The 54,536-nt window shown below is 71.7% G+C and carries 60 protein-coding genes, 2 tRNA genes and 4 pseudogenes; 35 read left to right on the forward strand and 31 right to left on the reverse strand.

Translation table 11 applies throughout. The features are described from left to right. The 7 genes from BJF79_RS62360 to BJF79_RS31405 form a co-directional block, all read left to right on the forward strand. On the forward strand, positions 1-287 hold a 287-nt coding region (locus tag BJF79_RS62360), incomplete at its 5' end, for an IS5/IS1182 family transposase (protein ID WP_075902864.1). 420 nt (positions 288-707) lie between these two features. After that, entirely contained in the window at positions 708-1,547 is an 840-nt protein-coding gene (locus BJF79_RS31390; RefSeq protein ID WP_075902866.1) for a reverse transcriptase domain-containing protein, read from the forward strand. Between the two features lies 1 nt (position 1,548). After that, entirely contained in the window at positions 1,549-2,565 is a 1,017-nt protein-coding gene (gene cas1, locus BJF79_RS31395; RefSeq protein WP_075902868.1) for a CRISPR-associated endonuclease Cas1, read from the forward strand. A 6-nt stretch (positions 2,566-2,571) separates the two neighbouring features. Then, complete coding sequence (locus BJF79_RS31400; protein ID WP_075902870.1) at positions 2,572-2,856, forward strand: CRISPR-associated endonuclease Cas2; 285 nt, start codon at positions 2,572-2,574, stop codon at positions 2,854-2,856. After that, on the forward strand, positions 2,853-3,152 hold the full coding sequence (locus BJF79_RS54100; RefSeq protein ID WP_143220455.1) for a CRISPR-associated endonuclease Cas2: 300 nt from the start codon (positions 2,853-2,855) through the stop codon (positions 3,150-3,152). The genes BJF79_RS31400 and BJF79_RS54100 overlap by 4 nt, the downstream gene beginning before the upstream one ends. Before the next feature lie 105 nt (positions 3,153-3,257). Further along, positions 3,258-3,461 carry a hypothetical protein gene (locus tag BJF79_RS54105; protein WP_143220456.1) on the forward strand — a complete coding sequence of 68 codons (204 nt, stop codon included), beginning with the start codon at positions 3,258-3,260 and terminating at the stop codon, positions 3,459-3,461. Positions 3,462-4,066: 605 nt separating this feature from the next. Beyond that, positions 4,067-4,417 (forward strand): hypothetical protein, encoded by a 351-nt coding sequence (locus BJF79_RS31405; protein ID WP_143220457.1) that lies wholly within the window; start codon positions 4,067-4,069, stop codon positions 4,415-4,417. Positions 4,418-5,158: 741 nt separating this feature from the next. Here BJF79_RS31405 and BJF79_RS31410 read toward each other — a convergent pair. Next, complete coding sequence (locus tag BJF79_RS31410; RefSeq protein WP_262402813.1) at positions 5,159-7,195, reverse strand: TIGR03986 family CRISPR-associated RAMP protein; 2,037 nt, start codon at positions 7,193-7,195, stop codon at positions 5,159-5,161. Next, positions 7,173-7,313 (reverse strand): hypothetical protein, encoded by a 141-nt coding sequence (locus BJF79_RS56080; RefSeq protein WP_158079345.1) that lies wholly within the window; start codon positions 7,311-7,313, stop codon positions 7,173-7,175. The genes BJF79_RS31410 and BJF79_RS56080 overlap by 23 nt, the downstream gene beginning before the upstream one ends. Before the next feature lie 247 nt (positions 7,314-7,560). On the opposite strand from BJF79_RS56080, the gene BJF79_RS62365 reads away from it, so the two are divergent. The 10 genes from BJF79_RS62365 to BJF79_RS31455 all read left to right on the forward strand — a co-directional run bounded on the left by BJF79_RS62365 (position 7,561) and on the right by BJF79_RS31455 (position 16,381). Beyond that, positions 7,561-9,294, forward strand: a complete 1,734-nt coding sequence (locus BJF79_RS62365) for a Cas10/Cmr2 second palm domain-containing protein (protein ID WP_143220458.1) — start codon at positions 7,561-7,563, stop codon at positions 9,292-9,294. Continuing rightward, positions 9,291-10,172 (forward strand): type III-B CRISPR module-associated Cmr3 family protein, encoded by an 882-nt coding sequence (locus tag BJF79_RS31420; RefSeq protein WP_262402801.1) that lies wholly within the window; start codon positions 9,291-9,293, stop codon positions 10,170-10,172. Before BJF79_RS62365 ends, BJF79_RS31420 begins: the two co-directional genes overlap by 4 nt. Further along, positions 10,172-10,366 carry a type III-B CRISPR module-associated protein Cmr3 gene (locus BJF79_RS62370; protein WP_262402802.1) on the forward strand — a complete coding sequence of 65 codons (195 nt, stop codon included), beginning with the start codon at positions 10,172-10,174 and terminating at the stop codon, positions 10,364-10,366. The genes BJF79_RS31420 and BJF79_RS62370 overlap by 1 nt, the downstream gene beginning before the upstream one ends. Next, the gene (gene cmr4 / locus BJF79_RS31425; protein ID WP_262402803.1) at positions 10,363-11,256 is read left to right on the forward strand and encodes a type III-B CRISPR module RAMP protein Cmr4; all 894 of its coding nucleotides are present in this window, start codon (positions 10,363-10,365) and stop codon (positions 11,254-11,256) included. The genes BJF79_RS62370 and cmr4 overlap by 4 nt, the downstream gene beginning before the upstream one ends. Next, on the forward strand, positions 11,253-11,642 hold the full coding sequence (locus BJF79_RS31430) for a type III-B CRISPR module-associated protein Cmr5 (protein WP_075902880.1): 390 nt from the start codon (positions 11,253-11,255) through the stop codon (positions 11,640-11,642). Before cmr4 ends, BJF79_RS31430 begins: the two co-directional genes overlap by 4 nt. A gap of 209 nt (positions 11,643-11,851) precedes the next feature. Further along, a complete protein-coding gene (gene cmr6 / locus BJF79_RS31435; RefSeq protein ID WP_083734276.1) occupies positions 11,852-12,640 on the forward strand; it encodes a type III-B CRISPR module RAMP protein Cmr6 in 789 nt (262 codons plus the stop codon). Between the two features lies 1 nt (position 12,641). After that, a complete protein-coding gene (locus BJF79_RS31440) occupies positions 12,642-13,586 on the forward strand; it encodes a hypothetical protein (RefSeq protein ID WP_075902884.1) in 945 nt (314 codons plus the stop codon). Further along, positions 13,583-15,103: a hypothetical protein gene (locus tag BJF79_RS31445; RefSeq protein WP_075902886.1), complete on the forward strand. Its 1,521-nt coding sequence runs from the start codon at positions 13,583-13,585 to the stop codon at positions 15,101-15,103. Before BJF79_RS31440 ends, BJF79_RS31445 begins: the two co-directional genes overlap by 4 nt. A gap of 4 nt (positions 15,104-15,107) precedes the next feature. Beyond that, a complete protein-coding gene (cmr1, locus tag BJF79_RS31450) occupies positions 15,108-16,007 on the forward strand; it encodes a type III-B CRISPR module RAMP protein Cmr1 (protein WP_075902888.1) in 900 nt (299 codons plus the stop codon). After that, positions 16,004-16,381 (forward strand): hypothetical protein, encoded by a 378-nt coding sequence (locus BJF79_RS31455; protein ID WP_075902890.1) that lies wholly within the window; start codon positions 16,004-16,006, stop codon positions 16,379-16,381. Before cmr1 ends, BJF79_RS31455 begins: the two co-directional genes overlap by 4 nt. A 26-nt stretch (positions 16,382-16,407) precedes the next feature. Here the strand turns inward: BJF79_RS31455 and BJF79_RS31460 are convergent, their stop codons facing one another. Continuing rightward, positions 16,408-16,911, reverse strand: coding sequence for a DUF6933 domain-containing protein (locus BJF79_RS31460; RefSeq protein ID WP_075902892.1), 504 nt, complete (start codon positions 16,909-16,911; stop codon positions 16,408-16,410). A gap of 197 nt (positions 16,912-17,108) precedes the next feature. On the opposite strand from BJF79_RS31460, the gene BJF79_RS31465 reads away from it, so the two are divergent. From BJF79_RS31465 to BJF79_RS31475, 3 genes are all read left to right on the forward strand, one after another. Next, positions 17,109-17,447: a helix-turn-helix domain-containing protein gene (locus tag BJF79_RS31465; protein WP_075902894.1), complete on the forward strand. Its 339-nt coding sequence runs from the start codon at positions 17,109-17,111 to the stop codon at positions 17,445-17,447. An 18-nt stretch (positions 17,448-17,465) separates the two neighbouring features. Further along, a complete protein-coding gene (locus BJF79_RS31470; RefSeq protein ID WP_075902896.1) occupies positions 17,466-18,314 on the forward strand; it encodes an ImmA/IrrE family metallo-endopeptidase in 849 nt (282 codons plus the stop codon). A gap of 190 nt (positions 18,315-18,504) precedes the next feature. Further along, positions 18,505-18,930 carry a hypothetical protein gene (locus tag BJF79_RS31475; RefSeq protein WP_262402804.1) on the forward strand — a complete coding sequence of 142 codons (426 nt, stop codon included), beginning with the start codon at positions 18,505-18,507 and terminating at the stop codon, positions 18,928-18,930. Positions 18,931-19,518: 588 nt separating this feature from the next. Here BJF79_RS31475 and BJF79_RS31480 read toward each other — a convergent pair. The 9 genes from BJF79_RS31480 to galU form a co-directional block, all read right to left on the reverse strand. Beyond that, the gene (locus BJF79_RS31480; protein ID WP_075902898.1) at positions 19,519-20,139 is read right to left on the reverse strand and encodes a hypothetical protein; all 621 of its coding nucleotides are present in this window, start codon (positions 20,137-20,139) and stop codon (positions 19,519-19,521) included. Beyond that, complete coding sequence (locus BJF79_RS31485; protein ID WP_075902900.1) at positions 20,132-20,335, reverse strand: type II toxin-antitoxin system HicA family toxin; 204 nt, start codon at positions 20,333-20,335, stop codon at positions 20,132-20,134. The genes BJF79_RS31480 and BJF79_RS31485 overlap by 8 nt, the downstream gene beginning before the upstream one ends. A gap of 239 nt (positions 20,336-20,574) precedes the next feature. Next, positions 20,575-20,651 (reverse strand) — tRNA-Ala (locus BJF79_RS31490). 49 nt (positions 20,652-20,700) lie between these two features. Beyond that, entirely contained in the window at positions 20,701-21,180 is a 480-nt protein-coding gene (locus tag BJF79_RS31495; RefSeq protein ID WP_075902902.1) for a hypothetical protein, read from the reverse strand. 201 nt (positions 21,181-21,381) lie between these two features. Then, positions 21,382-21,999 (reverse strand): GNAT family N-acetyltransferase, encoded by a 618-nt coding sequence (locus BJF79_RS31500; RefSeq protein WP_075902904.1) that lies wholly within the window; start codon positions 21,997-21,999, stop codon positions 21,382-21,384. 42 nt (positions 22,000-22,041) lie between these two features. Continuing rightward, positions 22,042-22,515, reverse strand: coding sequence for a molybdenum cofactor biosynthesis protein B (locus BJF79_RS31505; RefSeq protein WP_075902954.1), 474 nt, complete (start codon positions 22,513-22,515; stop codon positions 22,042-22,044). Continuing rightward, entirely contained in the window at positions 22,512-22,979 is a 468-nt protein-coding gene (moaC, locus tag BJF79_RS31510) for a cyclic pyranopterin monophosphate synthase MoaC (RefSeq protein WP_075902906.1), read from the reverse strand. Before moaC ends, BJF79_RS31505 begins: the two co-directional genes overlap by 4 nt. Continuing rightward, positions 22,976-24,184 (reverse strand): gephyrin-like molybdotransferase Glp, encoded by a 1,209-nt coding sequence (gene glp, locus BJF79_RS31515; protein WP_075902908.1) that lies wholly within the window; start codon positions 24,182-24,184, stop codon positions 22,976-22,978. Before glp ends, moaC begins: the two co-directional genes overlap by 4 nt. 21 nt (positions 24,185-24,205) lie before the next feature. Next, positions 24,206-25,132 carry a UTP--glucose-1-phosphate uridylyltransferase GalU gene (gene galU, locus BJF79_RS31520; RefSeq protein WP_075902910.1) on the reverse strand — a complete coding sequence of 309 codons (927 nt, stop codon included), beginning with the start codon at positions 25,130-25,132 and terminating at the stop codon, positions 24,206-24,208. A gap of 33 nt (positions 25,133-25,165) precedes the next feature. On the opposite strand from galU, the gene BJF79_RS31525 reads away from it, so the two are divergent. The 8 genes from BJF79_RS31525 (at position 25,166) to mscL (ending at position 34,525) form a co-directional block, all read left to right on the forward strand. Continuing rightward, positions 25,166-25,747, forward strand: coding sequence for a 5-formyltetrahydrofolate cyclo-ligase (locus tag BJF79_RS31525; RefSeq protein ID WP_075902912.1), 582 nt, complete (start codon positions 25,166-25,168; stop codon positions 25,745-25,747). Positions 25,748-25,860: 113 nt separating this feature from the next. Next, positions 25,861-26,580: an NAD(P)-dependent oxidoreductase gene (locus BJF79_RS31530; protein WP_075902914.1), complete on the forward strand. Its 720-nt coding sequence runs from the start codon at positions 25,861-25,863 to the stop codon at positions 26,578-26,580. A gap of 232 nt (positions 26,581-26,812) precedes the next feature. Next, on the forward strand, positions 26,813-28,192 hold the full coding sequence (locus tag BJF79_RS31535; RefSeq protein ID WP_143220462.1) for a potassium/proton antiporter: 1,380 nt from the start codon (positions 26,813-26,815) through the stop codon (positions 28,190-28,192). A 139-nt stretch (positions 28,193-28,331) separates the two neighbouring features. Then, entirely contained in the window at positions 28,332-28,697 is a 366-nt protein-coding gene (locus BJF79_RS31540; protein WP_075902916.1) for an FmdB family zinc ribbon protein, read from the forward strand. 459 nt (positions 28,698-29,156) lie between these two features. Further along, positions 29,157-31,277, forward strand: a complete 2,121-nt coding sequence (locus tag BJF79_RS31545; protein WP_075902918.1) for an MMPL family transporter — start codon at positions 29,157-29,159, stop codon at positions 31,275-31,277. A 101-nt stretch (positions 31,278-31,378) separates the two neighbouring features. After that, a complete protein-coding gene (locus tag BJF79_RS31550) occupies positions 31,379-32,185 on the forward strand; it encodes an S-methyl-5'-thioadenosine phosphorylase (protein ID WP_075902920.1) in 807 nt (268 codons plus the stop codon). 1,049 nt (positions 32,186-33,234) lie between these two features. Further along, a complete protein-coding gene (locus BJF79_RS31555) occupies positions 33,235-33,798 on the forward strand; it encodes a TetR/AcrR family transcriptional regulator (protein ID WP_262402805.1) in 564 nt (187 codons plus the stop codon). Positions 33,799-34,114: 316 nt separating this feature from the next. Then, complete coding sequence (gene mscL, locus BJF79_RS31560) at positions 34,115-34,525, forward strand: large conductance mechanosensitive channel protein MscL (RefSeq protein ID WP_075902924.1); 411 nt, start codon at positions 34,115-34,117, stop codon at positions 34,523-34,525. A gap of 2 nt (positions 34,526-34,527) precedes the next feature. Here mscL and BJF79_RS31565 read toward each other — a convergent pair whose 3' ends face one another. Both BJF79_RS31565 and BJF79_RS54110 read right to left on the reverse strand, forming a co-directional pair. After that, positions 34,528-35,550 (reverse strand): D-alanyl-D-alanine carboxypeptidase family protein, encoded by a 1,023-nt coding sequence (locus tag BJF79_RS31565; RefSeq protein WP_083734279.1) that lies wholly within the window; start codon positions 35,548-35,550, stop codon positions 34,528-34,530. A gap of 101 nt (positions 35,551-35,651) precedes the next feature. Next, a complete protein-coding gene (locus tag BJF79_RS54110; protein WP_143220464.1) occupies positions 35,652-36,035 on the reverse strand; it encodes a hypothetical protein in 384 nt (127 codons plus the stop codon). Positions 36,036-36,287: 252 nt separating this feature from the next. On the opposite strand from BJF79_RS54110, the gene BJF79_RS31575 reads away from it, so the two are divergent. Further along, a tRNA-Arg gene (locus BJF79_RS31575) sits at positions 36,288-36,360 on the forward strand. Positions 36,361-36,370: 10 nt separating this feature from the next. Here the strand turns inward: BJF79_RS31575 and BJF79_RS31580 are convergent. Then, positions 36,371-36,724 (reverse strand): winged helix-turn-helix transcriptional regulator, encoded by a 354-nt coding sequence (locus BJF79_RS31580; protein WP_075902928.1) that lies wholly within the window; start codon positions 36,722-36,724, stop codon positions 36,371-36,373. Positions 36,725-36,838: 114 nt separating this feature from the next. Between BJF79_RS31580 and BJF79_RS31585 the strand changes: the two genes are divergently transcribed. From BJF79_RS31585 to BJF79_RS62380, 3 genes are all read left to right on the forward strand, one after another. Then, a complete protein-coding gene (locus tag BJF79_RS31585; protein ID WP_075902930.1) occupies positions 36,839-37,702 on the forward strand; it encodes an NAD(P)-dependent oxidoreductase in 864 nt (287 codons plus the stop codon). 124 nt (positions 37,703-37,826) lie between these two features. Further along, positions 37,827-38,300 carry a hypothetical protein gene (locus BJF79_RS62375; RefSeq protein ID WP_262402806.1) on the forward strand — a complete coding sequence of 158 codons (474 nt, stop codon included), beginning with the start codon at positions 37,827-37,829 and terminating at the stop codon, positions 38,298-38,300. Between the two features lie 358 nt (positions 38,301-38,658). After that, positions 38,659-39,462 (forward strand): substrate-binding domain-containing protein, encoded by an 804-nt coding sequence (locus BJF79_RS62380; RefSeq protein ID WP_262402807.1) that lies wholly within the window; start codon positions 38,659-38,661, stop codon positions 39,460-39,462. Here BJF79_RS62380 and BJF79_RS31595 read toward each other — a convergent pair. Together BJF79_RS31595 and BJF79_RS62385 are read right to left on the reverse strand one after the other, a co-directional pair. Continuing rightward, on the reverse strand, positions 39,459-40,712 hold the full coding sequence (locus BJF79_RS31595; RefSeq protein WP_075902932.1) for an endonuclease/exonuclease/phosphatase family protein: 1,254 nt from the start codon (positions 40,710-40,712) through the stop codon (positions 39,459-39,461). The genes BJF79_RS62380 and BJF79_RS31595 overlap by 4 nt on opposite strands. 52 nt (positions 40,713-40,764) lie before the next feature. Then, positions 40,765-41,514, reverse strand: a pseudogene (locus BJF79_RS62385) (esterase-like activity of phytase family protein); the annotation flags it as partial. A 119-nt stretch (positions 41,515-41,633) separates the two neighbouring features. Between BJF79_RS62385 and BJF79_RS62390 the strand changes: the two are divergent. Continuing rightward, a complete protein-coding gene (locus tag BJF79_RS62390) occupies positions 41,634-41,915 on the forward strand; it encodes a hypothetical protein (protein ID WP_075902936.1) in 282 nt (93 codons plus the stop codon). A gap of 19 nt (positions 41,916-41,934) precedes the next feature. Here the strand turns inward: BJF79_RS62390 and mnhG are convergent, their stop codons facing one another. The 6 genes and pseudogenes from mnhG to BJF79_RS67495 all read right to left on the reverse strand — a co-directional run. Then, on the reverse strand, positions 41,935-42,288 hold the full coding sequence (gene mnhG, locus BJF79_RS31610; RefSeq protein ID WP_075902938.1) for a monovalent cation/H(+) antiporter subunit G: 354 nt from the start codon (positions 42,286-42,288) through the stop codon (positions 41,935-41,937). 258 nt (positions 42,289-42,546) lie between these two features. Next, complete coding sequence (locus tag BJF79_RS31615; RefSeq protein ID WP_075902940.1) at positions 42,547-43,071, reverse strand: Na+/H+ antiporter subunit E; 525 nt, start codon at positions 43,069-43,071, stop codon at positions 42,547-42,549. After that, positions 43,068-44,336 (reverse strand): proton-conducting transporter membrane subunit, encoded by a 1,269-nt coding sequence (locus BJF79_RS31620; protein WP_316043481.1) that lies wholly within the window; start codon positions 44,334-44,336, stop codon positions 43,068-43,070. Before BJF79_RS31620 ends, BJF79_RS31615 begins: the two co-directional genes overlap by 4 nt. 254 nt (positions 44,337-44,590) lie before the next feature. After that, positions 44,591-45,100: a Na(+)/H(+) antiporter subunit C gene (locus BJF79_RS62395; RefSeq protein ID WP_083734286.1), complete on the reverse strand. Its 510-nt coding sequence runs from the start codon at positions 45,098-45,100 to the stop codon at positions 44,591-44,593. Next, on the reverse strand, positions 45,097-46,308 hold the full coding sequence (mbhE, locus tag BJF79_RS62400) for a hydrogen gas-evolving membrane-bound hydrogenase subunit E (RefSeq protein ID WP_083734284.1): 1,212 nt from the start codon (positions 46,306-46,308) through the stop codon (positions 45,097-45,099). The genes BJF79_RS62395 and mbhE overlap by 4 nt, the downstream gene beginning before the upstream one ends. A gap of 547 nt (positions 46,309-46,855) precedes the next feature. Beyond that, positions 46,856-48,025: pseudogene (locus tag BJF79_RS67495) on the reverse strand (proton-conducting transporter membrane subunit); the annotation flags it as partial. 347 nt (positions 48,026-48,372) lie between these two features. On the opposite strand from BJF79_RS67495, the gene BJF79_RS31645 reads away from it, so the two are divergent. Then, positions 48,373-49,164 (forward strand): SAM-dependent methyltransferase, encoded by a 792-nt coding sequence (locus BJF79_RS31645; protein ID WP_075902944.1) that lies wholly within the window; start codon positions 48,373-48,375, stop codon positions 49,162-49,164. A gap of 100 nt (positions 49,165-49,264) precedes the next feature. Here BJF79_RS31645 and BJF79_RS31650 read toward each other — a convergent pair whose 3' ends face one another. After that, the gene (locus BJF79_RS31650) at positions 49,265-50,302 is read right to left on the reverse strand and encodes a CU044_5270 family protein (protein ID WP_075902946.1); all 1,038 of its coding nucleotides are present in this window, start codon (positions 50,300-50,302) and stop codon (positions 49,265-49,267) included. 1 nt (position 50,303) lies between these two features. After that, positions 50,304-50,837, reverse strand: a complete 534-nt coding sequence (locus tag BJF79_RS31655; RefSeq protein WP_075902948.1) for an RNA polymerase sigma factor — start codon at positions 50,835-50,837, stop codon at positions 50,304-50,306. 143 nt (positions 50,838-50,980) lie between these two features. Here BJF79_RS31655 and BJF79_RS31660 point away from each other — a divergent pair, with 143 nt between their 5' ends. Beyond that, positions 50,981-51,361 (forward strand): YchJ family protein, encoded by a 381-nt coding sequence (locus BJF79_RS31660; RefSeq protein ID WP_262402809.1) that lies wholly within the window; start codon positions 50,981-50,983, stop codon positions 51,359-51,361. Here BJF79_RS31660 and BJF79_RS62410 read toward each other — a convergent pair. From BJF79_RS62410 to BJF79_RS56085, 6 genes and pseudogenes are all read right to left on the reverse strand, one after another. Further along, complete coding sequence (locus BJF79_RS62410) at positions 51,337-51,780, reverse strand: ABC transporter ATP-binding protein (protein WP_262402810.1); 444 nt, start codon at positions 51,778-51,780, stop codon at positions 51,337-51,339. The genes BJF79_RS31660 and BJF79_RS62410 overlap by 25 nt on opposite strands. 95 nt (positions 51,781-51,875) lie before the next feature. After that, positions 51,876-52,085: pseudogene (locus BJF79_RS62415) on the reverse strand (ATP-binding cassette domain-containing protein); the annotation flags it as partial. After that, a pseudogene (locus BJF79_RS62420) lies at positions 52,057-52,560 on the reverse strand (ATP-binding cassette domain-containing protein); the annotation flags it as partial. The pseudogenes BJF79_RS62420 and BJF79_RS62415, both read right to left, overlap by 29 nt. A 153-nt stretch (positions 52,561-52,713) precedes the next feature. After that, complete coding sequence (locus BJF79_RS62425; protein WP_262402811.1) at positions 52,714-53,001, reverse strand: ATP-binding cassette domain-containing protein; 288 nt, start codon at positions 52,999-53,001, stop codon at positions 52,714-52,716. Continuing rightward, the gene (locus BJF79_RS31675) at positions 52,998-53,444 is read right to left on the reverse strand and encodes an FtsX-like permease family protein (protein ID WP_075902950.1); all 447 of its coding nucleotides are present in this window, start codon (positions 53,442-53,444) and stop codon (positions 52,998-53,000) included. The genes BJF79_RS62425 and BJF79_RS31675 overlap by 4 nt, the downstream gene beginning before the upstream one ends. Further along, a partial coding sequence (locus tag BJF79_RS56085; RefSeq protein WP_262402812.1) for a hypothetical protein occupies positions 53,441-54,536 on the reverse strand: 1,096 nt, incomplete at its 5' end. The genes BJF79_RS31675 and BJF79_RS56085, both read right to left, overlap by 4 nt.

The raw sequence follows: 54,536 nt of genomic DNA on the forward strand, positions 1-54,536 counted from the left end.
GTCGGCGGAGGCCGGTCAAGGCCCGTGCCGACAAGGCATACCACTCCGCCGAGCATCTGTCGTGGCTGCGCGGACGGGGCATCGTGCCGCGCATCGCACGCCCGGGCATCGATTCCGGCGAACGGCTCGGACGCCACCGCTGGAAGATCGAACGGACCCTGGCCTGGCTGTTCGGCTACCGGCGGCTGACCGTCCGCTACGAACGCCACGGCCACCTCTTCAACGCCTTCCTCACCCTCGCCGCCGCCATCACCTGCTACAAGAAACTCGTCAAACTCTCCACGTGAGACATGCTCTAAATCTGGAACAGATTTGCAAGGTGTGGGGACGAGCACGAAGTACTGCCGGTGCGGGCGATCCTGGTTTCAATCTGGTGCAGTTCTGCCGGGTGCCGGGACCGGCCATGGCCTTCGGCGGCTACATCGCCGTGTTTCAATCTGGTGCAGTTCTGCCGGGTGCCGGGACAGCACCCCGATTTTCGGGCTTGTGACCTGCAGGTTTACAAGATCATGCGCCAACCTACTACGGAGCCGCCCCCGCAACCCATCAAAAACGATCTTGTTTTCGATGTCTTCACAGGTCACGCGGCATATCGAGGGTGTGCGCCAACCTCCCCCAAAACCGGGGGCAACAGAGGTTGGCGCGGTCGTCCATCGGTTACGGGCATGAGGACAACAAGGACGATCCGGGGTCGGCCCATCGAACGGATGGCGAGCGAGCCTGTGCTGTGGAACGCATGGTCGCGAGTGGCCGCGGGCAGCGGGATGCCAGGAGCGGACGGGGTCAGCGCGACCGCATTCGGCCGCGAGGTCGGGCCGCGTCTCGCGGCCCTGTCGCGGCTGCTGCTGGAGGGGCGTTACCAAGCGCAGCCATTGCGCCCCATCCCGGCTTCGCGCGGTGGAAGGGCGCGGGTTCGTGCCGTACCGACGATCTGCGACCGAGTCGTGCAGCGCGCCTTCCTCAACGTCTGCGGCGGACGCCTGCTTGGACGCTCCTCGGTGAGCTTCTCCTACCGGAAAGGCCGGTCGTGGCTGAACGCCGTCGAGCAGGTGCGGGCGTACCGGAACTCGGGACTGCATTGGGTCCTGCGCACTGACATAGCCGACTTCTTCGCGGAGATCGACCACGGCCTGCTCCTCACTCGTCTCCGGGAACGCTTCCGGGAATCGGCTCTCGTCGATCTCGTCGCCGACTGGATCAGCGCTCCCCTCCTCACTCCCGAAGGTATCGCAGAACGCGCGCGCGATCTGCCGGAAGGCGCCCCGGTGAGCCCTGCACTGGCGGAATTCTTCCTCACCGGTTTCGACCGTTCCGTAGACCACGGCCACGGCCGACTGATCCGTTACGCCGACGATCTCGCGGTCCTCTGCCCGACGCTCGACGACGCGATGGCCGCCCTCGGCACCATCGAGTCGGCGCTCACCGATCGCGGGTTGCGTATCAACCACGAGAAGACATCCATCTCCGACTTCGAGCACGGCTTCACCCTGCTCGGCTGGCAGTTCACCGGTCAGGACGTCCAGCCACTCGGAACGGAGGGCCACTGACATGACGGTGATCACCGGACGGCCGTTCCACGTCGTTGGGGCGGGCTGCTCCGTCGGGAAGCGCGGCGGACGGCTCGTGGCCTTCAAGGAGGGGCTGCCCCGGACATCCGCGCCGCTCACCATGATCTCGGAGGTACTGGTGTCCGGCCGCGTCCAGGTCTCGACGGCTGCGATGCATGCGCTGCTCGCCCACGACATCCCGCTCGTCCTTCTCACCGAGAACGGCAGGCCGCTCGGACGACTCGAACCACCGTCCGGTGCGCATGTCGACGCCCGCCGGGCGCAACTCGCCCTGCACACCGATCCGGCCGCACGCCTGGCCATGGCGCGGGCGGCCATCGTCGGCAAGATCCGCAACCAGCACGTGCTGCTGCGCCGCAGAGCCCGGCGCGCGCCCGACCCCGATGCAGTCTGGGAAGCCGCCCGCCGACTGTCGATCCTGGAGAGCCGCGCCACTACCTGCGAGAGCATCCCTGCGGTCATGGGCATGGAGGGCGGCGCCGCCGGCATCTACTACCGCGCAATACGGACGTTCGTCGACCCAACGCTCGGATGCACCCGCCGCGACCGGCAAGGCAGGGACGTGGTGAACGCACTCACCAACTACTGTTCGGCACTCCTTCGGGAGACCGTCGTCTCCGGCATTCTCGCGGCCGGACTCGACCCGTTCGTCTCGTTCCTGCACGAGCCCGCCCGCGGCAGACCGACCCTCGCCTTCGACCTGATGGAGGAGTGGCGGCCTGTCCTACTGGACGCGACGGTACTGGCCCTCATCGGGCTGAAGTCCGTCACCACCTCCGACCTGGAGGACGGCGGAGCTGGACGGCCGCTGCTCTCCCCCGACGCCCGTGCCCGGATCGTCGAACGCTTCCACGCCCGGCTGGCCGCCCCCGCCCGCGGATGGCCCGAGCCGCCCAGCCGCCGAACCTACCGCGACCAGGTGCGAGCTCAGTGCACCGCATTGCGCACGTGGATCCTCAGCCGATCCGACGAGTACGAGCCGTTCGTCTGGAGGTGACCGGTGTTGGATGAGAGCCGCCTGCCCTGGCTCGTCACGTTCGACGTGGGCGAGGATCGTGCCCGCCGAGCCGTCCACAAGGCCCTGTCTCGCTACGGCCCGCGCGTGCTGAACACCGTCTACGAGATCGGCGCCTACCCCTCCGAACTCGACAGGACCCTGCACAGCCTGGCGGAACGGCTACACCCCGAAGACCACTTGCTGGCGCTTCCGCGATGCCGGCATTGCGGCAGCGCGTTCCGGGGCGGCACCGCCGAGCCCGCCGCGCCGTCCGGCTGGGTCACCCGGTGAAGGCGCCGATCGTCGTCTGCTACGACGTCTACGACGATGTACGTCGCGCCCGCCTCCGCGAAGCGCTCAGCGGAATCGCCGACCGCTTCCAGCAGAGCGGCTGGCTCGTCCCGTCCCATCCGCCCGGCCCCGGCCTCGGAGCCGAACAACTCGCCACCCTCCTGAGCGGCCCGCTGCACCCCATCGATCGCCTGCGCCTCTACGCACCTTGCCCGGCCTGCAGGCAGCGCGCCCGAACGTTGCCGACCACTTCCCGCGAAATACTACTTCCTCGTGCCGCATGGATAGCGCACTGACAAGCACATAACACACAACTGCGGGGCCTCATGTCAAGAGAGGCCCCGCATGCCTTTTTGAGGTCTACATACTCAATCTGAAGCAGTTCTGCCGGGCGCGGGGACATGAACACGCTGAAGAACGGCGTCAACTACGTCCGTTTCAATCTGATGCAGTTCTGCGGGGCGCGGGACGCAAGAACTCCAGCACTGTCGGAGCGGCCCAGTTTCAATCTGATGCAGTTCTGCGGGGCGCGGGGACAGCACCCCGATTTTCGGGCCTATGACCTGCAGGTTCACAAGATCATGCGCCAACCTCCCACGGGGTAGTCCCTTGGACACAGGGAAGTCGGTCTTCACTGATGCATCTTCGCAGGTCAGAGGGTGATTCCAGTTCCGCGTCAACCTCCCCCGAGATCAAGCCCCAGAGGGGTTGGCACGAATGTGCCGGGAGAGCAGCAGACAAACCTCGTCTGGCTCGGCGTGATGGGGCGGTCGCATGGCGAGGTCGTATCCGCAGATTTCTCGTGCCGTCCTGGTCGACGACTCGGAGCCTGTAAGGCTTCGGCCGTCCATTCGGTTCTCCGACGGTACCGAGTCCCGGGCGGTCGCGGCAGGCAAGCGTTCGGTCTCGGCCGGTTGTGGACGAGGGGAGCCTCGCGCAGGGTCACACAGACGGTGCAGGTGGTTGGTGGTTCCCCGCCCGCGTACGCGGGCGGGGAACCACCAACCAGCTCGTCACCGGCTACGGGTGTTAACGAGCCCGCCGTGGCGTCCTAATGAGTTCGTCGGTCCAGTCGAGGCCTGCCTCGGCGACGAGGGTGGCCAGATTTCGGACGGCGGCTTCGGCGGTTCCCGCGTCGAGGCCGAGGAACCGGCGTGCGGCGCGGATGGGGTCGGCCTGGCGGCCGGCGGCCACGTTGCAGATCTCGGCGATGACGAGGCGGACGTTCCGTCGACGCGCCTTCCTCTCCAGCTCGGCGCGGGCGTGGACGCGGTCGGGCGCGGCCTTCGGGGCGGGGCGCGGGGTCGGAGAGGTCGGCGGGCAGAGCGGACGGCTCGTCGCGGGTGAGGTTGCCGTCGTAGAAGTCCGGACGGACGGTGCGCAGCTTGCGCAGCGCGCCGTTCAGCCGGGCGGCGGCCTCCTTGAGCTCGAGGCCGAGCCGTTCGGATACGTGGGCGGGGACCTCGAACGGGTCCGGGCAACCGCGCCGGGTCCGGGAGATGGCGATCAGCAGCAGTTCGACGTCCACCGGGTTCTGGCGAATGGGGCCGCCCAGCGGTAGTGGACGAGCTGGGCGCGGGTGGCCCGCTGCCAGTGGGGCTCCAAGGGGGTCGGGGACGGCCGCAACACCGGCCGAACGCGGCGGCATCCTCGTGGGCCGCCTGCCCGGACGTGATGTGCCCGCACGGTTCGACCATCTCGCCGCCATCCTGAACGACCCACTACGCCCCGTCGACCGCCTTCGCCCTTGAGCGGCCTGCGCTCGACGGGCACGAGCGCTGCCGACCCATCCCGCGAAATGCCGCTCCCCGCACACGGGTGGATGGCGCGCTGACATTCACGTAACGCGTAGCCGTGGGGCCTTCCCTCAGGAGAGCCCCCTTCCTTGCTACACCGTTATCGCTTCCATCTCGATCGCCCCACCAATCTGATGCAGTTCAACAGGAGCCAGAGGTTCTTTAATTCGATGATAAACGAGGAACCTTAGTGTCAATCTGATGCAGTTATAGGGAAGGGCAGAACCTTTGATCATATAACCCTGACCTACGAGTTTGCGAGATCATGTGCCGACCACCCGCAGAGCCCCTTCACAGGTGAGGCAAGGTTGATTTTCAGCCCTACATCTTCACAAGTCAAGGGAAGTGCCCTCGCGGGCACCAACCTTCCTCGAAAACGAGGCCTGGCGAGGTTGGCGCAGGTGTGTGGAGAGAGCGACAGAGGAACCTCCTCCGGATCGATGTGATGCGGCGGTTGCATGGCGGCTCGTTTTCGTGTCTCTCGTGGACCGGCCTGATTGTGTTGTTCAGGCGTCGTAGGTGTCCAGGGGGTTGTTCCCGGCTTCACCTGGTGCGGGGAGAGAGCGTCCGCGCCCTCGGACGACCTCGCCGCCTCTCATCCTCTCATTCTGCGAGAACCATTCATAGGACAAACCGCGGGGGTCTGGCGGGGTCGGGCCGCCGGGCCGCAGCTTCTTCGGGCGGGTGCGGGGGTAGTGGACGGGAAGGTCGGCGAGGCCCGCGGCCGCTTGGAGGAACGCCTCCTGCGCCTTGCGCAACTCGGGGACGGCCCGGCTGCTCTCCTCGAAGGCCGCACGGAGCTCGTCCCAGTCGGCGGGGTTCGGGGCGGGCAGGTTCCCGGCGAGGGTGCGGTAGTGGGCCTGCCAGACGTCGCCGCGGTGCAGGGACGTGCCGGACGGTTCGAGGTCGAGCCGGACGCTGCCGAAGCCCAGCGGCTTGCCGAGGCCGACCCGGTGGAAGCGGTCCTCGGGGAGCGTCAGCAGCCACAGCAGCGCGCCGAGTTCGGTGCCGTCGAGGTCGCGGACCTTGATGGTGAACGTGAACTCCGATCCCCGGTCGACCCAGCCCTGGACGGAGCGGTTCTGGTTGTCGCGCTGGTCGCTGGTCGTCCTGAAGGCGCGTCCGTCCTGGCTCAGCACGGGGACCGGGCTGTTGCCGCCGGCGGCCTCGCGCGGCCTCCGGTACTCGCGGAAGCCCTTGTCGTTGATGAGCCGCTGGGTCGGGTCCTCGGGCCCCTTCGGCTGCTTCCAGTAGGTCTTGTCGTCGGCGACGGCGCGGTGGTGCCAGTAGAACTTGCGTCCGCGCAGGCCGCGTTCCCGCCCCTGGAAGATCTCTCCCTTCGGCATGCCGTCGCGGAGGGGGACGTCGGGCCGGTCGGGGTCGTCGGCCAGGTAGAAGCGGCCCTGCGCCGGTTTGGGTTGGCCGAGGATCGACAGCGGCAGGCCATCGCCCTCGAACTCCGTCGTCGTGGCGGGCCCGCAGGTGACGTTCCTGATGCGCAGCCGTCCCCGGTAGGCGGACGGACGGGTCCCCGCGCCCTCGGGCGCGACCCAGCCGAACACCCGGTCGGCCGGGGACAGTTCGTCGAAGGCGGACGCCGGGTGCAGGCTGTCCGGGAGCATGTCGGACGGAACGCCGCCGACGTCCCGGGGGATCATCACCGGGTACAGACCGACGATGTCGCCCCGTTCCTTCTTCGCCCAGCAGAGCGTTCCCCGCGTCAGCCGCGCCCGCTCCTTGTCGTGGATGTGCGGGCTCAGTTCGACTTCGCCGATCGAGTCCGCTCGCCACTCGTCCGGCCGCTTGCCGTCCTTGCGCTGCGGGATCTCGTCCTCGTGCTGGTCGCGGTAGCTCTTCATCAGGTCGCGCCACCGCTTGCACTGGCCGTGCAAGGTGACGCGCGTTGGCCTTTCGGTGCTGAAGAAGAGCCGTTCGTGCGTCTTGCCGATGGCGTTGCGTCCCGTCACGCAGGCGATCCCGGCGGCGACCCGCTCCCCCGGGCCTGCCGGGGCAAGGTTCCCTTCGCCGAGGGGAATCACTTCGGTGACCGTCCACGGCCCGCGGAACTGGTTGCCCCGGGGGTTGCGCATCGACGGCCTGACCAGACGGGCGCGCACGGGGTCGCCGTGCCGCGGCCGTTCCCCCGAGGGATAGGTGACGGGCGGGACGTCGTAGGCCGGCAACCGCGCGACCTCGTAGAGGTCCACTTCGATCTCGTCGGCGTCCTCGTCGACAGACGCGACCCGGACCGGGAACATTCCGTTGTCCCGGTCGATGATGCGGGCGTCGTCGGCGATGCGGCGCCAGCCGAGCGGGTCGTCGTGGCCGGTGAAGACGCCGAACCGGGACCCGGTGACCGCCTCGTACGCCGACCGCAGCATGCCCTTGACCGACGTCGCGGGCAGGTGCGGCTGCCGTCCCGCGTGAGCAACGGGTAGGTCAGATGCCCCTCGATGCCGCGATCCGCAACGGACGCGCGGGCCGTGTCGAGCAGCAGCAGCGGCGTCCGGACGGTCAGCCTCACCGCGATCGACCCCGTCCAGCGGTCCGGGTGGAGCCGGTCGTGCCCGGCGGCGCGGCGTCGGCGAACGCCTCCGGCAGCCCGTCGCGGGGGAACGCGGGGACGAACGTGTACGGGTTCAGGAAGGGCTCGCGCGGCATACGTGACGTCCTCGCTCCGGGGCCGGTTCTCGCATGTATCCGATGGACGAGACCAAGCCAACCAAATGTCCGTCGGTCGACTCACCGTGATGTCCGCTTGCCCACCGCTCGTTTCAGCAGCTCGTGATACGAGCCCGGCTTCCTGTCCGGTAGCGGTCACGAGCAGATCGTGCATCGGGAGAGTGAGCAACAGTTCACCGGACGAGGATGTTCACGGTGCCCATACAGGAGATCGGGGGTGTGGGACGTGACCGAGGACGGGGACCTCATCGTGCTGGCGCTCGGCGGGGTGCAGGCGTTCATCGGCGAGTCGCGAACCACGGCGGACCTCGCGGCGGCGAGCGGGATGCTCTCCTCACTGGCCGCGGAGGCGGCCAGGGTCGTCGGGAAGTCCGGGGGGACTCTCGTGTTCCCCGAGCACACCGAAGAGGGCGGCAAGCCTAACCGCGTCGTGGCGCTGACACCGCGCGGCAGCGGTGCGGCGGTGGCCGGACGGGCGGCGGACGCCGTCCGGGAGATGTGGGCGGCCCAGGTGCGCCAGGTGTTCGGCGAGAGCGCCGGAGCTCCGGCCGATACGCCCGGTTTCCCGGACGTGAGCTGGGTGTGCGTACCCGGTGACCGCGGCGACTACGCGGTGAAGTGGGACCTGGCGCGGCGGGCGCTGGCGGCGCGGCGGGGCGTGCGCGCGTTCGGCGCGGTGACCGAGGAGGGGCGGGCTCCGTGCTCGCTGAGTCCGCGGTGGGCGTCGAGCCCGCCGCCGCCGAAGGCGCGCAAACATCACCGCGAGGAGCAGTTGAGCCGGGCGAACTGGGTGAAGCGGCAGCACGGGCTGTCGGAGGACGGGACGCGGTTCCCGTCCACCTACGCCATCGCGTCGGCGCGATTCCGGAGCGAGGTCGACGCGCGCTGGGACGCCGATGGGGTGGCGGACGCCGTCCGGGCGTTGCGCGACGTGGTGCGCGGGCTCGGCGGGCAGCGGGAGACGCCGGTGCCCGGGTTGGCGTCCGGCCACGGCGTGGACCGGCTGCGGGTCTGGCTCGCCGAGTCCGCCGGGGCCTGGGTATACCCCGAGCGGTGGCGGGAGGGGATCGTCGCGGAGGCGGCCCCGGACGCGTCCAAGAGCGATGCCGCGGCCATCGCCGAACGGGGCGCGCGGGCCGCCGGGAACCTGCTCGAGCGGATGCGGGCGCACGGCGTCCCCCGTCCCGCGATCTATCTCGCCGTGGTCGTCCAGGATCTGGACGACATGGGCCGCTTCCTCTCCAGGCCGTCCGTCACCGTCGAGGCGCACCAGGACGTGTCGCGGCGCCTGATCGGGCTCGCCGGGCGGCAGACGGCCGCGCTGCGCGGCCGCGAACTGCTGGGCGTGCCGGTGTACGCGGGCGGCGACGACCTGCTGGCGCTGGCCCCGGCGGCGACTGCGCTGGCGACCGCCGCCGAGGTGCACCGGCTCGCCGCCGAGACGTCCGATCTGCCCACGGCCAGTACCGCGGTGCTCTATTTCCACTACCACGCGCAGTTGCGTCATGTGCTGGTCGAGGCGCAGCGGCTGCTGCGGGAGGCCAAGGACGGTGTGCCGGGCAAGCACGCGCTCGCGGTCGGTTTCCTGCGCCGGTCCGGGTTCCGCGAGGAGTCGATCCAGCCGTGGACGCCGACGACCTCGGGGCACTCGCCGGAGGGCCTTTTTGAGTGGTTGGGCCGGAGCGGGGAGTTCACGCTGTCGCCGCGGCTGGTGACGGTGCTGGAACGGGACGCCGGCGAGCTGCAAAGCCTGCGGGACACGGTGTACGAGGCCGAGCTGCGGCGGCTGGTCGGGCGGCACGCGGACGGCGGGACGTCCGCCGCGCGGGACGCATGGTCGGCGGAGGCCGGGCGCGCGCTGGTGGAGCTCGGGGATCGGGAGCATTCGGCCGGACGGCATGGTCGGCGTCCCGCGCCGGTGGCCCGGGTGGGGGTCTTCCAGCGGCAGGAGGCGCGGTGACGGTGCAGCGGTGGCTGGCGTTCACGCCGCGGGACACGGTGACCGTCCGGGACGGACGGTCGTTCCAGGCGGGGACCGACAGCAGTGCGGAGACCGTCCGCCCGTGGCCGAGCACCATTGCGGGCGCGGTGCGGACGGCGTACGGGAAGGAGCCCGAAGCCGTCCGGGGGCCGGTGCTGGCGCGGCGCACCGGCACGGGCGGGTGGGAGCCGTACCTGCCGATGCCCGCCGACGTGGTGCGTCCGCCGGGAAGCACGCGGGCGCGGCTGCTGCGCCCCCACCCGGAGCTCGCCGGGATCGCCACAGACCTCGGCGAGGGGCTGCTGGCGCCGCCGGACACGGTCGGGAAGGTCGAGGAGGTGCAGGGGTGGGTGCCGGGCGCCCGGTTCACCGACTACCTGCACGGCACGATCCGTCCCGCGGGCTTCGACCTCGACGAGACGCTCCGTCCCTACGGCGCGGGCCGGGACCCGCTCGTCCCCGAACGGCGCGTCGGCCTGGCCCGCACCGGCGGCCGGACGGCGCGGGAGGGGTTCCTGTATCAGTCCACGCACCTGCGTCCCCTGGACGGCTGGTCGTTCCTGGCGTGCAACGACGTGCCGGAGGACGGCGACTGGACGCCGCGGGGCCCGACCCCGTTCGGCGGGCGCGGCAGGCTCGCCGACGTGGCCGAGGTCTCCGGCGTCGACTGGCCCGCGGCGCCCACGACGTTCCCGGACGGCCGGGTGCTGGTCTACCTGGCCACGCCCGCGCTGTGGCCGGGCGGGTGGCGGCCGGAGACGCCCGCGGGAGCCGAACTGGTGGGGGCGGCGGTGCCGACGCCGCGTCCCGTCGCGACCGCGTCCCCGCGCGAGGCGCGGCGCGCGGCGCACGGCTGATGTCCACGGTCGCCCTGCGGTGGGCCGTCCCCGCCGGGGCCGTCTACCTGCTGCGCTTCGTCGACCCCGCCCGCGCGGCCGCGTGGGCCCGGGAGCGGCACGCCCGTCCGTGGGGGCCTCCGGCGGCGACCCGCCTCGACACGGCCGGATTCGGCATCGCGCTCATCGGAACATGGAAAGGACCCGGCTCGTGACCCGACCGGTAGAAATGCTTCTCCTGCTGTACGCGGAATCGCCGGTCCACGCCGGGGCGAACGAGAGCATCGACGTCATCGACCTGCCGATCCAGCGGGAGGCGTCCACCGGGTATCCGGTGATCTGGGGGCAGAGCCTCAAGGGAGCGCTCCGGCAGGCCGCCGAGGACGCCCAGCGGGCGGGCGGCTCGGCGTGGACGGCGCAGCTCGTGCGGCAGGTGTTCGGTTCGGCCGTCGGCACCGACGGCGAGGAGTCCGCGGCGGGACTGCTGATGGTCGGCGACGCCCAGCTCGTCGCGATGCCGGTTCCCGCGCTGCGGCGCACGTTCGCCTGGGTGACGTCCGGCATGGCGCTGGCGCGGCTCGCCCGCAAGTACCGGACGCTCGGCCGGCCGATCCCGCCGACTCCCGCCGTCGCGCCCGATCGGGGCCTGGCCGCCGGGGCCGCCTGGACGACGATGGACCAGCAGGTGCTCGGCCCGTGCGTCGTCCCGCTGGAGACGAGCGAGGAAGTGAAGCAGTGGGCCGGACGTCTCGCCGCCGACGCGATCGGCCCCGCCGACGACCCCGTCACGGGCCACTTCCACGACAAGTTCGTCCAGGACCTGTTGCTCGTCGGCGACGACACCATGCCGCAGCTTGTGCGCGAGTGCACCGAGCTGAACGCGCGGGTGCAGCTCGACGACGGGAAGACCGTCGCGCACGGCCCGTTCTACAGCGAGTACCTCCCGGCCGAAACCGTCCTGGCGGCGTCCCTGACGCTGCGCGAACCCTCGGACGCGTCCCGGGCTGCCGTGCGCGAACTCCTAGGCGGCGCGCCACTGCAGGTCGGCGGCGACGAGACCCTCGGCAAGGGCCTCATGTGGGCGCGGCTGGAGGAGGCCGGATGAGCGGGCGGACCGAGCAGCAGATGGCCGCGACGGCCGCGGAGCTGCTGCCGAGCCCCGTGACCAGGGAGCTGCGGACGCGGTACCGGGCGCTGCCGGTGATGCTGCGAACGTCCGGGCTGGCGGCGACGTACGCCTACATCGCCGCCAAGGGCAACGGCGACGACCGGCTCGCCGACGCCTACGCCCGGGTCGCCCGGGGTATCCGGGACCGGTTGCGGTCGCAGGGGCTGCTGTCCCCCGAGGACACCGCCGACCACCGGGCGGTACTCCGCGCCCTCGGCGCGATGGACACGCCGGTGTACCTGCGGGCGGCCGCAGAGGTGTCCGCGCTCACCATCTGGATGAGCCGCCTCGCCGACGCCCTCCACCAGCGGGACGGGTCATGAGCGACGACGGACGACCGAGGCCGCGGCCACCGCGGATGCCGCCCCGACCGGGGCCGCCTCGGCGGCGGCAGCCGGGAGCGGGCCCTGGCGGAGGTCAGCCCCCTCCGAACGCGCCGCACGGGCCACCGCCCGGGGCGGCACCGCAGGGGCCGGGACGCCAGCAGGCCGTCGGACCGCTGGGCCGGGTCATCGGCCGCGACGACGTCCGGTTGCACAGCGCGCCGGGCGTCGGCCTGGGGGCGGGGGCCAACGCGCTGATCCTGCTGCACCGCGTCGTTTTCGTCGACGACGAAGGCTCCATCGACAAGCGCGGCGGCGACCTGCTGCTGAAGTGGGCCGCCGTGGAAGGGCTCGGCCAAGAGCCCGGGCTGCTCCAGCGGGTCTCCGCGCGGCGGACGGCGATGCTGGACGCGCTACGGGCGCGGGGCGCGGGTGTCGCACGGCTGCGCGTCCGTCCGGAATGGCGGATGGCGGTCGGGCTGGGCAACCGCGCCAACCCGCACGAGATCGGCCTGTCGCTGCACGGCACCTACGGCTGGCCCGTCATCCCCGGTTCGACGCTGAAGGGGATGACGGCGGCGTGGGCCCGGCGGTCCGGGGGCGCGGACATCGAGCGGATCTTCGGGTCGCCGCGTCCGGGCGTAGACGCCCGCGAAGCGGCGCGGCAGGGCACGGTGCGGTTCCTCGACGCCCTCCCCGCGGACGAGCCGGTCACCGTGACCGTCGACGTGGTGACTCCGCACGCCCAGCCGTACTACGGCTCCGCGAACAACGGGGCGTCCGGTTCCGGCGTCGTCGCGCCCGCCGAGCATCACAACCCGATCCCGAGCATGTTCCTCACCGTTTCCGGCGGACTGTTCGCCGTCGACCTGACGGGCCCGGCGGACGACGTCCGCCAGGCTGCACGGTGGTGCCGCGAGGCATTCGACGAGCTGGGCGTGGGCGCCAAGACGGCGGCGGGCTACGGCTATGCGAACGCGATGACCGCGGAAGGATGACATGGCCATCTACCTGATCTCGGTCGGCGGGAGCATCCTGAACTTCGTGCGGAACCCCTCCTCGCGGCTGGACGACGCGGTCGCCGACCGGGTCGCCCTGGCGGCCGGGGAGATCGGCGAACTCGCGAACGCCCCGTCGTCCGAGCAAGTCTCGGCGACGCTCTCGCGCTGGCTGTCGAAGGAGGGGGCCGCCGAGGCGGCGGCCCTGTGCGAGAGGCTCGCGCCCGGGCAATGGCCGTCGAGTGCGAGCGCCGAGCTCAGCACCTTCGAGAAGGCGGGCAGGTTGCGGGCGCGGCTGACGCGCGGCAGCACGGCGGTACTGATCACCTCCGACACGCCCGTCGGGTTGGTCTCGTCCCTGCTGAACGCGCTGGCCCTGACCGGCGGCGACCCCGCACGCGTCCGGTACCTGCCGGACCTGCCGGACTCCTTCGCCGGCCTGAAGGGCACCGTGGTGATCGCCCGGGTGCCCGGGCTGGACACGAGCCACAGCGACGGCTTCCGAGCCGCCATGGCCTACCTGGGGCACCTTGGCCGCGGGCTGCTGGCCGCCCACGGGTTGCTGCGGGAGGGCCGGACGGGCGAGCACTTCGAGCTGGACGAAAACGTCCGGTTCTACCTGTCCGGCGGCTTCAAGGCGACGATCCCCTACCTGATCGGGCTGGCGGAAGGGATGCGGTCGCTCACGAAGGCGACGGTCTCCGCGTGCGTCCTGTTCGAGGCCACCTCCCGGACCATCGACCTGCCACTGCGCCGACTGCCCCGCACGGTGGTCACCAAGGAACTCGAGCGGTTCTCGGCGGGCAACGCCACCGACCGGCAGCCCTACAGCGATGTCCTGGAGGGGTACGCCTACGAGCGCGCCGACGACGGTGCGGGCTGGGAGCTCACACCGTTCGGCGCGGGGCTGCAGGCCCTGTACGGCATGCGCAACGAAGCACAGTGACGGCCGCCGACCCGCTGGAACTGGCCGAGCGGCTGTCCGGTGGCGTCCTCGCCGCCGCCCGGGCGAACCGCTCGCCGGAGGCGCCGGGGACGGACGAGCGAGTGCTGGACCAACTCGTCACCGCCTGCCGGGCGCCGGACGCCGTCGACCTGCTCGGGCTCCCGGACCGCACCGCGAGCCTCCCCGACCTCCTCCGTGAGACCCGGTCCTCTCCCCCGACGCCCGCCGAGATCGCCGGTGTGATCGACCGCCTGACCGGGCTGCTGGCTCGCGATCGTCCGCTGCTGCTGGCCGTCCTGTTCTCGCCCGGCTCGCTGCTGAAGCGGCTGCCGGAGATCGCCGGGGAGGACGGCTGGTCCGAGCTGTGCTGGGTGCTGCTGTGCTGGCTTTCCGAAGCAGCCTGGGACTGCGTGTCCGCGCCCACCCGAGAGGCCGACCGGCGACATTTCCTCCCGCTCGCCGCCCGGCTGCGCTTCCTCGTGCTCAGCGAGCCGATGCGCCACCGCGCCGACATGAACAGCCCCTGGCTGGAGCACTACGCCCCCGAACTGGCGAACCATTACGACGTGTACGCGGCCGCCTTCGGTGAAGACACCTGGTTCGACCTGCTCGGCCGGTGCCGGGAAGCAAGGTGGAACTGGCAGGCGCAGCTCGACGCCCACCAGACCGCGCCACTGCTCGCCCAGGCGGGCGCCTCCGAGATCGAACGGGAACTGGGCCTGCTGGCGTTCCGGACGGGCCGCGCCGGACGTCCGCTGGTCCTGTCCCCGAAGCCACTGGACGAGTCGGATGGGGTCGGCGCGGACGACCGGGCCGTCATCGCGGAGATCACCGACCGGCACCTGCTGCCCCGCTTCCAGCTCGGCAGGGTCCTCGCCCTGGCCTCGGCCGCTCCGCTGCGGTGGTCGCTCGCCCTGACCGTCCTGCCGTTGGCTCCGGCGGCCGCCGCCGTCACGCTCGCCATCCTGGGTCGCTTCACCGCGGCGGCACAGACAGCGCTCGGCTGCTACGCGCTGATCGGACTCGTCACGGTCGTGGGCGGAGCGCGGATGTCCGCGCTGTGGCTGCTGCGGGTTCCCGCCGCGTCCGCAGTGGGCCTCGTCGTGCTCCTCGCCCTGCATCCGACCTGGTGGAACGTTCCCAAAGGCGGGTGGGGAACGCCGCTGGCGTTACTGGCGCTGTCGTTCGGTTACCTGGTGATCGAGGTCCGCAACCACGGAGTCGCCGCGGGACGGGCGATCGCACGCGCATCCGTGGTCACGGTGATCGGGGCGCTGCACGCATTCCTCGTCTCCCTCATCGGCCTGGTGGTCATCGCGCCCGCGTACGCCGAACGTCCCGACAACGGCCCGCGGATCGCCGACTGGTTCGCCTCGGCCCCGCACAGCACGTCCTGGCAACTGCTCACCCTCGCCGCCGCGCTCTGTCTCGCGGTGGGGGTGTTCTCGCAAATCCTGTGGGAGGACCGGCCCATCACCGCCTCCCTCGCGCACACCAACTGGCGATCAGGGAGCTGACCCGATGCCGTGGCTCACGCTGAGACTGCAAGTCACCACTCCGCTGTTCAACGGCGCGCCTGACGTCGGTGACACGGACGGCACCGGGGTCCGCGTCCCGTCCGTCCGGGGAGCCATGCGGTGGTGGTTCCGCGCGCTGGCCGGCGGGCTCGTCGGCCCCGACCTGGAGCTCCTCTGGCGGTTGGAACGCAAGGTCTTCGGCGGAGCGACGACCGGAGACAAGGGCGTCCCGTCCCCGATCCGGCTCCGCATCCCCGAGCAACCGTCGCTCACCCTCGCGAACGCCCGGCACGACTTCCTGCCCGGCCCGCAGGCGACCCCTCGAGAACGCTCCGAGCACAACGGCTACTGGATCGTGTACCTGCTCGGGCAAGGGCTCGGCAACCTCCGCGAATGCTCGCTGCGCCGCCCCTACGTCGCCGCCGGGCAAGAGTTCGACCTCAAGATCGACGTCGGCGGCGGCCCCCACGCCGCGCTCGCCCTGGCGTCCCTCTGGCTGACCTGCGCCTACGGCGGTGTCGGATCCCGAATCCGGCGCGGCTTCGGTGGCCTACGAATCATCGGCTCGTCCGGCGCGCTCCCCGAACCGTGGACCCCGCAGTCCATCCTGACCCCCGGCCTGGAGCACTACACGGATCTACGGCACCTATGGCCGAAGGACCCCATCGTGGCCTGTATGAACCCCACGTCTCCCTCATCGAGTCGGAACGCGGGCGGGCCGTCCCGGACGCGTGGCGGCAACCACCGCCGTTCCCGGTACTCAGCCGGAAGTACACCACCGCCGGGCTCAGCGGCGACGCCCCATTCACCACGTGGGACTCCCTGCTCAGCCACGCAGGCGAGCAACTACGCCTCTTCCGGGGAAGCGAGGAGCATCCCGACGTCCGCTACACACCGCGCGTGAAGACTCCCGAATGGGAGGGAACCGTCCACGGCGACTCGAACCGATTCCCGGTCGGCGCACTCGGCTTGCCCGTCGTCTACAAGGACGGTTACGTCGTCAACGCCTGGGGCGACAAGGAGCATCGCCGCGCGTCGCCACTGTGGCTGCGCCCCGTCGGTTCCCCCGGCGACCTGCGCCTCTTCTCCTTCGCCTTCCTCGGCGACTTCCTACCGGGGCCGAACGCCCCGGAAGTCCGGCTCCGCCGCCGCGGTGGCCCCGCCCGTCCGCTCCACGTCACCACCGAGGACGTCCGGACGCTCGCCCAAATCTGGATCGACCAACTCGCGAAGCCCGAGTGGGAGTGGTTCCCTCCCGACAGCCGTCCGACCCCATAGCCGCGCTCGGCGATAACAGCCAGCCCTCATTGTCGAGGCGTCATGGTGCGCACAAGCGCGGCAAGTTCGCGGTCGGGACTGACGTGCCTGGCATACAGCGGACTGCAAGGTGTGGTGGCCAGCAGGAGAGCGACCTCGAGCAAGTCCGGGTCCGGAACACGACCGCGGTGGGCGTTGGCCAGATGGGTGAACTCCGTCATGACGCCAACGACGCTGCGGTTGGCGGTCTTGCCGAGGCGCCACTCGCGCATGCGACGCTCTTCCTCCTCGATGACCTCCCGCGGCGTTCGATGTGCGGCGAGTACGGCAGCGGCCTGCGCAGGAAGCCTGTCCAGCAGGGTCGCTACGGGAGCCAAGGGCATCAGCACCGGAAGAAGTGTCGCTTCGTTGACGAACAGCGCCACCTGAGGCTTCCAGAACAGAGCGGTCGCATACCACTGACCCAGCAGAGTGGTCGACCGGTCCTCCTCGCCGAGGTCGGGCGGGCCGGCGCGGTCGAGCAGCTTCTTCGTCGCACGCACGATCAGCACCCGCCCATCCTCCTACACCAGCGCCTCTGCATTCGGGTACCGGCCTCTGGCCGATGATCTCGATAAGCCGTCCGCCACCTCGACACAGCCGCACGGACCGGCCTCCGAGACTGGAGGTGAGAAGACCTCACAGTTGCCGGTAATGCTGGACGGAACTAGACTGAATCACAGAGCGATATAGTGATTCAGGGGTGGTCATGGCAACGACGGACGTCGGCGTGCTGATCGAGCGCGCCCGCGTGGCGGCTGGGCTGAGCCAGCGTGCCCTCGCGAATGCAACGGGCATCTCCCAGTCCACTCTCTCCCGGATCATTTCCGGAGACAGGGTGGCGAAGATGCCGGAGATTGTGCAGATCGCTCAGGCGACCGGCCACACGATCCCGCAACTGACCGGCACCGGGACGGTGACGGAGCGCGTGCAGTACGCGGCGCGGGCAACGAATGGCTGCGGTATGGAGGGGATGCGCGAGGCGCTGCTGGGCTTCCTCGAACTGAACGACTACCTGGACGACCAGGCCGTTCCCGCGACGGTCTGATCTGGAGACCGGAGCACGGTGAACACCGAAACGGAAGGCCGCATCGCCGCGCAGCAATTCCGTCGTGAGCATCGCCTGGGGGTGCAGCCGCTCGGGGACCTGGTGACGGTCATCGAGCAAACGACGGGGGTGGACGTGGCGGTACTCGACGCGGGTCCGGACGAGCACGGCCTGGCGATGCGAGACCCGGATCGCGGGGTCGTGTTCATCGGGGTCGCACGTACCGAGAACCCGATGCGGCAGCGCAGCACACTCGCTCACGAACTCGCCCATGTCCTCTTCGAGGACTGGATCGACGCTGAGGTGGGAGACTGGAGCGAGCCATCTCCGAGGGAGGACAGGTGCCGCGCCTTCGCCCGGCACCTCCTCGTCCCCGTCGAGGGGGTGCGCGAGTTCCTGCAAGACCGGCAGGAGTTGACCTTGGCGTCGCTGTCGGCAGTGGTACAGCGGTTCCTGGTATCTCCTGCAATCGCCGCGATCGCCCTTGAGCAGGCCGGATATATTGACCACGCGACCAGCGAGCAGTGGGGTGAGTTCTACACTCCCCAACTGGCGGCCCGGTTCGGGTGGATCGACCAGTACCACGCGTTGCAGGCCGAATCCGGTAAGCGGCGGACACCGCAGCGGCTACTCGCTCGTGCGATCAACGGCTACGCGATCGGAGTGCTGCCCGCTCAGGCCATAGCCACCCTGCGAGGCGTCACGCTTGCGGAAGCCGAGGCCGACCTGCGCGAGGCTGGCGTCGAGCCCGCCAACTCCACTGTCACCTGGGCCAGGGCCGCCGATCTTCCCGATGTGGACGTCGACCTGTCCGACCTGGACGACGCCACAGGGGACGACGACGGGGCCGGGCGGGACGCAGGGTGAGTCACCGGCCCATCATCGACGCGGTCCCGGACTGAATTTCTTCTCCATCAACAAGGAGCGCCTCCTCATCGGGACTCTCGGGCCCCTGTGCGCACCGGAGACCGTCAGGGACGAACTGCTCCGCAAGTCCAGACAGGACAGCCGGTTCCGGAATGCCGAGAGGGTCTGGAACAAGCTGCCCGAACGCTACATGCAGGTCCTCTCCGACGACGTGACCCCGGAGCTGGCAGCAGTCGTCCACCGAATCACCCGGCTCCCCATGGAGGAGCGGCTGCGGCAGTCGAAGGATCTCGGTGAGACGATGGTGATCGCGCATGCGGTCGTCGCCGCCGAAGCCGGCCACAACGTAATCGTGCTGATCGATGACGGACCCGGCGCGCGTATCGCAGAGGCGGAAACCAACCGGCTGCGCCTTCTCGGCGACGGCGGCACCCCGGTCGGGGCCTTGCGTCTGGCCAGCACTCTGACCGTCCTGGAGAAGGCCGCAGGCGGGCAGTACCTTCCGGACCGCGGAGCGATGCGCACCGTCTACGACCGCCTCCGCCAACTCGATGACGGACTGCCGCCCCTCGAAGCCACCAACCTCTTGTCCGCTGCCCTTTGGCCTTCCCAGTGACCTCACCGCCCCTCCCCGGCCAGGTCCGTTGAGATGCTGTAGCGGTGTCCGCTCCAAGATCGACCGTGGTCATTTCAGCGAACCACCGATGTTTCATGCACGACCGGAGGTTCGCTGCAAACAAGCCCCACGCACAGCCGTCGAAGCACCACCCGGCCAGCGGCTTTACCATGGGGTCCTCATCGCCCCTACGAGGGATCGCAACTTGTGGTCGTGCCACCAGCGGGCGTAGGCCCAGTTGAGTCCTCATCGCCCCTACGAGGGATCGCAACTCCGGCTTGCCGAGCGCCTCCTGCATGGCCGCGATGCGTCCTCATCGCCCCTACGAGGGATCGCAACAGGTCGGGCCAGGTGATGTCGATGGTGCGGTCGGTGTCCTCATCACCCCTATGAGGGATCGCAACGCGAGGGGGACGATGTGGTCGATGTCCAGCCCTCTGGGTGCCTCATCGCCCCTACGGGGATCGCAACTTCTCCACGAGAATAAGCCCGATCCGCTGTTCCTTGGCCGGTCCTCATTGCCCCACGACGACCGTATGCAGCACCCGGCAACACACCAGTCCCACCGCACCTTCACCGCTTCTATGCCTAGGCGATGAGATCAAGCGACGATGGGGGGTGGGTGCTCACCGGCTTGACGATGGGGGTTTCGCGGAGGACTTCGCCCAGCGTGGACTGGAGCGTATAGCCCTCCTGGGTGATCCCCACAGTGCCGAGCACCGGGTCTTCCTCGCCATACGTGAACGGCACGGTGACGATAAAGGGCTCTGCGACGGCTACAGCGACCGTGAGGGCGTCTCCTCGTGGGTCGAACTGGTCCGCCAGCCAGCCGATGGTGTCGGAGGGCACCGCGCACACGTAGACAGCCTCACCGACACGGTTGACCGGGGTCTCTACGAGAGATCGGGCCTGGTCTGGCACCGTCAGTGCTCGCCCCAGTCTTGCGTAGACCTCTTGACGCTCCTGGCGGTGCTCGTCGAGCGCGATGCGAGTTACGAGCTCGCCTCCGGCGACGTCGTAGTGACGCTCGTGGTGTTCCACCACTTGGTACGGGCCAGGTCGATCGAAGTGGAAGGCGAGGACTTCGTCGATGCCTGCCCGCAGCTCGGACAGCGAGGAGGGGCCGTAGGCGAGCCCGGGCGCCTGCGGCGAGGACACGTACAGGCCGTCCTCGGTCGACCGGACGATCACGTGGATCGCATCAGCCATCCTGTGCCACCTCCGAGGTCCCCTCGAAGCTGCGCTCTGCCTGCTTCACCGGGATGCCCCGTACCTCGGTGGTTGTCAGGCTCCGCCTGTCGTGGAACGCGAAGGTGATCGGGGGTCTTCCCTCGCACTCCATCCGTCTGTGAGATCCCCGCTGGCGGACGATCTCATACCCGAGCTTCTGCAGCACCCTCAGCATGGCCGACGCCTTTAGCGAGGGAAATGGGCTAGGCACGCACCGTACGGTACCGCTGGCTTTGCGTGATGGTGGCCGGGTTGTGGCAATCCGCTCTCCAGCCGCGGAGGTGAGGCGAGGTTGGTGGGCGATAGCAGGATCGTGTCATCTGGTGGTGCCGGGTCCTTGATGACATCTTGATGACAAACGATCAAGGGCCCGGTCGGAGTAGTCTCCGATCGGGCCCTTGACCTGGTGTTCCTTGGTGGAGCTGAGGGGATTTGAACCCCTGGCCCCCTCGATGCGAACGAGGTGCGCTACCGGACTGCGCTACAGCCCCAAGGACGTGTTTAGGTTAGCAAACTCTGGAGGGTGTTCGCGCCATCCGGTCACTCGCCGACGGCGCGTCGGTCGTCGGCGTACTGGTCGAAGACTTCCTCGGGGGTGGGGAGTTCGATGATCTCGGCGGGTTCGGCCGGGGCCGGTTCGGGGACGGTCTCGGCGGCGCGGCGGGCGGCGGCGGCGCGGGCGCGGGCGGTCGCCTCGCGGCGGGCGGCGTCCATGCCGACGGCGACGCGCAGGAGGGAGAGGTGGCCGGCCAGCAGGACGGCCGCGGGGGCGATGATCCACCACGGTGCGACGCCGAAGGCGGCGATGGTGACGGTGGTGGCGAGGAGGGCCGTGAGGCCCGCGGTGCGGCGGCGGCGGCGGGCGATGACCTTCGCGCGGGACGGGACGCGGCGCGGCTCCGGTTCGGTGTGCTCCTCGTCGAAGTCTTCTTGTTTCTCGCTGTCGCGGCGGAGCCACATGGGGACGAGGACGACGGCCCAGACGGCGACGATGGCGAGGTAGAGGACGGCACTGCTCATCGGACCACCCCCGGGGCACGCCTATGGCGCGGGCCGACTTTCGGCTCGCGCACGTGCATTGGGAGCAGGGTCACGCCCCGCACGGTACGAGCCGGTGTCAGAGGTTGACGAGCATAAGGGGCGGTGTGTCGCGAGATCGATCGCGCCGTTACTCTCCGTTTGCCGACACTTCGACGGCGCAGGATATTTACGAGGCGAAAGTCAGTGTCGGGGAAATGCTCGGCGGCGGTCGGCGAGCCAGCGGGAGCGCAGGCCACCGGGGACGTCCTCGACGGTGAGGGCGTAGCAGATGTGGTCGCGCCAGGCGCCGTCGATGTGCAGGTGGCGGCGGCGAATTCCCTCTTCGCGGAATCCCAGTTTCTCGACGACGCGACGGCTGGCGGCGTTCTCCGGGCGGATATTCGCCTCGAGGCGATGCAGGCCGACGGTGAAGAAACAGTGGTCGACCGCGAGGGCGACGGCGGTGGGGATCACACCGCGGCCGGCGACCTGGCGGTCGACCCAGTAGCCGATCTGGGCGGAGCGGGCCGAGCCCCAGACGATCGCGCCGATGGTGACCTGGCCGACGAAGTCGTCCTCGTGGGTGACGACCCAGGGCAGGGCGAGGCCCTGGCGGGCCTCGCGGCGCATGGTGTGGACCATGCTGACGTAGGGGCCGAGACCGCTGCGGAACAGCGGTGTTTCGGGGTTGGTGGGTTCCCAGGGGCGCAGCCAGTCGGCGTTGCGGACCCGCAGTTCGCGCCAGACGGCGGCGTCGCGATGCCGCAGCGGGCGCAGTCCTACGGGACCTTCGGTCAGGGTGACCGGCCATCCCCGCATTCGTTCCACGTTTCCATGATTCCCTGGTGTGGCGCCTGAACGCTATTTTTTGTGGTCGCCGCCATGGATCTGGTCGACGGCGTGGGCGAGGACGCGGCCGAGGACGGTCATTCCGTCGCGGACGCCGCCGGTGGAGCCCGGCAGGTTGACGATGAGGGTCCGGCCGGAGATGCCCGCGAGACCGCGGGAGAGGATCGCGGTGGGCACTTTGTCGCGGTTGTCCATGCGGATGGCCTCGGCGATGCCGGGGATCTCCCGGTCCAGGACGCGTTTCGTCATCTCGGGCGTCCGGTCGGTGGGGGTGAGGCCCGTGCCGCCGGTGGTGACGACGACGTCGTAGTTCTGGGCCACGGCGTCGCGCAGGACGTCTTCGACGGGTTCCCCGTCGGGGACGACGACGGGGCCGTCCACGCGGCAGCCGAGGTCGGAGAGCATCTCGACCAGGACTGGGCCCGACTTGTCGGGGTACACGCCGGCGGAGGCCCGGTTCGAGACGGTGACGGCCATCGCCCTCATCGGTTCCACCTTCCGTGCTTGCCGCCCGTTTTCTCCTCCACCCGGACGTCGGTGATCACGGCGGCGGGGTCGACGGCCTTGACCATGTCGATGAGGGCGAGCGCGGCGACGCTCACGGAGGTGAGGGCCTCCATCTCGACGCCCGTGCGGTCGGCGGTGCGGGTGACGCTCGTGATCGCCACCCCGTCGTCCTCGATCGCGAGATCGACGGTGACGCCGTGCAGCGCGATCGGGTGGCAGAGGGGGACGAGGTCGGGGACGCGCTTGGCGCCCATGATCCCGGCGATGCGGGCGACCGAGACGGCGTCGCCCTTGGGGACGTCGCCCGACCGGAGGGCCGCGACACATTCGGGAGAAAGGCGGACGAACCCGGTGGCGGTCGCGGTGCGGGCCGAGACGTCCTTGGCGGAGACGTCGACCATGCGGGCCGCGCCCTGGTCGTCGAGGTGGGAGAACTCGGTCATGCGGGCAATCTCATCACGTGGACGACGCTGCCCGCGGGAAGGGCCTGTGCTTCTTCGGGCACCGTGATCAGCGCGTCGGCGGAGGCGAGGGACGCGAGCTGGTGCGAGCCCTGCACGTCGGCGGGGTCGACGATGTAGCCGTCCTCGCCGTAGGTGAGGCGCCCGCGCAGGAAGTGCCTGAGGCCCGCGGGCGAGTTGATGTCGCCGGCCAGGACGGCTCTTACCGTGGGCAAAGGCTCCGGCGGGAGCCCCTGCATGGCGCGTAGGGCCGGGCGGACGAACACCTGGAACGACACGTATGCACTGACCGGGTTCCCAGGGAGAGTGAAGATGGGGGTGCCTTCCAGGAGGCCGAATCCCTGTGGTTTGCCGGGGCGCATGCCCACCTTGTGGAACTTCACGGTTCCGGTGCCGGTGAGCACTTCCTTGACCACGTCCCGGGAACCCATGGAGACGCCCCCGGACGTGACGATCGCGTCAGCTTGGGCTAGCTGGTCTTCCAGCATCTTCCTGACCGAGCCGGGCTCGTCGTCCACGGTGGTCAGGCGGTGGCCGATGCCGCCCGCTTCGTCGACGGCCGCGGTCAGCATGAAGCTGTTGGACTCCCAGATCTGCCCGTGGTCCAGGCCGCTGCCCGGTTCGCGCAGTTCGTCCCCAGTGGAGACGACCACGACCCGCGGCTTCGGGCGCACCGTCACCCGGGCCCGGCCCACCGCGGCGATCATGCCGAGCTGCGGCGCGCGGAGCCGGGTGCCCGCGTCCACGACGACCTGGCCCGCGCGGACGTCCTCGCCCGCCCGCCGGATGTAGTGCCCGGACGGCGCGGACCGGACGATCCGGACGTGCGCCGTCCCGCCGTCGGTCCACTCGACCGGGATCACCGCGTCGGCCCCGGCGGGCATCGGCGCGCCGGTCATGATCCGGGCGGTGAGCCCGGGACGCAGCGCCGAGACCGCCGGGTCGCCCGCGACGACGTCGCCGATGACCGGCAGCGTCACCGGGGCGGCCTCGGTGGCCCCCGCGACGTCGGACGCGACGACGGCGTAGCCGTCCATCGCGGAGTTGTCGAACGGAGGCAGCGGGACGGGCGCGGAGACGGGCTCGGCGAGGACCGCGCCCCGCGCCTCCGGCAGCGCCAGGTCGAGCGGCGGCAGCACGGGGACGCTGCCGAGGATGTCGTTCAGATGCTCGTCGACCGTTCTCATGGCCTCAAGTGTGACGCGCCGTCACGCGTTCCCGTCACCGCCCACGCCGTCGTGCGTCCGGACGAACTCGCGCAGCCACGGCACGAAGTCCTTGGCGAGGTCGGGACGTTCGGCGGCGAACTCCACGACGGTGCGCAGGTATTCGAGCTTGTTGCCGGTGTCGTAGCGGCGCCCGCGGAACTTCACCCCGTACACGCCGCCGCCCCCCTCGGCGGGCATGTCGGCGAGGGTCCGCAGCGCGTCGGTGAGCTGGATCTCGCCGCCGCGCCCGGGCGGGGTCTTCTCCAGCACGTCGAACACGGCCGGGTCGCAGACGTAGCGGCCGATGATGATCCAGTTGCTGGGGGCCTCCTCGGCGGACGGCTTCTCGACGAGGTCGCTGATCCGCACGACGTCGTCCTCGCCGGTGGCCTCGATGGCGGCGCAACCGTAGGCGGAGACCTGGTCGGCGGGCACCTCCATCAGCGCCACGACGCTGCCGCCGTACTGCCCGCGCACCTCGATCATGCGCTGCAGCAGCTTGTCGCGGGCGTCGATCATGTCGTCGCCGAGCAGGACGGCGAACGGCTCGTGCCCGACGTGCTGGCGGGCGCAGTGCACGGCGTGCCCGAGGCCGCGCGGCTCGCCCTGCCGGACGTAGTGCATGATCGCCAGCTCGCTGGACTCGCGGATCGCGGCGAGCCGTCCGTCGTCGCCCTTGGCCCGCAGCGCCTCCTCCAGCTCGTAGGCTCGGTCGAAGTGGTCCTCGATCGAGCGCTTGCTGCGGCCGGTGATCATGAGAACGTCGCTGAGCCCGGCGTCCACGGCCTCTTCGACGACGTACTGGATGGCCGGTTTGTCGACGATGGGCAGCATTTCCTTGGGCGTCGCCTTGGTGGCGGGCAAGAATCGGGTACCGAGCCCGGCCGCCGGAACGACCGCCTTGGTCACGGGTGCGATATCAGTCATGTAGAGACCTTAGTAAGCCTCAAGGACAACAGCGTGCACGACATCGGAACGAAGAGCGGACTACGCACAGAACTGCTGGGTAACCGTGCCACAATGGCGCCCCAAGCGCGCGCGGAAGCGGGCCGGGCGCTGCGTGACGCGCTGCTGACGGTTCCCGAAGTGGAGATGGCCGGGACGATCGCCGCCTACGTTTCGGTCGGGCCGGAACCCGACACGCGCGGGCTCCTGTTCGCCCTGTGGAAGCGCGGGACGTACGTGCTGCTGCCCCGCCTGCTGCCGGACGGCGATCTCGACTGGGCGTCCTACGAGGGCCCCGACTCGCTCGCGCCCGGCCCGCGCGGCTGCCTGGAGCCGACCGAGCCGCCGCGCGGTCCCGGGGCGGTGGCCAGCGCGGACGTCGTCCTGACCCCGGCGGTGGCGGTGGACGGGACGGGCATGCGGCTCGGCCGCGGCGGCGGGTCCTACGATCGGGCGCTCGCCCGGGTGGGCCCCGCGATCCTGACGGTCGCGCTGCTGTACGACGACGAGCTGGTCCCGGCGCTGCCCGCGGAGCCGCACGACCGGCGCGTCCGGGCCGTCGCGACGCCGTCGCGGGGGCTGGTGCGCTTCGGCTGACCTGGACGTGTCCGGCAGAGTGGCCGGAACCGGACGTCCGCATAAGGTGACTCGGCGGGAAGATCGCGACATTCCGGAACGCGATCGACGTTCGGCTCACCTGGAGGTTCGAGATGACGGCGCCATGGCGGACCCTGTCCCTGCCCCCGATCGGCGAGGACGTCATGCGGGGCCTGTTCGCCCCGCTCGGCGACGCCGTCGAGGTGCGGTTCCCGAAGTCCGCCGACCGGGCGGGCCTGCACGCGGCGCTCGCCGACGCCGAGATCGTCGCGCGGCGGCCGCGCGAGCTGCACGCACAGCGCGTCGGGATCGTCGGGTTCGGTGCGATCGGCGCCGAAACCGCACGGTTGTTCCAGGCGCTCGGCTGCGACGTCTCGTACTGGACGCGGCGCCCGCGCCCCGAGGCGTCCGCGACCTACCGCGAACTGGACGACCTCGTGGCCTCGTCCGACGTGCTCGTCCTCGCCGTCCCGCTGACCGACGAGACCCGCGGGCTGCTCGGCCCGGACCGGCTCGCGCTCCTGCCGGACGGCGCGCTGCTCGTGAACGTGGCGCGCGGGGGCATCGCGCCGGACGACGCCGTCCTGGCGGCCCTCGAGACGGGACGGCTGGGCGGTGCGGCCCTCGACGTGTTCGACACCGAGCCGCTCGCGGACGATCATCCGCTGCGGTCGCACGACCGGGTGCTGCTGTCGCCGCACCTGGCGGGCGGCTCGGACCGGTCGCAGCTGAACCTGGTGACGATGGTGCGGGACAACATCGCCGCGGCGGTGCGCGGCGACGGCGTGCAGAACGTCGTCAACGGGGTAGATCCGCAGGTCAGGCGGCGTTAAGGCCGGGTCGTAGGGATGTCGTAGGGATGTCGCGGGGGCTCCGTCAGTCAATCCGAAATGCGGAAATAGGCGCTTAATCTGTAGGATCCCTAAACGATCAACTTTGACGACCCCGCGAAGGGTGGGATGTGCAGCTCGACATCTGGCTACTCCTCGGGGCCACGCTCGTACTCAGCGCCATCGTCGCGGTCCGGCTGTCGCACCGGGCCGGGCTGCGACCCTGCTCGCGTACATGGGCCTCGGCCTCTTCATCGGCGTAGGCGGCCCCCTCCACATCCGATTCGACGACGCCGCGCTGGCCGAGACGCTCGGGCTCGCCGCGCTCGTCCTGATCCTCGCCGAGGGCGGTCTCACCACGAGCTGGCGGCACGTCAAGCCGTCCGTTCCCGCCGCGCTCAGCGTCGCGACGGTCGGGACGCTGCTCAGCATCGTCATCGTCGCGCTCCCCGCGATCTGGCTGTTCGGCCTCGACTGGCGCACCGCCTTCCTGCTCGCCGCCGCGCTCGCGCCGACCGACGCCGCCGCCGTCTTCTCCGTCTTGCGCCGGCTCCCGCTGCCCTCCCGGGTGACGGGCCTGCTGGAGGCCGAGTCCGGCTTCAACGACGCCCCCGTCGTGATCATCGTCATCGCGCTCGCCACCAGCGAGGGCGCCCCGGACCTGCTCGAACTGTCCGGAATGCTCGTCTACGAGCTCACCATGGGCGTCGCGATGGGCGTCGGGATCGGCTGGCTCGGCGCCCAGGCGCTGCGCCGCGTGGCCCTCCCGGCCTCCGGCCTCTACCCGATCGCCGTCCTGGCGATGACGGTCGGCGCGTACGGCGCGACGTCGATCATGCACGCGAGCGGGTTCATGGCCGTCTACGTCTGCGGCGTCGTGCTCGGCAACGCCCGCCTCCCGCACCGTCCCGCCACGCGCGGCTTCGCCGAGGGCGTCGGCTGGCTGGCGCAGATCGGGCTGTTCGTGATGCTCGGCCTGCTCGCGTCCCCCGGCGACCTCCCGGCGCAGATCATCCCGGCCCTGGTCATCGGCTCCATCCTGCTGTTCGTCGCCCGTCCGCTGTCGGTGCTGATCTCGACGCTCGGCTTCCGGATCCCGTGGGGCGAACGGATGTTCATCTCGTGGGCCGGTCTGCGCGGCGCCGTCCCGATCGTCCTCGCCACCATCCCGATGGTGGAGCAACTGCCCGGCTCCGACCGCAACTTCGCGATCATCTTCAACATCGTCGTGGTGTTCACCATGCTGCAGGCGCCGACGCTGCCGCTGGTCGCGCGGCTGTGCCGGCTCGAACGCGACGACGAGACGCGCGAGCTGGACGTCGAGGCGGCGCCCCTCGAAGAGCTGCACGCCGACCTGCTGGAGGTCAGGATCCCGCCGGACTCCCGGCTGGCGGGCGTGGAGATCTTCGAGCTCCGGCTCCCCGCGGGCGCGTCCGTCACGCTCGTCGTGCGGAACGCGTCCAGCTTCGTCCCGGTACCCACCACCCGGCTGCAGGCCGGGGACACCCTCCTGGTCGTGACGACCGAGCAGGTGCGGGAGACCGCCGAACGCCGCCTGCGCGCGGTGAGCCGCCGCGGCAAGCTGGCCGGCTGGTTCGGCGAAACCGGCACTTGACCTGCCCGGGGACGGCCCCTGAGCAGACCGGGAACAGACCGGGGACGAATCCTGTTCCAGTCACGGGTACCATTTAGCAGTCGTTCAGAGTGAGTGCCAGTCCGAGCCACCCGCCGGGCTGAGTCAGCTAGGAGGAACCGTGCCGACGTATCAGTACGTTTGCACCGAGTGCGGCGAGCCTCTCGAGGTCGTGCAGAAGTTCAGCGACGACGCGCTGACCGATTGCCCGGCGTGCGAGGGCAAGCTGCGCAAGGTCTTCTCCGCGGCGGGGATCATCTTCAAGGGGTCGGGCTTCTACCGCACCGACAGCCGCGGCTCCGGCAAGTCGACCGTGAGCTCCTCGTCCGGCGGATCGTCGAACGGTTCGTCCGACTCGTCGGCGTCCTCGTCGTCCTCGGGCGACGGCTCCACGAAGTCCGACTCGTCGGCTTCGTCCTCGTCTTCTTCCTCGTCCTCCTCGTCGGGCGGCGACTCCGGTTCGTCGTCGAAGGAAAAGGTCGCCTAGCTTCGGCAACGGATGAGGGCATCGGCCGTACGGCCGTCGCCCTCATCCGTTTCGGCGTCTGCGCCGACGCTCCTCCACGCCTGTCTCCACGCCTGCCTGCACCCCTGCCTCCACCACCGCCGGAGGCAGGGGTTCGTCGTATCCGGACGTACCGGTACGCCGCCGCGAGTACTCCTCCAGGATGAACGCGGGGCTCGGCCTTGCATCTCCTGACGTACCGCGATTCCCGCCCCGCGCCCGACGCGCGAGCGCCCGCTCTCCGGCGAGCATGGTCGCAACGGAAAGAACGTGCCGACGGCCCGGGACGGTACGCGCGGCGGGCCGACCGAGTCGCGGCGGGCGCCGTCCCCCCAAAGTCGAGATAGTACTTGACAGCTCTCATCGACGGGGGGACTCTGAGCCGGTAGCACGCGATATATCTCGAATTTGCCCCGCTTTGAGGAGCACGGGAGAGGAATCATGAGCGAACGCAGCCCGGCGCCGGCAGGCGCCCGACCGAGTCGCCTGGCGGGGTGGATCGCCGGCCGGCGCACCAAATGGGCCGTCCTGGCCCTGTGGATCGTCCTGCTGGCCGCGCTCGGCCCGCTCGCCGGAAAGCTCGGCGACGTGGAGGAGAACGACGCCGCGTCCTGGCTGCCCGGCGGCGCCGAGTCGACGCAGGTCGTCGAGTTGCAGGAGCGCTTCCGGGCCGAGGAGCCGATGCTCGCCGTCGTGGTCTACGAACGGCCGTCCGGCATCACCGCGGCGGACCGGGCGGCGGTCTCCGAGGACATGGCGGCCTTCAAGGCGCTGCCCGGCGCGGAGGCCGTGCAAGGCCCCGTACCGTCCGAGGACGGGAAGGCGCTGCAGGTGCTCGTCCCGCTCACCGGCGAGGACACGCTCGTCCAGGCCGTGGACGACGCCCGCGAGCTCGTCCAGCGCGGACCGCCCGGCCTCGAAGGGCACGTCACCGGCCCCGCCGGTGCGGGCGCCGACCAGTTCAAGGTGTTCGAGAGCCTCGACGGGTTCCTGCTGCTGGCCGCGGGCGGTGTCGTCATCGTGCTGCTGCTGCTCATCTACCGCAGCCCGACCCTCTGGTTCGTCCCGGTCATCAGCGCGCTGTTCGCCTTGGGGCTCTCACAGTCGCTCGTTTACCTGCTGGCCAAGTACGCGGACTTGACGGTCAACGGGCAGAGCGCGGGCATCCTGACCGTCTTGGTCTTCGGTGTCGCCACGGACTACGCCCTGCTTCTCGTGGCTCGATACAGAGAAGAACTGCACCGGCACGAAGACCGGCACGAAGCCATGGCGTTCGCGCTGCGCCGTGCCGCTCCGGCGCTCATCGCGTCCGCCGCGACCGTCGCCGCAGGGCTGCTGTGCCTGCTGATCGCCACGATGAACTCGACCGCCGGAATGGGCCCGGTCGCCGCCGCCGGGGTGCTGACCGCGCTCGCGGCCATGCTCACGCTGCTCCCGGCGCTGCTGGTCGTCTGCGGACGCTGGCTGTTCTGGCCGCTGATCCCCCGCTACGACGCCAAGTACCTGCAGCCGGAGGCGTACGAGGCCGAGCACGGCGTCTGGAGCCGGATCTCCGCCTTCGTGGGCAAGCGCCCGCGCGCGCTCTGGACCGTCACCACGGTCGCTCTGGCAGGTCTCACGTTCGGTTTGCTCTCCCTCAACGCCACCGGGCTGTCGAACGAGGGGATGTTCACCGGGCGTCCCGACTCCATCGCGGGCCAGAGCGTCCTGTCCGAGCACTACCCCGGCGGGTCGGGCTCCCCGGCCGTCATCATCGCCCCGGCGTCCGCCTCGGACGAGGTGGCGGCGGCGGTGCGCGGCACCGAGGGCGTCGCGGGGGTCGGTGCGCCGCGGACCGCGGACGGCCTGGTCCAGTACGAAGCGACGCTGCGGGCACCGGCCGACAGCGAGGCCGCGCAACAGACTATCGAACGCCTCCGCGCGGCGGTGCCCGACGAGGCCAAGGTGGGCGGCACCACCGCCACCACCGTGGACATCAACGAGGCGTCGTCCCGCGACAACCTCGTCATCATCCCGATCGTCCTGGTCGTCGTGTTCGTCATCCTGGTGCTGCTCCTGCGCGCGCTGGTGGCGCCCCTGCTGATGATGGCGACGGTGATCCTGTCGTTCCTGGCGTCCCTGGGCGCCTCCGCGCTGTTCTTCAAGCACGTCTTCGGCTTCGAGGGAGCCGACGCGTCGTTCCCCCTGCTGGCGTTCATCTTCCTGGTGGCGCTCGGCGTGGACTACAACATCTTCCTGATGCACCGCGTCAGAGAGGAGTCGCAGTCGCTCGGGACCCGGCGCGGCATCCTGCGCGGCCTGACCGTCACCGGCGGCGTCATCACCTCGGCGGGCCTCGTCCTGGCCGCCACGTTCGCGGCCCTGGTGACGCTGCCGCTGGTGTTCATGGTCGAGCTGGGCTTCGCGGTCGCCCTCGGCGTCCTGCTGGACACGCTGATCGTCCGCTCCCTGCTGCTGCCCGCCCTCGCGCACGACATCGGCCGCCGCATCTGGGCGCCGAGCCGGCTCGCCCGCGAAGAACCGGTCAGCGAAACGCCCAGAGTGCACGAGCTCGTCCGCTGATATCCCGGGCGGGGACCGCCGTCCCGGCGGCCCCGCCCGAAGTTATCCACAATCCGATTCCGCCTCACGCCCCTCCTCCCCCGCTGACTAATGTCGGCCACATGTCAACCACACCTTCCATCGGCGTCATCGGCGGCTCCGGTTTCTACTCCTTCCTCGACGACATCGAGGAAGTGCACGTCGACACCCCCTACGGCCCGCCCAGCGACCCCATCGCCGTCGGCGGTCTCGCCGGACGCCGCGTCGCGTTCGTCCCCCGGCACGGCCGCGACCACCGGTATCCCCCGCACAAGATCCCGTACCGCGCGAACCTCTGGGCGCTGCGCGCCCTCGGGGTCGAACAGGTGCTGGCGCCGAGCGCCGTCGGGGCCCTCACCCCCGACCTCGGCCCCGGCACCCTCGCGATCCCCGACCAGCTGGTCGACCGCACGTCCGGACGCCCGCAGACCTACTACGACGCGGACGCGGCCGTCCACGTCTCGTTCTCCGACCCGTACTGCCCGGCCGGACGCCGCACCGCCCTGCAAGCGGCCCGCTCCACCGGCTGGGCCCCGGCCGACGACGGCACCCTGGTCGTCATCGAGGGGCCCCGGTTCTCCACCCGGGCCGAGTCCCGCTGGTTCGCCTCCCAGGGCTGGACGCTGATCGGGATGACCGGCCACCCCGAAGCCGTCCTCGCCCGCGAACTCGCCCTCTGCTACACGTCCCTCTGCCTCGTCACCGACCTCGACGCCGGCATCGAAGAAGGAGAAGGCGTCACGATGGACGAGGTCCTGCGCGTCTTCGGCGAGAACATCGGCCGCCTCCGCACCCTCATCGCCGACATCGTCACCGCGCTGCCCACCGAACGAGACTGCGCCTGCCCGAGCGTCCTCGACGGCATGGACCTCCCGCTGGTCCTACCGTGAACCGATCGGCCCGCCTGCGCCGGCCGCTGGCGACCCTGTTCGCCGCGGCCGCCGCATGGCTCGCCCTGCTCACCCTGCGCCCCGGCCCGCCCCCGGTCGTCCGCGTCCTCGCCGCCGCCCGCGACCTCCCCGCCGGAGCGACCCTGACACCGTCCGGACGTCCGTCCCGTCTCCCTCCCGCCCGACGCCGTCCCGTCCGGAGCCCTCCGCTCCGCGCGGCCGCCGCGTCCTCGCGGGCCCCATGCGCCGCGCGAGCCGCTCACCGACGCCCGCGTCATCGGCGACCGGCTCCTGCGCGGCTACGGCCCCGACAAGGTCGCCACCCCGATCCGCATCGCCGACGCCGACACCGTCCGCCTGGTCCGCACCGGCGCCCGCATCGACGTCCTGGCGGCCCCGCCCGACTCGTCACCCGAAGAACCGCCCTTCACCCCGACACACCGGACCGCCCACGACCGCCCGCCCCTCCCCACACGACCGGCGCACGCCGTCGCCCCCGGGCGCGGTGCCGCTGGCGTCCCGCCGCCGGACCCGGTTCAACGCGGCGTTCCCCGAGGTCGCGACGGCCGTGGCGGGGGGTACGTCCACCCCGCCGGAACACCATGGGACACCGCCCGCGTGGTGGCGTCCGCGGTCCCCGTGATCGCCGTCCCTCCCCCGCCCGAGAAAGGAACCCGAGAAGGCGCCCTGATCGTCCTCGCAACGAACAAATCCCAGGCCCTCGCCCTGGCCGGAACAAGAACGGACCTATCGGTAACGATCACCACCTGAACGCACCGCCACCACAAAGAACAACCTGCCCACCGCATCCCGCCACCCGCGCGCGTCGAGCGTCCCTCCCCCAGCCGCGTCGTCTTGAGTACCTTCCCGCTCGGGTCGCGAGCGCGCGCGTGGCGTGGTCCCCACCGGGCTGCCCACCGAACGCCACCGCGCCTCCCCAAGGCGAATCTCACCAGTGATCACGGCGCCGGGAATCCATTGTGGCCCAAACGGTCCAAAACTTGTATCGTGCGGGCATGCCCCGACCTCGTGAGTTCGATGAAGAGCGCGTGATTCTCGCCATCCGCGACGAGTTCTGGGACAAGGGCTACGCGGCGACGTCGATGGACGACCTGCTGCGCGTGAGCGGGCTCGGCAAAGGCAGCCTCTACGGGGCGTTCGGGGACAAGCGCAGCCTGTTCCTGCGGGCACTGCGCCACTACGACGACGCGAAGCTGCTGATGCTGCGCGAGCGGCTGGAATCCGCGGCGCGGGGGATCGACCTCGTGCGCGAGTTCGTGCTCGGCCCGACCGGCGACCCGACCGGAGCGGTCGCGCGCCGGGGCTGCCTGCTGGCGAACAGCAACGCCGAACTCGCCACCAGCGCTCCGGACGTGGCCGCCGAAGCCCGCCGCAGTTACGACGCGATCACCGCCACGCTCACCGAGGCGCTGGAGCGCGCCCGGCGCGAAGGAGACCTCGCCCCCGACACCGACCCCGCCGAGACCGCCCGCGCGGTCCTCGTCGCCCAACTCGGCCTCATCGCGCTCGGGCGCACCGGCACGGACATCGACGTGCTCACCGCGGCGGCCCGGACCGCCCTGGCGCGGCTCCTGCCCGCCCCGGCGCAGTAGCAGCGGCTCGGCCGCCGACCGGTACCGCCCCACCCCGCCGCCCGCCCCGAGCCCTCGGGGCGCCTCCCTGGCTGCACGCCGCCATCATTCTTGACCGAACAGTCCATACCCGCGAAGGTTATGGACGCGATAGTCCATAACCTCGAAGGGAGAACGGCGTGCTCACGAGCGCCGATCGGAACCCGGTGGTCGACTTGGCGGAAGGGGGGTCATGACAATACGATCCGTGACCGTTCTGGCGCGCACCGTCTGGATCTCGGACGGCACGCCGACGTGTCCCGTGCGGGCGCGTTCCCCCCGACGACTGGAGCGATCAATGGGTGGTTTCAAGAAGTTCCTGCTACGCGGCAACCTGGTCGACCTCGCGGTCGCGTTCGTGGTCGGCGCGGCGTTCGCGGGTCTGGTGAAGGACTTCGCGAACTCGTTCATCACTCCGCTGATCGCCCTGATCGGCGGCGAGCCCGACTACACGCGCCTCGCGGTGACGATCAACGGGACGAAGTTCCCGTACGGGATCTTCCTGACGTCGGCGATCGCGTTCATGATCACCGCGGCGATCGTCTACTTCTTCGTCGTGCTGCCGATGTCGAAGATCATCGAGCGGATGGACCGCAACAAGGAGGTCACCGAGCGGGAGTGCCCCGAGTGCCTGGGGACGATCCCGGTCAAGGCCCGCCGCTGCCAGTTCTGCACCGCGGAGGTCGCGCCCGTCCAGGCGCCCGCCTGAGGTCAGTGGGCGCTGTCGGTCCCGTACTCCCAGTGCCACGGTTCGAACGGATTGCTGTAGGCCCACGCCGGGTGGAACCAGCCGTACTGCTCGGCGTTGGCCTCCATCCAGTTGAACTGGACGGACCCCGCGTTCTGGATGCCGCCGCACAGGTCGAGGGCTTGCCCCTTGCCGTGGTTGCTCGTGCCCGGGACGGCCGCGAAGCCGGGGCGGCGCGCGTAGACGCTGTGCTGCTCGGACAGGCTGCGGTACGCGTCCGTCACGCACATCTCACGGCCGAACCGCTCCTTGTAGGCGGTGTTCAGCTTGTAGAAGCCCAGTGCGGCGTCGGCGCGGAGTTCGTGGCCCGACTGCGGAAGGTCGCAGAGGTACTTGGACGGGATCAGCCCGTTCGGGAACCCCTTCGCCTCCGCGACCAGGCTCTCGTCGCACTTGAGCTGCACCTGCTTGGACCTGGGGAGCTTGCCGAGGAGCGCGTTGAGCTTCTCGGTGAGGTCCGCGGAGCGCTTCTTGAGCGAGGAGACGTCCTGCTCGACGCGGGCCTGTTCCACCGCGTTGCTCGACTGGAGTTCCTGCTGGGTCGACACGAGTTCCTTGTGGCGGCGCTGGAGGCCGTCGGCACGGTCCACGAGCGACTGCTGCGTCTGCGCCAGCATCGCCACGTCCGTCGTCGACCGCAGCACCTGGACGGGGTTCCCGCCGCCGAGGACGGCGAGGTATCCGGTGGCGTCCGGGTGCTGGTACGAGGTGTTCGCCAGCCGGGCCACCGGCTCACGGATCCGGTTGAGCTCGGCTTCGGCGACGGCGAGGGCCTTCAGCGTGGTGCGGAGCTTCTCCTGCGACTCTTCGAGGGCCTGCTTGCGGTCCTTCATCTCCGCCGTGGCCTTCTCCAGCTCTTCACGAGCCTTCGTAGCCTCGCTGCGGAGCTTCTCGTAGGTATTCGCGGCCGCGTGGGCGGCGGGCGCCGAGAAGATCGCCATCACCAGGAAGACCGCGGTCAGCGCAGCCGACCGGGGGTTCGGCACGGTGGTTTTCCTCCTGATGCCCGAATGCGGATCAGCGGCTGGAACGCTACCAGAACCCGGACGGGCACCCTGCGTCATCGCGGCGCATCCGGTGGAACGGTCTACCGATCGCCGCGGCCGCGCCAGTGGCACCACCGTTCGAGGAACGGCACGTCCTCCCACCTGCAGTCGCGCCGCTGCCGGGTGGGCTCGGTCTTTTTCGGCGCCGACGACCCGCGCGGCGTCACGGCGGGCGCGGGCGCGGGCGGCGGCGTCGGAGGCGGTGGCGTGAGCGTCTCGGCCTGCGGTCCGGCCTCCGGCGCCACGTACTCCCCGTACGTGGGCTCCGACGTCGCCCGCTGCACGGGCGTCACCGCGCGGGACGAGCCGTCCGGCCCGTTCCCGAGCGTGAACGCGACCACGGCCGCGTCCGCCGCGAGGACCCCGGCGATCGCCGCCCACCTTCTCCGGGGGCCGCCCGCCCGCCCCTGATGCCGACCCGTCACGGCACCGAAGCGTACCGAGGTCGCCTGATCGGGCCTAGCGCGATCCCGACAGATTCCTCGCTTCTCATATCAACTCGGCCAACACCGCCCGGATACCCGTCCGAAATGCCACGGTTCGGGGGTGAGCGGACGCACGCATGCGTCGTCTGCTGCGGCGCGGGACGGGCGAACCGATAAGGATGCGCGTCACAGGCGCCCGTCCTCTACCCTGTTAGGTGCCGTCCGCTACGCTCATGCGTCGAGTGAAGACCGGCCTCCGTAGCTCAGGGGATAGAGCACCGCTCTCCTAAAGCGGGTGTCGCAGGTTCGAATCCTGCCGGGGGCGCAACCTGCGGTCAGGCGTGCTCCACCATCTCGTGGTTCTCGCGCCGGATCCGTTCACGGCCCCACGCGCCGAGGGGTTCGAGCGCCTTGTTGAGGGCGCGGCCGTGCCCGGTCAGGCTGTACTCCACCCGAGGCGGAACCTCCGCGTAGACCTCGCGGTGCACGAGGCCGTCCTGCTCCATCTCGCGCAGGTGCTGGGTCAGCATCTTCTCGCTCACCCCCGGAAGCACGCGGCGCAGTTCGGCGAAGCGCCTGGTGCCGCGCTGGTCCAGCTCCCAGAGGATCAGGCCCTTCCACTTGCCGCTGACCACGTCCAGTGCCGCGTCGATCCCGCAGATGTACGGGCCGCACCTGGTCGGCTTCATCGTGGACCTCACTTACTAGAAGGTAAGTACCGCAGAAGATAGTGGGTACTTCCGAGTTCTTCGGAACGGTTCCAGCATGGGGGCATGTTTCCGACGACTCAAGGAGCCGCTTCGATGAAGACCCCCGTGACCGTGCTCGGGCTGGGTGCGATGGGACGTGCGCTGGTCACCGCGCTGCTCGACGCGGGGCGGCCGGTCACCGTGTGGAACCGGACGCCCGGGAAGGCGGACGAACTGGCGGGCGCGGTCGAGGCCGCGAGCGTCCACGACGCGGTGACCGCGGGCGGGATCGTGGTCGTGTGCCTCTACGACCACGCCTCGGTGCACGAGACACTCGACCCGGTGGCCGCCGGGCTGCGCGGACGGGCGGTGGTGAACCTCACGACCACGACGCCCGCCGAGGCACGGGAGCTCGCGGAGTGGGCGGACGGCCACGGAATCGAGTACCTCGACGGAGCGATCATGGCGACGCCGCCGATGATCGGTGCTCCGGGCGCGCAGATCCTCTACAGCGGGTCGCGTGCGGTGTTCGATGGGCATCGCGAGGCGCTCGACCTGTGGGCGACGTCCGTCTACGACGGTGCGGACGCCGGAATGGCGTCGCTGTTCGACCTCGCGATCCTTTCGGGCATGTATCCGCTGTTCGCCGGATTCCTGCACGGCGCCGCGATGGTCCGCGCCGAGGGCGTCCCGGCGGCCGAGTTCGCGGAGCGCGCCGCGCCTTTCCTCGCCGCGATGACCGGGTCGTTCGCCGGCATCGCGCGAACCGTGGACGGCGGCGGCTACGACGTGCCGGGGCAGAGCCTCGACTGGACGGCCGGCGCGCTGGAGGCCATCGGCCGTGCGAGCCGCGAGCAGGGCGTCGATCCGGTTCCGGTCGACATGGTGGGGGCGCTCGTCCGGCGGCAGATCGACGAAGGGTACGGGAGCGAAGATATGTCCCGGCTCATCGAGAGCATGACCGGTGACGCGGTGTGATCATCGGTTTGTCCGGATGACGTGCAGGTGAATTCTGCTTGGACGATCGCGGCGAATCTGGCCATCGCGGCGGTGCGGCTGACAATCTGAAGGGCCCTACGGCTTCTGCGGAGAAGAAACAACGGTGAGCTTCGGTTTCGAATGGGACTTCGGCTCGATCGTCGCCGCCCTCAGTGTCGTGATCCCCTGCATCGCGTTCGTGTGGGAGTTCGTCGTCGTCCGGCGCAAGCGGCTGGGTTACCGCGTCCAGATGGACACGCTCGCGACGGACACGGCGCACGCGCCGAACGCCGACGTCCTCGCGCGGATGCACGACGACGGCAGGCCGCTGGACGAGCCGTCGTTCGTCCTGCTGCGGGTGGAGAACGCCGGGCTGACGGAGATCGTCGAGAGCGACTATCTGACCCCCCAGAACGACTGGACGGGAATTCGGGTCACGTTCCGGGACCGCCGGGTCGTCGGCCTGGCGGTCACCGAACTCAGCCAGCCGGAATTGCGCGACTTCTTCATCGCCCAGGTCGACGGCGGCAGCACCGAGGCCGCCGGATTCGGGATCAGCGACGAGGACGGCGCGGGCGCATCCGGCTGCCGAAGGTGAAACTCAACACCGGCGCCCATTACAAGGTGCTGGCGGTGCTGGAACGCAGTTCCGGGAATCCCGGCGACCGTTTCTCCAACCCGGTTTTCCGCGCGGACGTGGCCGGGCGGTCCAATCGCTGGCTCCGCTGGGTCTCCCGGCTCAAACTGGCGCGGACCGAGAGCCACACGTTCGCGTCCCGACCGGCGCTGCTGGGCATCGCGCTGCTGACGACGGCGGTGCTCGCGCAGTCGGGCATCGCGCTGTTCTGGCGCGCGGACCCGCCGCCGCTGGACTGCGTGGGCGGCACGCTGCACCTGCACGGTTCGACGGCGTTCGCGCCCGCGGTGACCGAGGCGGCGCGGAAGTACGTCGAGCTGTGCGACGGGAGGGGCGCCGCGATCCCGGTCGGGCCGGGGACGTCGGGGGCAGCGCGGAAGGGGTCGACGCGCTGGAGCGGGCCGGCGAGGCGGCGGGGGTCTCCGCCGGGGACGGGCTGGGCGACCACATCGCGTTCACCGACGGACGGGCCGTGGGCGACCACCCGCGGCTGCTGGGGCGGCCGATCGCGTACTCGCTGTTCACGCTCGTGGTCAACGCGGACGCGGGGGTGCAGAACCTGTCGTTGCAGCAGGTCCGCGACATCTACGCGGAGAAGGTGACGAACTGGTCGGACGTGGGCGGCACGGACCTCCCCGTCCATCTCGTCAACCGGCACCGCGGCTCGGGCACCCGCACCGCGCTCGTGGAGCGGGTGCTGAACGGCGGGGGCGGGCCCCGGATCGAGGTGCCGGAGGCCACCGCGGGCGACTGCTCGGCCCTCGGACGGGACGAGCCCGGCCGCTGCGAGGTCGGCGGGACGGACCGGCTGCTGCAGGAGGTCGCGGACGTCCCCGGCGCCCTCGGCTACAGCGAGGCGAGCAGCGCCGCCGCCGCCGAAGACATCGTCGAGGTGCGCATCGACGGCGTTCCGGCGACGCTGCGCGGCGTCGAGGACGGCCGGTACCCGTACTGGCAGATCGAGTTCGCCCACACCTACGGCGAACCGCCCGCCGGTTCGATCGCGGCGGCCTTCCTGCGCTACCTCACCGACCAGGGCGGCAAGGACGTCCTGCGCGAGTTCGGCGACCGCCCCTGCTCGGAGACGCGGTTCCCGCTGCTCTGCGAACCGGCCGGGTCCTAGGGGCGGACGTCCAGCCAGACGAGCCGGTGGTCGGAGGACGGGAACGGGTAGGCGCCGGTCAGCCGGGACAGCGGGTCGGACGAGACGGGCCAGAACACGCCGCCGCGGACGGTGCGGATCCCCCGGGACGGCAGGACGTAGTCGACGCGCAGGTTCCCCGGGGCGGTGTCGGCGAAGTCGGCCGTGTCGTGGCGGGGGTCGCCGTCGTGGCCGAGGTTCGCGCCGCCCTGGGACGCGGCGGCCTCGGCGGCGCCGCGGCTGGACGGCACGGACGACGCGTCGACGCGGGGGCTGCCGAGGAGCCGGCGGATCGCGCCGGCGTGGCTGTCGCCGTCGGCGGGGTCGGCGTTCTGGTCGCCGGCGATGACGAACCGCGCGCCGGGCCGCAGCCCGCCGCGCCGTCCCCGGTCGTCGTAGACGTAGCGGCTCGCGGACGGCCGGACGTAGTCCGCCCAGAACCGGATCTCGTCGTGGTTGCGCCGCCCGTTGCGGTCCTCGGCGCCGTCGAAGGACGGCGGCGTCGGGTGGCTGACGAGGAAGTGCACGGTCCGGCGGCCCACCCGGACGGGCACGTCCCAGTGGCTCTTGGACGACAGCCGAACCGATTCGAGTTCGTCGGCGCCGTACCAGTCGGACGGGGCGGGGGTGGACGGGTCGTCCGGCAGTGCGGCGCCCGGCATGTCCTTCCACCGGAACTTCTGGAACGTGCGGACGTGCCGGTAGTCGATCGGGTGGCGGGAGTAGACGACCATGCCGTACTGGCCGGGGAACATGCCGTACCCGTACGCGTCCTGCCCGTAGGCGTCGGAGCCGGGCTCGGTGACCGCCGTTCCGTCGTTGTTGAGGTCGAGACCGGAGGCGATGCCGGTGTTGCTCGGCGCCGTGTACCGGTAGCGGTAGCGGATCGGTTCGGCGCCGCCCTGCCCGACCGACAGGTAGTTGTCCTGGAAGAGCCGGGCCGCCTCGCCGCGCCGGTCGTAGTCGAACTCGTTGACGAGGAGCACGTCCGGACGGGCGCGCTGGACGATCTCCGCGATCGTGCGGGCCTGCGCGTCCGTCCGGGTGGACAGGTCGGCGACGAGTTCGCCCGCCGTCCCCCGGTTCAGCGACGCGTTGAACGTGGCGAACCGGACGTCGGACGAATGTCCGGGGCGTCCGCCGTGGGCGGACGCGGCGGGCGCGGGCAGCGCGACGGCCGCCGCGGCGATCGCGGCGGCGGCGAGCGCCACGGGAGCACCGGCACGGAACATGAAGACTCCTTCGGCTGTCGCCGGGCGGCGCCCGGCTGTCCAACGATCCCGGTCAGACGCGCACGGCGAGCGCGTAGACGCGGGTGATCTGGGTCGCGCCGCCGTTGTCGTCCGACACCAGGTAAAGGACGCGACGGCCGTGCCCGGTGCGGCCGCCGAGCGCCATGCCCTCGATGTTGTCGAGCAGCGGGTTGGGCTGCGGCTGCTTCGCGACGGCGCCGGACGGCGGGCAGTCGACGAGGTCGACCAGGAGTTCCTTGCCGAGCGCGGCCGACGGCTCGGCGCGGCGCGCCGAGACGTCCCGCGCGCCGCGCGTCGACGTCCGGTAGACGCGCACGGTGTTGCCGACGCCGGAGGTCCAGCCGCGTTCGAGGGCGAGGAGGCCGCCGTCCGGCAGCGCCGCCAGTTCCACCAGGCCGAGCCCGGGGTCGGTCGCGTAGGCGTACTGGGCCGCCGGACGGTACGCGCCGCCGGAGCGTCCGGCGTAGCGGACGATGCGGTTCACGCCGGGTTCGTCGCCCGCCAGCGCCCCCTCCATCCCCGCGTACAGGGTGCGGCCGTCGCGGGCGGCGGTGAGCGCCTCGAACGTCTGGTTGCGGACGGCGTCGCCCGCCGGGGCGACCCGGAACCGTTCGGGGACGGGCAGTTCGGCGCGCTGCCGGCCGGTGCGTGCGTCGAACCGCCGGATGGACGGCTCGGTCTCCGAACTCACCAGCACCGTGCGTCCGCCGCGCTCGGCCACCAGGCCCTCGCCGTCGAGGTCGGCGCCGGTGTACGGGGTGCCGTCGGGGCGCTTGAGGGTCGTGACGTCGCGCGCGGCGCGCGCGACCCGCGCGGGTGCGTCCGGAGGGCAAGGTCGTACATCCGGGCCGGGGTGGTGCCGATATTGTCGACGAGCGCGACGGCGCCGGCCCGGGGCGGGTGACGGCGAGGGCCGAGAGCCCCGCGACGGCCGTCCCGTCCAGGGTCGTCTTGTCGAGCGCGTCGAAGAAGCCGAGCAGCGCGGCCGACGGCGAGCACGCCGCGGCGCCGGGCGGCGGGGCCGCTGCGGCGGGGACGGCGGGGACGGCGGGGACGGCGGGGACGGCCGCCGAGCAGCAGTCCGGCGGCGGGGACGAGCAACCTACGCGACGACATGTCGGCCTCCCGGGGAACGCGTCGCCCGAGCGTACGGGCGGGCGGACCGCCGCCGCCCGAGCGTGATCGAAGCACCGGCCGAACTTCAGGTGAACGGCCGCCCCGGCGCGTCCTTCCCGCCGGTGCTCTCGTCGACGACCAGGCGGTCGCGGTCGATGCCGCCGGTGCGGTAGGCGGCGCGGCCGATCGTCTGGGCGGTCACCGGGGCGGTGATCAGCTGGAACACCGCCACGAGCAGGAACGGGGCGGCGGCGGTGAGCGAGTCGGCCTGCGGCGCGACGCCGGCGAGGACCAGCAGGAGGCCGATGGTCTGCGGCTTCGTCGCGGCGTGCAGGCGGCTGAGCAGGTCGGGGAAGCGCAGCGCGCCGAGGGCGCCGAGGAAGGAGAAGGCGGCCCCGGCGGGCAGCAGGACCGCGGTGACGACGTCGGCGGGGCTCATCGGTTCCGCTCCCGTTCGCCCGCGAGGCGCGCCGCGGTGACCGAGCCGACGAAGCCGAGGAGGCGATCACGACGAGCAGGGTGGCGTTGGCGGGTTCGTCGCGGGCGGCGACGTGCACGGCGATGCCGCTGACGAGGAGGACCGACATGACGTCCAGCGCCATGATGCGGTCGAAGAAGGTGGGGCCGCGCAGGAGCCGCGCGGTCGTCATGGCGAGCGCGGCGCCGAGGAGGCTCAGGGTCAGGGCGTAGACGGCGGTCATGCGGGCTCCTCGGGTTCGGGCGCGCCGAGGGCGCGCAGCAGGCGCCGTTCGGTGGCGAGCAGGCCGTGCCTGACCGATTCGGCGGCGGCGGGGGTGTCGACGGGCATTCCGTGGATGAGGAACAGCGAGCGTTCCCAGTCGATGTCGAGGACGAGCGTGCCCGGCCGCAGCGACATGCTCGTGGTCACCGCGAGGAGGACGACGTCCGACTGCGAGCGCGCGCGCACGTGGACGAGGGCTCCGCGCACGCGGCTCGGCCGCCACAGCGCGTGCTTGCCGATGACGACGCTGGAGGCGAACAGGTCCCAGGCGAACTCCAGGCCCGCCTCCGCGAGCCGGACGGGACGAAGCCGGGTGATGAACGGGACGGTGGGCAGCCGCGTGACGGCGTAGGCCGCGTAGGCGACGGCGATACCGGACAGGACGGTCGCGGCGTCGACGCGTCCCCAGAGCAGGAGCCACACGGCGAGCAGCCACCCGGCCATGCCCGCGCGGGAGCCGATGCGGCGCAGGATGTTCACCGTTCCCCCAGGACGGCCCGGACGTACGGCGCGGGGTTCAGCAGTTCGGTCGCGGCCTGGTGGCTCCATTCGGTGAGGGGCCCGGCGAACACGGGGATGAGGAGGCCGCCGCAGACCATCGCGGCGGTGACGGCCCGCATGACGCGGATGCCGCCCTGCGCGGCCTCGTCGTGCGGACGTTCCGGCAGGTCGCGCGGGTCGCGCGGGGTGCGCCAGAACGCGAGGGCCCACATCCGGCTCATCGCCATGAGGGTGAGCAGGCTGGTGAGGACGGCGACGGCGGTGACGGCGTACGCGGCGGTGCGGCCGCCGTCGACACCGGCCTGGAAGAGGGCGAGCTTGGCGATGAACCCGGAGGTCGGGGGGACGCCGCTGACGCTCATGGCGGGGATGAAGAACAGGACGGACACGAAGGGCGAGACGGCCGCGAGGCCGCGCAGGCGGGTGAGCGAGATCTCCCCGGTGAGGCCCTGCATGAGGTCGCTGACCAGGAACAGCGTCGCCTGGACGACGATGTGGTGGACGAGGTAGAGGATCGCGCCGGTGAGTCCCGCGACGGTGAACAGGCTGAGCCCGAACAGCATGTAGCCGATGTGCCCGACGAGGGTGAACGACAGGACGCGGTGCACGTCGTCGTGGGTGAGGGCGCCGAGCGTCCCGACGAGCATGGTGAGCGCGGCGAGCAGGAGCATGGGCCAGGAGAGGTCGTCGCGGGGGAACAGCAAGGTCTCGACGCGGATGAGCGAGTAGACGGCGGCCTTGGTGAGCAGCGCGGCGAAGATGGCGGTGATCTTGGTGAGGGCGGCGGGGTAGCTGTCGGGCAGCCACAGGTGCATCGGGACGATCGCGCTCTTGATGCCGAACACGACGAGGAACAGCATGGCGAGGGCGGTGCGGGTCCCGGCGGGCAGCTCGGCGGTGCGGGTGGACAGGTCGGCGAGGTTGACGGTGCCGGTCGCGGCGTAGGTGAGGCCGATGGCGGTGAGGAAGAGGATGGACGAGGTCAGGCTGACGGCCGTGTAGGTCATGCCCGCCTGGACGCGTTCGCGGGTGGGCGCCAGCGTCAGCAGGACGTAGCTGGACGCGAGCATCACCTCGAAGGCGACGAAGAGGTTGAACAGGTCTCCGGCGAGGAAGAGCAGGCAGACCCCGGCAGTCAGGGCGAGGTAGGCGGGGTAGAAGACGCCGGGTTCGTGCTCGCCGAGGCCCCCGGCGCCCTCGCCCACGCCGTGCACCATGATCGCCAGCAGGACGGCGGCGGACACCGTGACGAGCAGGGTGGAGAGCCGGTCGGCGACGAGCGTGATGCCGAGCGGCGCGGCTCGGCCGCCGAGTTGGACGGCGATGACGCCGTCCCGGGCGACGGCGGCGACGAGCGCCCCGGCGGCCGCGACGACCCCGGCGACGACGAGCGGCGCGCGGATGCCGCAGCCACCGCTCCCGGCGGCGGACGACGAGGGCGAGCGCGGCGCCGAGCAGCGGCAGGACGAACGGCAGCGGGACGAGGACGCTCATCGGTTCATCCGCCGTCTCCGCGAGGCGGCTTCCCGGACGGGTCGCCGGGAGGGGCGTCGGGGGGCTCGTCCGGGGGCTCGTCCTGGCGGGCGGGTTCCTGGTTTCCCTCGACGGGGTCGCCCGTCCAGGTGTCGGGGTCGGCGCGCTCCTCGGCGCAGATGCGGCGGTCCTCGACGTCGTCCTGGACCTCGTCCTCGCCGGTGAGGAGGCGGCTGCGGTAGGCGAGCGCGAGCAGGAAGGCGGTGACGCCGAACGTGATGACGATCGCGGTGAGCGCCATCGCCTGCGGCAGCGGGTCGGCCATCTCCACGTCGTCGTCGCCGCCGAGCAGCGGGGGCGAACCGGCCGGGCCGCCCGCGAGCAGCAGCGCGAGGTTGGCGCCGTGGCCGAGCAGCATGAACCCGACGACGATGCGGACGAGCGAGCGTTGCAGCATCAGGTGGAACCCGGTCGCGAACAGGACGGCGACGGCGGCCGTCAGCACGAGGGTGGGACCGGCCATCGGGTCGGTCATCGGGGCTCCTCTCCGGCGACGTCGCGGCCCGCCAGCTCGGCGCGGGTCTCCCCCTCGCCCTCCTCCAGGCTCGCGCCGAGGGTGGTGAGGATCGTGAGCACGAGCCCGAGCACCAGCAGGTACACCCCGATGTCGAAGAACAGGCTGGTCGGCAGGTGGATCTCGCCGATGACGGGGACGTGCCAGTGGTAGCTCGTCCCGTACAGGAACGCGTCGTCGATGAGCCAGCCGGCGGCGCCGGTGGCGAGGGCGATCAGCAGGCCGCCGCCGAGCAGGACGGCGGGACGGACGGGAATGGCGAGGGCGAGCTCGCGCTTGCCGCCGGGCAGGTAGCGCAGGACGAACGCCATCCCGGCGACGAGCCCGCCGACGAAACCGCCGCCGGGGCGGCCGTGCCCGGCGACGAGTAGGTAGACCGAGACCACGAGCAGGGTGGGGCCGAGCAGGCGGGCGGTGGCCTCCAGGACGACGGACGAACCGCCGAGCGGCGGGCGTCCGGGGGCGGCGAGCCAGCGCGTCCGTCCGGCGCGTGGCTCGGCATGGCGCCCGGACGTGTGCCCGGACGGGCGCCCGGACGGCGGTACGGCGCGGCGCTCGTGCAGCGGCGGGGCGCCGGGGCCGGTGAGGACGAGCCCGGCGACGCCCATCGCCGCGATGGCGAGCACGACGATCTCGCCGAGCGTGTCGAGCGCGCGCAGATCGACGATGATCATGTTGACGACGTTCTTCGCGCCTTCCTCCGCGGTGGGACGGGCGTAGGCGGGGCCGACCGGCGGGGCGGTGCGGCTGAGCGCGGCGACGATCATGAACAGGGCGACGAACACGCCGAGGCAACTGCTGACGAGGGCGGTGCCGACCCGGGCGCGGGTCGTCCGGCGGCGCGGCGGGAACCGGTCGGGGAGCCGCCGCAGCGCGAGCACCAGCATGATCAGCGAGAGGGTCTCGACGACGAGGAGGGTGAGCGCGATGTCGGGGGCGCCGTGCAGGACGAACAGGCCGCCGACGGCGTAGCCGACCCCGGCGAGCAGCAGCGCGGCCGACAGCCGGCGGTTGACGTGGACGGCCGCGAGCGCGCACGCGGCGACGATGCCGACCAGGAGGAGCTGGCCCGGTTCGTCCCAGCCGCGCAGCCGGTCGGCGGACGGGTCCGAGGCGGTCCCGCCGATGAGCCCGGCGGCGAGGCCCGCGCCGGGCAGGAGCAGCACCATCACGCCGATGACGGACAGGTACGCGGGCAGGGAGCCGGTCTGGATGCGGCGGGTGACGGAGTGGGCGGTGGCGAGGATCGCGGCGACGACGCGTCGTAGGCGTCTGCGCGTCGGGGGCGCGCCACCGGGCGGACGGTGCGGGGAACGTTCGTCCGAACGCCCGGTACACGGCGTAACCGGCGGCGAACGCGACGAGGGTGAGGACGATCGGCAGCCCGAAGCCGTGCCAGAGCGCGAATTCGTACTCGGGGCGGGGCGCGGGAAGCTCGTCGGCGTAGGCGCCGAGGAGGGTGTCGAGGGGGCCGGTCAGCAGGCCGCCCGCGAACCCGGCGACGGCGAGCAGGACGACCGGCGCGACGAGCCCCCACGAGGTGCGGGGCCGCGGCCCGTCCGCACCGGACGCGGCACCGGACGCGGCACCGGACGGGCCGCCGCCGAACGCGCCGTGCAGGAAGCGGGCCCCGTAGGCGACGGTCAGCGCGGCGCCCGCCACGATCCCGGCGAGGACGGCGGCGTCGGTGCCGCCGTGCGCGAACGCCTTGAGGGCGGTCTCCTTCGCGACGAATCCGAGGAACGGCGGCAGCCCGATCATGGACGCGATCGCGAGGGCCGCCGCGACGGCGAGGACGGGCCGCCGCCGTCCCGCGCCGGACAGTTCGTGGGCGTGCCGCGTGCCCTCCTCGTGTTCCAGGACGCCGACCGCGAGGAACAGCGGCGCCTTGAACAGGCCGTGCGCGAGCAGCAGCGCGATGCCCGCGAGCGCGGCCGTCCGGGTCCCGGCGCCGAGCAGCACCATGAGGAAGCCGAGCTGGCTGACGGTGCCGTAGGCGAGCAGCCGTTTCAGGTCGTTCTGGCGGAGCGCGACGACGCCGCCGCCGAGCAGGCCGACGAGCCCGACGGAGACGATCAGCGGACTCCACGGGCCGGTTCCGGCGAACGCGGGCGACAGCCGCGCCACCAGGTAGACGCCCGCCTTGACCATCGCGGCGGCGTGCAGGTAGCCGCTGACGGGCGTCGGCGCGACCATCGCGGCGGGCAGCCACGCGTGCAGCGGCATCTGGGCGGACTTGGCGAACGCGCCGAGCAGGATCAGCACCATCGCGGTCACGGCCGGGGCGCCGCCGGGCGGGTCGGCGACGATCTCGGAGATCCGGTACGTCCCGGCGGTCTCCCCGAGCACGATGAACCCGGCCAGCATGACCAGGCCGAACGCGGTGGTGGTCAGCAGGGCCTGCAGGGCGGCGCGCCGGTCCGCGGTCCGCTCGGGGTGCCCGGCGCCGATGAGGATGAAGGAGCTGACCGTGGTCAGCTCCCAGAACACGTAGAGGACGAGCAGGTTGTCGGCGAGGACGAGCCCGGTCATCGCGCCCGCGAACGCGACGAGCGTCCCGACGGTGAGCCGCTCGGTGCGGGGACCGGACGGGAAGTACCACGCGGCGTAGCACAGGACGACCGCGCCGACGCCGCCGACGAGCAGCAGCATCACCACGGCGAGGGCGTCCAGCCGGAAGTCGATCGTCAGGCCGAGTTCGGGCGCCCACGACAGCCGCGCCGTGTCGGCGTGCCCGGCCGCGACGTCCCCGGCGCGGGCGACGGCCCAGGCGGCGGTGGCGGCCGGGACGAGCGCGGCGGCGTACCCCATCGCGCGGCCGTGCCGTCCGAACGCCCAGGGGACGAGGACCGCAGCGGCGGCGTAAAGCAGGATCAGGGTGAACATGACGCCGCGCCGGGCACGCACCCCCTCCGCTGCCGATCACCGGTGCTGACGACGATCTACCCGACGTGCGGCCGCGAAACGGAGCGTCCCTACTCCGCCGCCGGGACGGGCCGGATCGGGCCGGGACGGCCGTCCGGGCCGGGCGTCCGGACCCGGCCGTCCGTGGACGGCGAGGTCGCGCGGGGCGACGACCGGCCGACCACGGAACCGGCGGTCCGGATCCGGTTGTCGGGCCGCCGGGGGTCTGATTTTCTGCTCCTGCGAAGCCCCGAGATCCCCTTTGCCCGCTGGAGGCGACCGTGCACGGTGACGAGGAATTCGCCTGGCATGAGGCCGAAAAAGATCTGATGGACGGAATCGATACTTCGATCCCGCATTCGGCGAGAATCTGGAACTACTGGATGGGCGGCAAGGACAATTACGCGGTCGACCAGGAGGCGGGCGCCCATTTCGCAGGCATCTATCCGAGCATCGCGGACATGGCCCGTTCGTCCCGGTACTACATCATGCGGGTGGTGCGGTTCCTGGCGGGCGAGGCGGGCGTCCGGCAGTTCCTGGACATCGGCACCGGCCTGCCCAGCCACGACAACACCCACGAGGTCGCGCAGCGCGTCGCGCCCGACTCCCGCATCGTGTACGTCGACAACGACCCGCTCGTCCTCGCGCACGCGCACGCGCTGCTCACCGGCAAGGGGACGGGCGGCACCGACTACATCGACGCGGACCTGAACGAGCCCGAGTCGATCCTCGCGACCGCGCGCGCGAAACTCGACTTCGAACGGCCCGTCGCGCTGATGCTCATGGGCGTTCTCGGCCACGTCCCGGTCGACGGGGACGACGACGCCCGCGCGCGCCGGATCGTCGGGACGCTGAAGGACGCGCTGCCGTCCGGGAGTTACATCGCCGTCTACGACGGCACGAACACCGACCCGTCGTTCGTCGAGGCGGTCGGCGACTACAACTCGGGCGGATCCGTCCCGTACGTGTTGCGCAGCCCGGAGCAGCTCGGGCATTTCCTGGACGGGTTCGAGCCGGTCGATCCGGGTCTGGTGGAGATCGGCCGGTGGCGTCCCGATCCGAACCCGTTCGACGACACCAAGAGCCACGACGCCTGGGGCGGGGTCGCCCGCAAACCCTAGCCTGGGTTCGTTGACCTGCGGCGTGTTGCCCTTATAGACGCCCGAGTTAGGGCAACACGCCGCAGATCAACATCAGGAGGGGGCGCGGCGAGTGCCCGCGCTATGGACGTTCGCCGGGTTCGTCGACGATCGCGGCGGCCACCCGGACCTGCTCGTACTGCAGGGTGCCGCTCTTGATGGTGGAGCGGCTCTTGCCGCCGTCGTCGCCTTCGTCGCCCTCGTGCACGTGTTCGGCGACCGTGATGGTGCGTTCGCCCCGGTAGCGGTAGGTCTCCGGGTCGAGCATGACCTCCTCGCGGACCCACCCCTCCTTCCGGGTCAGCCCGAGGGTGATCGCCGGGCGGCCCGCGGCGTCCACGGTGCCCTCGGTCGCGGTGACGCCGGGGATCCGCTTCATCGCCTGGAAGATCGCCGCCTCGACCTTCGGCGGGTGGAGGTTCTCGGCGAGGATCGTGACCAGGGTGCCGAACGCGAGAGCGTCCGGTTCGCCGGGGATCGCCCCGATCTTGCGGAGGAGTTCGTCCGGGTCGGTGGGCAGCGGGTCGAACCGGGACGCGCGCGGTCCCTTGTCCGAGACGGGCGACTCTTCGAGCTTCCCGTTCTGGTACGCGGCGTACTGGTGCTTGCCGTCGACCCGCCGCCAGTACTCCCAGGTCTTGGTCACGTACGGGCCGCCGGTGACGGCGCCGGACGGTTCGGCCGCGCCCTTCATCCGGACCTTGGTGTAGAGCCACTGCTCGGCTTCGGGCGCGGTGTACGGGCGGGCCTTCGCCGCCGCGGCGGCGCTGTCGAGGAGCTCGGACGCGTGCGCGACCGAGCCGATCGCGGGGACGGCGGGGATGGGCCCGCGGGGGCGTCCCTCGTCGTCGGTCACCACGACCGACACCCCGGCGGTCGCGGCGGCGGCCAGCGCGCCGACGGCGACGAGGCGGACGGCGATCCGGGGGAACCGGCGGCGGGCCGGGACGTTCCCGGCGGGTGCGGCCTCGGGCGGGGTCGCGGTGATCTCGTCGAGCAGCGCGCGCGCCGGGATGGTCCGCGTACCCGGTGACGTCGTCGTCGACGTCACCCGGGCCAGGGTGCGCACCAGGTCGTCGGTGGGGTGGTCGGTCGGGTGATCTGTGGGGTGAGACGTCATGTCAGCGGCCTCCGTTCGCGATCAGGGGCGCGGCGTCGAAGCCGGCCGAGTGCAGTCGGCGGGAAAGGCGTTTGCGGGCCCGGTGGAGCCGAACGCGGACGGTCGCGGCGGAGCAACCGAGGACGGCGGCGATCTCGCTGCGGCCGAGTCCCTCCCAGGCGACCAGCCGGAGCAGTTCGCGGTCGCTTTCGGACAGGCCCGCGAACGCCTGCGCGATGGCGGAGGTGTCGACGAACTCGTCCGCCGCCGTCGCGAGCTCGTCGCGGAGCTCGGGGTGCAGGGTCGTGGTCCGCTGCCGCCGCCGGGTCTCCTTCTCCCAGTGCCGGGCGACGACGCGGCGGGCGACGCCGTACAGCCAGAGCCGCGCGGCGTCGCCGGACGGGACGTCGTCCAGCCGCCGCCACGCGACGGTGAAGACGTCCGCGACGACGTCGGCGGCGTCGTCCGGGGACGAGCAGCGCCGCAGCACGTAACCGAGGATCGGCTCGTACGACGCGGCGTAGACGGCCTCGAATCGGGCCTTCCGGTCATCCATCGGCGGCCCGGCGTTTCTCGTGAGGCATGCGGCTCTCCTTGTATGGGTTCGCCCCATACGTCCGGGGAGGGGCGCCGACGTTACACGGCACCGCCGAACCTCAGGACGGCCGGACGGCCGGACGGCTGCGGTTGAATGGGCGCGTGGCAAAGGGATGCGCGTGCGGAAGCGGGACCGGGTACCGGGGGTGCTGCGGGCGGCTGCACCGGGGCGAGGCCGACGCGGCGACGGCCGAGGAGCTGATGCGGTCGCGGTACAGCGCGTTCGCCGAGCGCGACGAGGCGTACCTGCTGCGGACGTGGCACCCCGCGACGCGTCCCGAGCGGATCGACTTCGATCCCGGGACGCGGTGGACCGGCCTGGAGATCGTCCGGACGGAGGCGGGCGGGCCCGCGGACGCCCGGGGCGTCGTGGAGTTCCGCGCCCGGTACACCTCCGGCGGCGAGGCCGGGGAGCAGCACGAGGTCAGCCGGTTCGTCCGGGACGGCGACGCGTGGGTCTACGTGCGCGGCAAGGTCGGCTGAGCGGCGTCCGCCGGGAGTTCGGTGATCGCGCCGTCCTCCAGGTGGAGGACGCGGTCGGCCTGGCCCAGCAGCGTCCGGTCGTGCGTGGCGACGATGACGGTCACGCCCTCGCTCGCGACGATCGCGCGCAGCAGCGGCATGAGGGCGGCGGCGGTCTCGGAGTCGAGCTGGCCGGTGGGCTCGTCGGCGAGCAGCAGCCGGGGCCGGTTGGCGAGCGCGCGGGCGACGGCGACGCGCTGGCGCTGCCCGCCGGACAGTTCGTGCGGGCGCTGCGCCGCGTGGTCGGCGAGCCCGACGAGCCCGAGCAGCACCCGGACGCGCTCGTCCCGTTCGGCGGGCGGGGTGCGGGTGAGGCGGAGCGGCACCTCGACGTTCTCGGCGGCCGACAGCACGGGGAGCAGGCCGTGCGACTGGAACACGAACCGATGACGTCCCGGCGGAGGGCGAGCAGGTCGTCCTCGGGGAGGGCGCCGACGTCGCGGCCGCCGACCCGGACGGTGCCGCCGTCGGGCGCGTCGAGGCCGCCGATCAGGTTGAGCAGCGTCGTCTTCCCGGCCCCGGACCGTCCGGTGATCGCGACGAACTCGGCGGGGGCGACGGTGAGGGACGCGCCGCGCAGCGCCGGGACCTCGACGCGTCCGGTGCGGTAGGTCCGGACGAGCTCGCGGACCTCGACCATCGGCTCGCCGGCCGGCTCACTCATCGGTTTCCCCTTCCTCGGCATCGGGACGGTCGGGCCAGACGCCGACGTGGTCGGATTCGAGCGCGAGCCGGACGCGGTCGCGCATGCCGAGCGGCTCGGTGAAGCCCTTCGGGAGCTGGACGCGCCCGACGCGGTCGAGCAGCGCGTACTCCTCGCTGGTGCGGGTGCCGTCGGCCTCGTCGCGGCGCCGCACCTCGCTGCTCGTCCGGCCGTCCCGGATCCCGACGGTGCGGTCGACCCGCTCGGACACCTGCGCGTCGTGGGTGACGACGACGGTGGTGGTGCCGAACTCGGCGTTGACGCGGCGGAGCGCGTCGAACACCTCGCCGCCGGTGCCGGTGTCGAGTTCGCCGGTGGGTTCGTCGGCGAGCACGACGTGCGGCTCGTTCGCGACGGCGACGGCGATCGCGACGCGCTGCTGCTGGCCGCCGGACAGTTCGGCGGGCCGCCGGTCGGCGCAGTCGCCGACGCCGAGCATGCCGAGCAGTTCGGCGGCGCGGACGGCCCGGTCGCGGCGGGCGCTGGCCGGCGAACCGCATCGGCAGCTCGACGTTCTGCGCGGCGGTCAGGTACGGCAGGAGGTTGCGGGCGGTCTGCTGCCAGATGAACCCGACCTGCTCGCGGCGGAAGCGGAGCCGCTCCTTCGCGGTCATCGTGAGCAGGTCGGGGCGCCGACGGCGACCCCGGCGGTCGGGACGTCCAGCCCGGACAGGATGTTCAGCAGCGTCGACTTCCCGGACCCGGACGCGCCGACGATCGCGATCAGCTCGCCCGCGTCGACGAGCAGGTCGAGGCCCTGCAGCGCGACGACCTCGATCCCGTCGGTCTTGTAGATGCGGACGAGGTTGTCGCAGACGATGTGGGCGCCCGCGCCGAACTCGGGGCCGCGTTCGACGGCCCGCCGTTCGAGTTCGGCCAGGTCGGGTGCTTCGGTCATGTCGGTCGGTCCCCCGTTCTCCGGACGGTGCCGCGCCGCGCGTCGAACCCGCGGTCGACGAGGACGGCCGCCGCGCAGGCGGCCAGCAGGGCGGCGAGCAGCCCGAGCGTGGCGGCGGCGCTCGGGAAGTGGGCGGTGGCGGCGAACCCGCCGGTGTAGGGGCTCAGGTCGACGACGGGTCCGGTGATGCCGGGCAGCAGCAGCCCGAGCGCCCACCCGGCGCCGACCGCGCACAGCAGCACCGGGGCGATCTCGACGAGCGCGAGGGCGCGGCCCTGCCGCCGGCTCAGCCCGAGGACCCGCAGCCGCGCGACGGTCTCGCCCCGCGCGCGGGCCCCGACGACGAGGACGAGCAGCACCGTGAGCAGCCCGAACGCGGCGGCGATGAGCGCGCCGCCGGAGAAGGTGCGGTGCACGACGGTGACCATGGGCGCGTCCGTCATGCCGTGCAGGACGTCCGCGCGCAGTTCGACCCCGGTGCCGTGCGCGGCGGTGCGGAGGGCGGCGGCGTCGAGGCCGGTCCCGGCGACGAAGTACTCGGCGGGGAAGCCGTCGGCGGTGACGTCGCCGAACGGGACGATCGCGAACGCGCTGCCCGCCGTCTGCCCCGGGAATCGCTCGACGCGTCCGGCGTGCCCGCGGGGACGCGGACGTCGTCGATGCCGTACCGGCCGAGCGTCGCGGGGCCGGAGCCGACGATGTCGGCGGCGGCCGGGGACAGCGGCGCCTCGCCCGTCCCGGGCAGTCCGGGCACGTCGGGCGCGAGGTCGCGGTAGGCGTCGAGGTCCACCGCGACCAGGGTGATCGGGGCGGGGTCGTCGCCGGCGGTGACGCCCGGGACGATCCGGGCGGGCACGACCCCGGTGACGCCGTCGACGGCGCGGAGCCGGTCGGCGGCGTCGGAGCGGAGCCGCTCCGCCGACACCCGGGCGTCCGCGCCGACCCTGGACCAGGCGGCACGGTCCTGGCCGCGCTGGAGCCCGGCGTCGTCGACGGTCGCGGTGAACCCGGCCATCGCGGCGGCGAGCAGCAGGACGGCGAGCGGCAGCGCCCCGATCGAGCTCTGCCGGGCGGCGCGGGCGAGGCCGAGGAACGCGACCGCGCCGGGACGGCGCCGCAGCAGCGGACCGGCGGCGCGCAGCAGGTGCGGGTAGCCGCGCAGGACGAGCGCGCCGACGGCGCGCCGAGCAGCACCGGGACGGCGGCGATCAGCGGGTCGCCGCCCGCGTCGGCGCCCGCCTCCGCGCCGCGCCGCCGCAGCAGCACGACGGCGATGGCGGCGAGCGCGACGAGCAGGCCGTCCAGGACGAGCCGCCGCCGGGACGGGCCGCCCGCCGCGAGCTCGTCGTGCCGGTCGGCCGCCGACGGGACCCGTTCCCGCAGGACGACCGCGCCCGGGACGGCGATCGCGAGGACGGCGAGCGCGGCGACGGCGATCGTGGACGCGTCCTGCGGCGGGCCCGCGTCCAGCAGGCGTCCGGCCGCTGTGGCCGAGGGCGGCGGCGGGCAGGACGGCGGCGGCGGTGAGCGCGCAG

The organism is Actinomadura sp. CNU-125, assembly GCF_001942465.1.
In the GTDB taxonomy this organism is placed as follows: Bacteria; Actinomycetota; Actinomycetes; order Streptosporangiales; family Streptosporangiaceae; genus Spirillospora.

Excerpts from the sequence above, each read along its gene's own strand:
- BJF79_RS31485 (WP_075902900.1), bottom strand. The coding sequence starts at position 20,335 with ATGCTGAGGGTGCTGCAGAAGCTCGGGTATGAGATCGTCCGCCAGCGG.
- mbhE (WP_083734284.1), bottom strand. The coding sequence starts at position 46,308 with ATGGTGCTGCTCCTGCCCGGCGCGGGCCTCGCCGCCGGGCTCATCGGC.
- BJF79_RS54105 (WP_143220456.1), top strand. The coding sequence starts at position 3,258 with ATGAACACGCTGAAGAACGGCGTCAACTACGTCCGTTTCAATCTGATG.
- BJF79_RS31475 (WP_262402804.1), top strand. The coding sequence starts at position 18,505 with ATGCAGGTCCTCTCCGACGACGTGACCCCGGAGCTGGCAGCAGTCGTC.
- galU (WP_075902910.1), bottom strand. The coding sequence starts at position 25,132 with ATGACTGATATCGCACCCGTGACCAAGGCGGTCGTTCCGGCGGCCGGG.
- BJF79_RS31480 (WP_075902898.1), bottom strand. The coding sequence starts at position 20,139 with ATGGCTGATGCGATCCACGTGATCGTCCGGTCGACCGAGGACGGCCTG.
- BJF79_RS56080 (WP_158079345.1), bottom strand. The coding sequence starts at position 7,313 with ATGCCGCGCGAGCCCTTCCTGAACCCGTACACGTTCGTCCCCGCGTTC.
- BJF79_RS31390 (WP_075902866.1), top strand. The coding sequence starts at position 708 with ATGGCGAGCGAGCCTGTGCTGTGGAACGCATGGTCGCGAGTGGCCGCG.
- BJF79_RS31505 (WP_075902954.1), bottom strand. The coding sequence starts at position 22,515 with ATGAGGGCGATGGCCGTCACCGTCTCGAACCGGGCCTCCGCCGGCGTG.
- BJF79_RS31675 (WP_075902950.1), bottom strand. The coding sequence starts at position 53,444 with ATGACGGACGCGCCCATGGTCACCGTCGTGCACCGCACCTTCTCCGGC.
- glp (WP_075902908.1), bottom strand. The coding sequence starts at position 24,184 with ATGAGAACGGTCGACGAGCATCTGAACGACATCCTCGGCAGCGTCCCC.
- moaC (WP_075902906.1), bottom strand. The coding sequence starts at position 22,979 with ATGACCGAGTTCTCCCACCTCGACGACCAGGGCGCGGCCCGCATGGTC.
- BJF79_RS31585 (WP_075902930.1), top strand. The coding sequence starts at position 36,839 with ATGAAGACCCCCGTGACCGTGCTCGGGCTGGGTGCGATGGGACGTGCG.
- BJF79_RS31580 (WP_075902928.1), bottom strand. The coding sequence starts at position 36,724 with ATGAAGCCGACCAGGTGCGGCCCGTACATCTGCGGGATCGACGCGGCA.
- BJF79_RS31465 (WP_075902894.1), top strand. The coding sequence starts at position 17,109 with ATGGCAACGACGGACGTCGGCGTGCTGATCGAGCGCGCCCGCGTGGCG.
- BJF79_RS31440 (WP_075902884.1), top strand. The coding sequence starts at position 12,642 with ATGGCCATCTACCTGATCTCGGTCGGCGGGAGCATCCTGAACTTCGTG.
- BJF79_RS62395 (WP_083734286.1), bottom strand. The coding sequence starts at position 45,100 with ATGACCGACCCGATGGCCGGTCCCACCCTCGTGCTGACGGCCGCCGTC.
- mscL (WP_075902924.1), top strand. The coding sequence starts at position 34,115 with ATGGGTGGTTTCAAGAAGTTCCTGCTACGCGGCAACCTGGTCGACCTC.
- BJF79_RS31645 (WP_075902944.1), top strand. The coding sequence starts at position 48,373 with ATGGACGGAATCGATACTTCGATCCCGCATTCGGCGAGAATCTGGAAC.
- BJF79_RS31545 (WP_075902918.1), top strand. The coding sequence starts at position 29,157 with ATGAGCGAACGCAGCCCGGCGCCGGCAGGCGCCCGACCGAGTCGCCTG.
- BJF79_RS31405 (WP_143220457.1), top strand. The coding sequence starts at position 4,067 with ATGACGAGGCGGACGTTCCGTCGACGCGCCTTCCTCTCCAGCTCGGCG.
- mnhG (WP_075902938.1), bottom strand. The coding sequence starts at position 42,288 with ATGAGCCCCGCCGACGTCGTCACCGCGGTCCTGCTGCCCGCCGGGGCC.
- BJF79_RS31595 (WP_075902932.1), bottom strand. The coding sequence starts at position 40,712 with ATGTTCCGTGCCGGTGCTCCCGTGGCGCTCGCCGCCGCCGCGATCGCC.
- BJF79_RS62370 (WP_262402802.1), top strand. The coding sequence starts at position 10,172 with ATGTCCACGGTCGCCCTGCGGTGGGCCGTCCCCGCCGGGGCCGTCTAC.
- BJF79_RS62425 (WP_262402811.1), bottom strand. The coding sequence starts at position 53,001 with ATGACCGAAGCACCCGACCTGGCCGAACTCGAACGGCGGGCCGTCGAA.
- BJF79_RS31650 (WP_075902946.1), bottom strand. The coding sequence starts at position 50,302 with ATGACGTCTCACCCCACAGATCACCCGACCGACCACCCCACCGACGAC.
- BJF79_RS31550 (WP_075902920.1), top strand. The coding sequence starts at position 31,379 with ATGTCAACCACACCTTCCATCGGCGTCATCGGCGGCTCCGGTTTCTAC.
- BJF79_RS31495 (WP_075902902.1), bottom strand. The coding sequence starts at position 21,180 with ATGAGCAGTGCCGTCCTCTACCTCGCCATCGTCGCCGTCTGGGCCGTC.
- cas1 (WP_075902868.1), top strand. The coding sequence starts at position 1,549 with ATGACGGTGATCACCGGACGGCCGTTCCACGTCGTTGGGGCGGGCTGC.
- BJF79_RS31500 (WP_075902904.1), bottom strand. The coding sequence starts at position 21,999 with ATGCGGGGATGGCCGGTCACCCTGACCGAAGGTCCCGTAGGACTGCGC.
- BJF79_RS31655 (WP_075902948.1), bottom strand. The coding sequence starts at position 50,837 with ATGGATGACCGGAAGGCCCGATTCGAGGCCGTCTACGCCGCGTCGTAC.
- cmr1 (WP_075902888.1), top strand. The coding sequence starts at position 15,108 with ATGCCGTGGCTCACGCTGAGACTGCAAGTCACCACTCCGCTGTTCAAC.
- BJF79_RS31530 (WP_075902914.1), top strand. The coding sequence starts at position 25,861 with ATGACGGCGCCATGGCGGACCCTGTCCCTGCCCCCGATCGGCGAGGAC.
- BJF79_RS31430 (WP_075902880.1), top strand. The coding sequence starts at position 11,253 with ATGAGCGGGCGGACCGAGCAGCAGATGGCCGCGACGGCCGCGGAGCTG.
- BJF79_RS31535 (WP_143220462.1), top strand. The coding sequence starts at position 26,813 with ATGGGCCTCGGCCTCTTCATCGGCGTAGGCGGCCCCCTCCACATCCGA.